General features: G+C 72.6%; 46 protein-coding genes, 3 tRNA genes and 1 pseudogene. 29 read left to right on the top strand and 21 right to left on the bottom strand.

The genetic code is table 11. From position 1 onward, the window contains the following. A partial coding sequence (locus ACXJMZ_RS15095) for an acetate--CoA ligase family protein (protein ID WP_457030538.1) occupies window positions 1-1,299 on the top strand: 1,299 nt, incomplete at its 5' end. Window positions 1,300-1,314: 15 nt separating this feature from the next. Here the strand turns inward: ACXJMZ_RS15095 and ACXJMZ_RS15090 are convergent. Both ACXJMZ_RS15090 and ACXJMZ_RS15085 read right to left on the bottom strand, forming a co-directional pair. Further along, complete coding sequence (locus ACXJMZ_RS15090) at window positions 1,315-1,590, bottom strand: dsRBD fold-containing protein (RefSeq protein ID WP_457030537.1); 276 nt, start codon at window positions 1,588-1,590, stop codon at window positions 1,315-1,317. A 40-nt stretch (window positions 1,591-1,630) separates the two neighbouring features. After that, entirely contained in the window at window positions 1,631-2,503 is an 873-nt protein-coding gene (locus ACXJMZ_RS15085) for a universal stress protein (RefSeq protein WP_457030536.1), read from the bottom strand. 252 nt (window positions 2,504-2,755) lie between these two features. Here ACXJMZ_RS15085 and ACXJMZ_RS15080 point away from each other — a divergent pair, with 252 nt between their 5' ends. Together ACXJMZ_RS15080 and ACXJMZ_RS15075 are read left to right on the top strand one after the other, a co-directional pair. After that, a complete protein-coding gene (locus tag ACXJMZ_RS15080) occupies window positions 2,756-3,724 on the top strand; it encodes an Acg family FMN-binding oxidoreductase (RefSeq protein ID WP_457030535.1) in 969 nt (322 codons plus the stop codon). Between the two features lie 317 nt (window positions 3,725-4,041). After that, on the top strand, window positions 4,042-5,523 hold the full coding sequence (locus ACXJMZ_RS15075) for an APC family permease (protein ID WP_457030534.1): 1,482 nt from the start codon (window positions 4,042-4,044) through the stop codon (window positions 5,521-5,523). Between the two features lie 3 nt (window positions 5,524-5,526). Here ACXJMZ_RS15075 and ACXJMZ_RS15070 read toward each other — a convergent pair whose 3' ends face one another. The 3 genes from ACXJMZ_RS15070 to ACXJMZ_RS15060 are packed head-to-tail and all read right to left on the bottom strand — an operon-like array spanning window position 5,527 to window position 10,395. Next, window positions 5,527-7,266 (bottom strand): ABC transporter ATP-binding protein, encoded by a 1,740-nt coding sequence (locus ACXJMZ_RS15070; protein ID WP_457030533.1) that lies wholly within the window; start codon window positions 7,264-7,266, stop codon window positions 5,527-5,529. Further along, a complete protein-coding gene (locus ACXJMZ_RS15065; RefSeq protein ID WP_457030532.1) occupies window positions 7,263-9,044 on the bottom strand; it encodes an ABC transporter transmembrane domain-containing protein in 1,782 nt (593 codons plus the stop codon). The genes ACXJMZ_RS15070 and ACXJMZ_RS15065 overlap by 4 nt, the downstream gene beginning before the upstream one ends. Window positions 9,045-9,102: 58 nt before the next feature. Further along, window positions 9,103-10,395: a M48 family metallopeptidase gene (locus tag ACXJMZ_RS15060; RefSeq protein WP_457030531.1), complete on the bottom strand. Its 1,293-nt coding sequence runs from the start codon at window positions 10,393-10,395 to the stop codon at window positions 9,103-9,105. A gap of 147 nt (window positions 10,396-10,542) precedes the next feature. Between ACXJMZ_RS15060 and ACXJMZ_RS15055 the strand changes: the two genes are divergently transcribed. The 7 genes from ACXJMZ_RS15055 to ACXJMZ_RS15025 all read left to right on the top strand — a co-directional run bounded on the left by ACXJMZ_RS15055 (window position 10,543) and on the right by ACXJMZ_RS15025 (window position 15,454). Further along, the gene (locus ACXJMZ_RS15055; protein ID WP_457030530.1) at window positions 10,543-11,961 is read left to right on the top strand and encodes a dihydrolipoyl dehydrogenase family protein; all 1,419 of its coding nucleotides are present in this window, start codon (window positions 10,543-10,545) and stop codon (window positions 11,959-11,961) included. 66 nt (window positions 11,962-12,027) lie between these two features. After that, window positions 12,028-13,764 carry a flavin monoamine oxidase family protein gene (locus ACXJMZ_RS15050; RefSeq protein WP_457030529.1) on the top strand — a complete coding sequence of 579 codons (1,737 nt, stop codon included), beginning with the start codon at window positions 12,028-12,030 and terminating at the stop codon, window positions 13,762-13,764. Window positions 13,765-13,869: 105 nt separating this feature from the next. Next, the gene (locus ACXJMZ_RS15045) at window positions 13,870-14,316 is read left to right on the top strand and encodes a DUF5990 family protein (RefSeq protein ID WP_457030528.1); all 447 of its coding nucleotides are present in this window, start codon (window positions 13,870-13,872) and stop codon (window positions 14,314-14,316) included. Window positions 14,317-14,526: 210 nt separating this feature from the next. Further along, a tRNA-Gln gene (locus ACXJMZ_RS15040) sits at window positions 14,527-14,599 on the top strand. A gap of 5 nt (window positions 14,600-14,604) precedes the next feature. Continuing rightward, window positions 14,605-14,689 (top strand) — tRNA-Ser (locus ACXJMZ_RS15035). A gap of 13 nt (window positions 14,690-14,702) precedes the next feature. Next, window positions 14,703-14,786 (top strand) — tRNA-Tyr (locus tag ACXJMZ_RS15030). Between the two features lie 80 nt (window positions 14,787-14,866). Beyond that, window positions 14,867-15,454 (top strand): hypothetical protein, encoded by a 588-nt coding sequence (locus ACXJMZ_RS15025; RefSeq protein ID WP_457030527.1) that lies wholly within the window; start codon window positions 14,867-14,869, stop codon window positions 15,452-15,454. Window positions 15,455-15,460: 6 nt separating this feature from the next. Here the strand turns inward: ACXJMZ_RS15025 and ACXJMZ_RS15020 are convergent, their stop codons facing one another. Then, complete coding sequence (locus ACXJMZ_RS15020) at window positions 15,461-16,222, bottom strand: pirin family protein (RefSeq protein ID WP_457030526.1); 762 nt, start codon at window positions 16,220-16,222, stop codon at window positions 15,461-15,463. 152 nt (window positions 16,223-16,374) lie between these two features. Between ACXJMZ_RS15020 and ACXJMZ_RS15015 the strand changes: the two genes are divergently transcribed. Further along, on the top strand, window positions 16,375-17,463 hold the full coding sequence (locus tag ACXJMZ_RS15015; RefSeq protein ID WP_457030525.1) for a WD40/YVTN/BNR-like repeat-containing protein: 1,089 nt from the start codon (window positions 16,375-16,377) through the stop codon (window positions 17,461-17,463). Window positions 17,464-17,470: 7 nt separating this feature from the next. On the opposite strand, the gene ACXJMZ_RS15010 is transcribed toward ACXJMZ_RS15015, so the two are convergent. The 3 genes from ACXJMZ_RS15010 to ACXJMZ_RS15000 form a co-directional block, all read right to left on the bottom strand. After that, complete coding sequence (locus ACXJMZ_RS15010; RefSeq protein WP_457030524.1) at window positions 17,471-17,677, bottom strand: hypothetical protein; 207 nt, start codon at window positions 17,675-17,677, stop codon at window positions 17,471-17,473. A gap of 81 nt (window positions 17,678-17,758) precedes the next feature. Then, window positions 17,759-18,730 carry a hypothetical protein gene (locus tag ACXJMZ_RS15005; protein ID WP_457030523.1) on the bottom strand — a complete coding sequence of 324 codons (972 nt, stop codon included), beginning with the start codon at window positions 18,728-18,730 and terminating at the stop codon, window positions 17,759-17,761. 58 nt (window positions 18,731-18,788) lie between these two features. Continuing rightward, entirely contained in the window at window positions 18,789-19,253 is a 465-nt protein-coding gene (locus tag ACXJMZ_RS15000; protein ID WP_457030522.1) for a MarR family winged helix-turn-helix transcriptional regulator, read from the bottom strand. Between the two features lie 93 nt (window positions 19,254-19,346). Here ACXJMZ_RS15000 and ACXJMZ_RS14995 point away from each other — a divergent pair, with 93 nt between their 5' ends. Continuing rightward, window positions 19,347-19,844, top strand: coding sequence for a VOC family protein (locus ACXJMZ_RS14995; protein ID WP_457030521.1), 498 nt, complete (start codon window positions 19,347-19,349; stop codon window positions 19,842-19,844). Between the two features lie 71 nt (window positions 19,845-19,915). Here the strand turns inward: ACXJMZ_RS14995 and ACXJMZ_RS14990 are convergent, their stop codons facing one another. From ACXJMZ_RS14990 to ACXJMZ_RS14980, 3 genes are all read right to left on the bottom strand, one after another. Then, window positions 19,916-20,266 carry a hypothetical protein gene (locus ACXJMZ_RS14990; RefSeq protein WP_457030520.1) on the bottom strand — a complete coding sequence of 117 codons (351 nt, stop codon included), beginning with the start codon at window positions 20,264-20,266 and terminating at the stop codon, window positions 19,916-19,918. A gap of 144 nt (window positions 20,267-20,410) precedes the next feature. Next, on the bottom strand, window positions 20,411-21,571 hold the full coding sequence (locus ACXJMZ_RS14985) for an ADP-ribosylglycohydrolase family protein (RefSeq protein ID WP_457030519.1): 1,161 nt from the start codon (window positions 21,569-21,571) through the stop codon (window positions 20,411-20,413). 13 nt (window positions 21,572-21,584) lie between these two features. After that, window positions 21,585-22,982: an FAD-binding oxidoreductase gene (locus ACXJMZ_RS14980; protein ID WP_457030518.1), complete on the bottom strand. Its 1,398-nt coding sequence runs from the start codon at window positions 22,980-22,982 to the stop codon at window positions 21,585-21,587. Between the two features lie 119 nt (window positions 22,983-23,101). Here ACXJMZ_RS14980 and ACXJMZ_RS14975 point away from each other — a divergent pair, with 119 nt between their 5' ends. The 5 genes from ACXJMZ_RS14975 (at window position 23,102) to ACXJMZ_RS14955 (ending at window position 28,285) form a co-directional block, all read left to right on the top strand. Further along, a complete protein-coding gene (locus tag ACXJMZ_RS14975; protein WP_457030517.1) occupies window positions 23,102-24,634 on the top strand; it encodes an AMP-binding protein in 1,533 nt (510 codons plus the stop codon). Window positions 24,635-24,689: 55 nt separating this feature from the next. Continuing rightward, the gene (locus ACXJMZ_RS14970) at window positions 24,690-25,466 is read left to right on the top strand and encodes a TIGR03084 family metal-binding protein (protein WP_457030516.1); all 777 of its coding nucleotides are present in this window, start codon (window positions 24,690-24,692) and stop codon (window positions 25,464-25,466) included. Window positions 25,467-25,553: 87 nt separating this feature from the next. Further along, window positions 25,554-25,976 carry a hypothetical protein gene (locus tag ACXJMZ_RS14965; RefSeq protein WP_457030515.1) on the top strand — a complete coding sequence of 141 codons (423 nt, stop codon included), beginning with the start codon at window positions 25,554-25,556 and terminating at the stop codon, window positions 25,974-25,976. A gap of 117 nt (window positions 25,977-26,093) precedes the next feature. Further along, window positions 26,094-27,764, top strand: coding sequence for a purine-cytosine permease family protein (locus ACXJMZ_RS14960; RefSeq protein WP_457030514.1), 1,671 nt, complete (start codon window positions 26,094-26,096; stop codon window positions 27,762-27,764). 92 nt (window positions 27,765-27,856) lie between these two features. After that, window positions 27,857-28,285, top strand: coding sequence for an SSI family serine proteinase inhibitor (locus ACXJMZ_RS14955; RefSeq protein WP_457030513.1), 429 nt, complete (start codon window positions 27,857-27,859; stop codon window positions 28,283-28,285). Window positions 28,286-28,294: 9 nt separating this feature from the next. Here ACXJMZ_RS14955 and ACXJMZ_RS14950 read toward each other — a convergent pair whose 3' ends face one another. Continuing rightward, the gene (locus ACXJMZ_RS14950; RefSeq protein WP_457030512.1) at window positions 28,295-28,795 is read right to left on the bottom strand and encodes an anthrone oxygenase family protein; all 501 of its coding nucleotides are present in this window, start codon (window positions 28,793-28,795) and stop codon (window positions 28,295-28,297) included. Window positions 28,796-28,926: 131 nt separating this feature from the next. Here ACXJMZ_RS14950 and ACXJMZ_RS14945 point away from each other — a divergent pair, with 131 nt between their 5' ends. The 3 genes from ACXJMZ_RS14945 (at window position 28,927) to ACXJMZ_RS14935 (ending at window position 31,833) form a co-directional block, all read left to right on the top strand. After that, a complete protein-coding gene (locus ACXJMZ_RS14945; RefSeq protein ID WP_457030511.1) occupies window positions 28,927-29,856 on the top strand; it encodes an AraC family transcriptional regulator in 930 nt (309 codons plus the stop codon). Window positions 29,857-29,887: 31 nt separating this feature from the next. Continuing rightward, on the top strand, window positions 29,888-30,424 hold the full coding sequence (locus ACXJMZ_RS14940) for a hypothetical protein (protein ID WP_457030510.1): 537 nt from the start codon (window positions 29,888-29,890) through the stop codon (window positions 30,422-30,424). Window positions 30,425-30,567: 143 nt separating this feature from the next. Beyond that, window positions 30,568-31,833, top strand: coding sequence for an MFS transporter (locus ACXJMZ_RS14935; RefSeq protein ID WP_457030509.1), 1,266 nt, complete (start codon window positions 30,568-30,570; stop codon window positions 31,831-31,833). 1 nt (window position 31,834) lies between these two features. Here the strand turns inward: ACXJMZ_RS14935 and ACXJMZ_RS14930 are convergent, their stop codons facing one another. After that, a complete protein-coding gene (locus ACXJMZ_RS14930) occupies window positions 31,835-33,172 on the bottom strand; it encodes an NAD(P)/FAD-dependent oxidoreductase (RefSeq protein WP_457030508.1) in 1,338 nt (445 codons plus the stop codon). A 207-nt stretch (window positions 33,173-33,379) separates the two neighbouring features. Continuing rightward, window positions 33,380-33,778: pseudogene (locus ACXJMZ_RS14925) on the bottom strand (aspartate-alanine antiporter-like transporter); the annotation flags it as partial. A 319-nt stretch (window positions 33,779-34,097) separates the two neighbouring features. On the opposite strand from ACXJMZ_RS14925, the gene ACXJMZ_RS14920 reads away from it, so the two are divergent. The 4 genes from ACXJMZ_RS14920 (at window position 34,098) to ACXJMZ_RS14905 (ending at window position 40,423) form a co-directional block, all read left to right on the top strand. Beyond that, complete coding sequence (locus tag ACXJMZ_RS14920) at window positions 34,098-34,802, top strand: hypothetical protein (protein WP_457030507.1); 705 nt, start codon at window positions 34,098-34,100, stop codon at window positions 34,800-34,802. Between the two features lies 1 nt (window position 34,803). Next, window positions 34,804-36,366: a DNA polymerase Y family protein gene (locus ACXJMZ_RS14915; RefSeq protein WP_457030506.1), complete on the top strand. Its 1,563-nt coding sequence runs from the start codon at window positions 34,804-34,806 to the stop codon at window positions 36,364-36,366. A gap of 193 nt (window positions 36,367-36,559) precedes the next feature. Further along, window positions 36,560-39,679, top strand: coding sequence for an error-prone DNA polymerase (locus tag ACXJMZ_RS14910; RefSeq protein WP_457030505.1), 3,120 nt, complete (start codon window positions 36,560-36,562; stop codon window positions 39,677-39,679). A gap of 156 nt (window positions 39,680-39,835) precedes the next feature. Next, window positions 39,836-40,423 (top strand): SUKH-4 family immunity protein, encoded by a 588-nt coding sequence (locus ACXJMZ_RS14905; RefSeq protein WP_457030504.1) that lies wholly within the window; start codon window positions 39,836-39,838, stop codon window positions 40,421-40,423. A gap of 49 nt (window positions 40,424-40,472) precedes the next feature. Here the strand turns inward: ACXJMZ_RS14905 and ACXJMZ_RS14900 are convergent, their stop codons facing one another. Further along, window positions 40,473-40,946, bottom strand: a complete 474-nt coding sequence (locus ACXJMZ_RS14900; RefSeq protein ID WP_457030503.1) for an N-acetyltransferase family protein — start codon at window positions 40,944-40,946, stop codon at window positions 40,473-40,475. A 50-nt stretch (window positions 40,947-40,996) separates the two neighbouring features. Continuing rightward, on the bottom strand, window positions 40,997-41,350 hold the full coding sequence (locus ACXJMZ_RS14895) for an ArsR/SmtB family transcription factor (protein ID WP_457030502.1): 354 nt from the start codon (window positions 41,348-41,350) through the stop codon (window positions 40,997-40,999). Window positions 41,351-41,472: 122 nt separating this feature from the next. On the opposite strand from ACXJMZ_RS14895, the gene ACXJMZ_RS14890 reads away from it, so the two are divergent. The 3 genes from ACXJMZ_RS14890 (at window position 41,473) to ACXJMZ_RS14880 (ending at window position 45,235) form a co-directional block, all read left to right on the top strand. Beyond that, window positions 41,473-42,843, top strand: a complete 1,371-nt coding sequence (locus tag ACXJMZ_RS14890) for an FAD-dependent oxidoreductase (RefSeq protein WP_457030501.1) — start codon at window positions 41,473-41,475, stop codon at window positions 42,841-42,843. 102 nt (window positions 42,844-42,945) lie between these two features. Beyond that, window positions 42,946-43,386 (top strand): VOC family protein, encoded by a 441-nt coding sequence (locus ACXJMZ_RS14885; protein ID WP_457030500.1) that lies wholly within the window; start codon window positions 42,946-42,948, stop codon window positions 43,384-43,386. Window positions 43,387-43,537: 151 nt separating this feature from the next. Continuing rightward, on the top strand, window positions 43,538-45,235 hold the full coding sequence (locus ACXJMZ_RS14880) for a GAF domain-containing protein (RefSeq protein WP_457030540.1): 1,698 nt from the start codon (window positions 43,538-43,540) through the stop codon (window positions 45,233-45,235). A gap of 68 nt (window positions 45,236-45,303) precedes the next feature. Here ACXJMZ_RS14880 and ACXJMZ_RS14875 read toward each other — a convergent pair whose 3' ends face one another. The 4 genes from ACXJMZ_RS14875 to ACXJMZ_RS14860 form a co-directional block, all read right to left on the bottom strand. After that, on the bottom strand, window positions 45,304-45,708 hold the full coding sequence (locus tag ACXJMZ_RS14875; protein WP_457030499.1) for a pyridoxamine 5'-phosphate oxidase family protein: 405 nt from the start codon (window positions 45,706-45,708) through the stop codon (window positions 45,304-45,306). Between the two features lie 109 nt (window positions 45,709-45,817). Beyond that, on the bottom strand, window positions 45,818-46,516 hold the full coding sequence (locus tag ACXJMZ_RS14870) for a response regulator (RefSeq protein ID WP_457030498.1): 699 nt from the start codon (window positions 46,514-46,516) through the stop codon (window positions 45,818-45,820). 100 nt (window positions 46,517-46,616) lie between these two features. Beyond that, entirely contained in the window at window positions 46,617-47,612 is a 996-nt protein-coding gene (locus ACXJMZ_RS14865) for an Acg family FMN-binding oxidoreductase (RefSeq protein WP_457030497.1), read from the bottom strand. Between the two features lie 66 nt (window positions 47,613-47,678). Continuing rightward, window positions 47,679-48,326, bottom strand: a complete 648-nt coding sequence (locus tag ACXJMZ_RS14860) for an Rv1733c family protein (protein ID WP_457030496.1) — start codon at window positions 48,324-48,326, stop codon at window positions 47,679-47,681. Between the two features lie 356 nt (window positions 48,327-48,682). Between ACXJMZ_RS14860 and ACXJMZ_RS14855 the strand changes: the two genes are divergently transcribed. Then, window positions 48,683-49,543: a universal stress protein gene (locus tag ACXJMZ_RS14855; protein ID WP_457030495.1), complete on the top strand. Its 861-nt coding sequence runs from the start codon at window positions 48,683-48,685 to the stop codon at window positions 49,541-49,543. A gap of 239 nt (window positions 49,544-49,782) precedes the next feature. Next, a complete protein-coding gene (locus ACXJMZ_RS14850; protein WP_457030539.1) occupies window positions 49,783-51,651 on the top strand; it encodes a PAS domain S-box protein in 1,869 nt (622 codons plus the stop codon). The last annotated feature ends 55 nt before the right edge of the window (window positions 51,652-51,706 follow it).

Genomic DNA, 51,706 nt, shown 5'->3' with positions numbered 1-51,706 from the left:
GCCCTGTTGCACGCCCAGCCCCTGCCGGGCACCCGAGGTGCGGTCGCCGTGGTCTCCAACGCGGGCGGCATCGGCATCCTCGCCGCCGACGCCTGCGTCGAGGCGGGGCTCAGCGTGCCCGCACTGCCCGCGGACGTCACCGCCGAACTGGCCGCCCTGCTGTCACCCGCCGCGGGCACCGCCAATCCGGTGGACACCACCGCCGCCATAAGCCCTGCCGAACTGCGCGCGTGCATCGAGGTGTTGACGCGCAGCCAGGCGGTGGACGCCTTGCTGGTGTGCCTGGTACCCACCGCCCTCACGCCCGGGGCGGATCAGGACCTCCTGCCGGCTCTGCTGGACGGCCCTGCCCGGCGGCGTGTCCCGGTGGCAGCCGTCATGCTCAGCCAGGAGATGCCGATCCGCTACCGTCGCTGCGCGGACGGGGGTCAACTCCCTTCCTACGCCGACCCGATGGCCGCCGCCCGGGCTCTCGCCCAGGCCCGCGACCGGGCCCGGTGGCTGGCCGAGCCGCCCGGTGTCGAGGCGCGGGCCGTCGACTGCGACCCGGATGCGGCCCGGGAGCTGGTGGACGGCTTCCTGTCGGCCGAGCCGGACGGCGGCTGGCTCGACCCGGTGCGCACCGCCCGGCTCCTGAACTGTTACGGCCTGCCGCTCACCCCCTCGGTCCTGGCCACCGACGAAGCCGGCACCGTCGAAGCCGCCCGGTCGCTGCGCGGCGCGGGGCACGAGGGGAAGGTCGCACTCAAGGCGTACTGGCCCGGCCAGGTCCACAAGAGCGCGAGCGGCGCCGTCCGCACCAACCTGGCCGATGACGGCCAAGTGCGCACCGCCTACCGCGAGTTCGCCGGGCACTTCGGTGACCGGCTGGCCGGGGTGGTGGTGCAGCCGATGGCCGCCCCCGGCCTCGAACTCCTCACCGGCATCGTGCAGGACCGGGTGTTCGGCCCGCTGGTGGTCCTGGGCCTGGGCGGCACCGCCACCGAGGTGCTCGACGACCGGGTGGCCCGGCTCGCCCCGCTGACCGAGGCCGACCTCACCACGATGGTCGCCGAACTGCGCTCCGCACCACTGCTGCTGGGCCGCCCCGGCTTCCCAGGGGTCGACCTGGCAGCGGTCGGCCGGGTGCTCGCCGGACTCTCCCGGCTGGCCACCGACCTCCCCGAGCTCGCCGAGGCCGACCTCAACCCGCTGATCGCCTCGCCCGACGGCCTGGTCTGCGTGGACGCCCGGATCCGGCTCCACCCGGCCACCGCGTTCGACCCCTACCTACGGCAACTACGGCGCCCTCGGACCTGATGACCTCACCGGCCGTCAGTTGTGCAGGGGTGTGTCGTTCGCGGCCGCATCGGTCGTCCCCGCGCGCAGGAGCTGGTGGCCGAGATCGATCAGGGCACGCCCGGCGGCGAACTCGTCGCCGATCTCCGGCACAGGCACGTCGTGCGGACTGCGCTGGGCTGTGGTGCGACTCTCCAGGGTGTTGTCTCCGGTATCGAGGACGGCGTGCACCTTGGTGAGGTCACCCTCCTCGAAGAGGTCGAGGCGAAGGGCCCACCGCTTGGTGCGGGCCGGGCCGGTGTGCGTGGTCATGTCGGTACCTGTCCCTTCGTTTCAGGTCGGCTGCGGCCGCTCAGTGATCGTCCGGCCGGGGCACGGTGATGACCGGGCAGCGGGCGTGGTGGAGGAGGCCGTGCGGGACGGATCCCAGCCGCATACCGGTGAACCCGCCACGGCCACGACGACCGACCACGACGGCGAGGGCGTGCTCGGACGCCTTGGCCAGTTCCTCGACCGGGTGGCCGCGCACGACCTCGTGGGTCAGCCGCACATCGGGGTATGCGGCGGCGTGGCCGGCCGTGGCCTCGCCCAGCAGGCGGCGGCGCTCCTGGAGCCCGAAGTGCTCGTCCTGGAGGGCGACGAGCGGGGACCGCCACACCCACAGGGCTCGCAGGGCAGCGCCCCGCAGTGCGGCGGTCTCGAACGCGAAGTCGATGGCGGCCCGGGACGACGGGCTGCCGTCCACGCCGACCACCAGGTACTGCGGGTCCTGGGTGACGTGCTCGGGGTCGCACACCACCGCCACCGGACAGTGGGCCTGGGCGCTGACCGGGACCGTCACGGAGGAGCCGCTGAGCGCCTCCTCCGTGCGGGACAGCCGCCGCGAGCCGAGCACGACCAGCTCGGCGCGCTCGGACTCCCGGCACAGCGCCTGGCCCGGATACCCGTCCAGGACGCCGGTGGACACCGCCAGGTCCGGATGCCGTCGGCGGGCGAATCCTGCGCCCTTGTCGAGCAGCAGACTGCCTTCCTTCCGGAGGGCCTCGTGGCGGCGGGCTTCGTCGACCCCGCCGATGTCGCGGAGCATCGGCGGGACGGCGTGGACCAGCCGGAGCGGCAGATCCCGTCGTTCGGCCTCGTCGGCCGCCCAGGCCATCACGAGCAACCCGGGGGCGAGGGCGTCGACGCCGAGCACGATCGGTCGGCGTGTGCTGGCGAATGTCATGGCTCCTCCACCGGGGTGCGTCGGGTGAAGCGGTGGTTCCTGTGTCCTGCTCGTAGCGTATGAAGTGGGCCACAGCGGGGGGAAGGGCCGAGCGGCCCCCCGGAGCGGGCCTCAGGAAGCTCGCCGGGCCAGGGCCGGACGGCCCTTCGAACCGGGCCCTGGGCCTCTCGGCCACCGTCCGCGCGAGGTGCACCGTGAGATCAGATCGCACGAGCGCGACGCCGTAAAAACGGGGGTGAGGAGATGCCCGCCATGACCGATCCGTCGCTGACCCTTCCCGAGTTCCGACTGCTGGCCGCAGCGGGCGGAGCTGCGCCCTCGCTTCACAACAGCCAGCCCTGGCGCTTCCGTCCGACCACCGACGCGCGCGGTCTGGAGGTGTACGTCGATGCTTCGCGCGCCGTGCCCGTCACGGACCCGGACGGCCGGGCCCGGTACATCTCGGTGGGCGCCGCGCTGTTCAACCTGCGCCTCGCCGCCGGCCACCTGGGCAGGGCCGCGTCGGTACGACTGCTGCCGGATCCGTCCACGCCGGAGCTGGCGGCGGTACTCGACTTCTCGCGACCGGCGGACGCGCCCGAAGCCGAGCTCTACGCGGCGATCAGCCATCGCCACTCCAGCCGCCGGCCGTTCACCAACCGCGACGTGCCGGAGGCCGTGGTCGGGGAGCTGATGGCGGCCGCCGCCGCCGAGGACGTGACGCTGGCCCCGCTGGAGGAGGCGGGGGTACGCCGGGTGCTGGCACTCACCGCCGAGGCGGAGGAGCGGATCGCCGCCGATGTGGCCCGCCATGCGGAGACCCGTAGCTGGCTGCGCCTGGAGGAGCCCGCCTCCGACGGCATCCCGGCTGCGGCGTTGGGCCCGCTGGACCATGAGGCCCGGGTGCCCATGCGGAGCTTCACCGGGTACCCCCAGGCGATGCCGTCCGAGCGCTTCGAGGCGCTGCCGCAGGTGTGCACCCTCACCACCCGTGGGGACCTGCCGGTGGACTGGCTGCGCGCAGGGCAGGCGCTGGAGCGGGTCTGGCTGCTGGCGACGGTCCGGGGCGTGCGGGCCAACGTCCTGCACCAGGCGGTCGAGTGGCCCGACACCCGCGGACTGCTGCGCGACCCGTCCGAGGGCCCGGGCCATGTGCAGCTGGTGATCCGGGTCGGCTACGGACAGCCCGGGACGCCCTCCCCCCGCCGGCCGGTGGCGGAGACCCTCGATCTGACGGCCTGACAGAAGGACCCGCGTCGAGGCACCGCACCGTCGGCGAGATGGCCCTGTCGCGCGAGTTCGACATCACCGCCGTCCCGGTCGTGGACGACGACGGACGGCCCAGCGAGTCCGACCGGCCTGGGAGCCCAGAATGCTGCTACCGCCATCGCCTGGACAGCCTGCGCCAGGGGCGCGGGGCGGCCTCAGGCCCCTTGGCCAATGATCTGGGTGACAACTAAAAAAATATCCGTCTCAGTCGTCCCCTTCCCTACTCTCCGGTCAGCGGCTACCGTCCCCGACTAACAAAGTTAGTTTTATGACGGCAAGGTGGCACCCAGATGACCGAGAGAACCGTCCCCTCCTCCGACGCCGAGGCGCTGGCCGCCCTCGGCTACCGCCAGGAGCTGCGCCGCAGTCTCGGCGTGCTCGGCAACATCTCGATGGGCTTCGCCGTGGTCTCCCCCGTGGTCGGCCTCTACGCGGTGGCCCAGGTCGGCATGAGCATCCAGGGCGGCGCCTGGATCTGGGCGCTGCCGGTCTGCCTGCTCGGCCAGCTGCTGGTGGTCGCGGTCTACTCCGAGCTGGCCTCGCAGTGGCCGCTGGCCGGCGGCGCGTACCAGTGGGCGCGGCGGCTGGTCGGGCCCGGCTTCGCCTGGATGAGCGGCTGGCTCTGGCAGTTCGCGGTGATGTTCGCCAACACCACGGTCGCCTACCTGGCCGCGCCCTGGCTCTTCGCGCTGGTCGGGGCCACCCCGACACCGGTCGGTCTGGTCCTGGTGGCCGCCGCCTTCATGCTCTGCTGCACGCTGGTCAACGCGTACGGCATCAACCTGCTGCGCTGGTTCGTCTCGGCCGGGATCGCCGCCGAACTGATCGCCTCGGTGCTGGTCGGCCTGGCCCTGCTGCTGTTCTTCCGGCAGCACGGCTTCGCGCTGCTCACCGACAGCCTGGACGCCTCCACCGTCACCGGCACCGGCGGGCTCGGCTCGCTGCTCGCCGTGATCGCGGTCGGCGGCTGGGCCTTCATCGGGTTCGACGCCTGCGTCTCCACCGCCGAGGAGACCAAGGACGCCGCCCGCCAGGTGCCCCGCGCGATGCGCTGGGCGCTGCTCAGCGTCGGCGTGGTGGTGATCCTGAACGCCGTCTCGGTGGTGCTCGCCCACCCCGACCCGGCGGCCGTGATCTCCGGTGCGGACCTCGACCCGGTGACCACCGCCGTGGTGACCGGCTTCGGCGACTGGTCGGCCAAGCCCTTCGTGCTGGTGGTCGTGGTCAGCTTCACCGCCTGCCTGATGGCCTCCCAGGGCGGCGCCGCCCGGGGTCTGTACTCGCTCGCCCGGGACGGCGTCTTCCCGTTCTCCCGCCAGGTCCGCAAGGTGAACCGCCGTCAGGCCCCGATCGGCGGACTGGTCGCCGCCACCCTGGTCAGTGCCGCCGCGCTGCCGCTCGGCCTGGAGTCCACCGCGATCGGCAGCCTGATCACCTTCGGCAGCGCGGCCACCTTCCTGCCGTTCTTCCTGCTCAGTGTGGCCGCGCTGACCGCCAGGCTGCGCGGCACCTGGCGCCCGGCCGGTGCGGTCTCGCTCGGCCGCTGGGGCACCCCGGTCAACCTGCTCGCCGTGCTGTGGACCGGCTTCGAGGTGGTCAACATCTGCTGGCCGCGCGCCGTCCTGGTGCCGCCGGGTGCCCCCTGGTACCAGGTCTGGGCCGCCCTGCTCGGCGTCGGACTGGTCACCCTGACCGGCTTCGGCTACCTGCTGCTGCGCCGCCCGCAGCGTCTGATGACCGCTCAGCCCGAGCCCGCACTCGCAACGGCCTGACGGTCACTGCTGCCAGGACCGCCACAGCGCCGCGTACGGACCGTCGGCGGCGACCAGTTCGTGGTGGCTGCCGACCTCGCTGAGCCGGCCGTCCTCCATCACGGCCACCCGGTCGGCGTCGTGCGCGGTGTGCAGCCGGTGGGCCACCGCGATCACCGTCCGGCCCTCCAGTACGGCGGCCAGCGCGCGTTCGGTGGCCCGGGCCGCGGTCGGGTCCAGCAGCGCGGTGGCCTCGTCCAGGATCAGCGTGTGCGGGTCGGCCAACACCACCCGGGCCAGCGCGAGTTGCTGGGCCTGGGCGCCGCCGAGCCGGTGACCGGCCGGGCCGAGCTCGGTGTCCAGGCCGTCCGGCAGCGGGTGCGCCCAGCCCACCGCGTCCAGCGCGGCCAGCAGTTCGCCGTCCCCGGCCTCGGGGGCGGCGATCTGCAGGTTGTCCCGCAGGGTGCCGAGGAAGACGTGGTGCTCCTGGGTGACCAGGACGACCTGGCGGCGCAGCGCCTCCGGGTCGAGGTCGGCGACCGGCACCCCGCCGACCGTCACGCTGCCGGTGCGCGGCCGGTCCATGCCGGCCAGCAGCCGGCTCAGGGTGGTCTTGCCCGAGCCGGACGGGCCGACCACGGCGATCCGCTCCCCCGGACGGACCGTCAGTTCCACCCCGTGCAGCACGTCCGGGCCGCCGTCGTAGGCGTACCGGACGCCGGTGACCTCGATCCGGTCGTCGACCGGCGTGCCCGCGGCGGCGCTCGGGGTCCTGGACGCCCCGGCGATCCCCTCCACCCGGGCGAACGAGGCGCCGCTGCTCTGGAGTTGCTCGATCTGCATCAGCACGACGTCCACCGGGTCGGCCAGCCGGCGCAGGTACATCGCGGTGGCCACCACGCTGCCCAGGCTGAGCACGCCGTGCGCGTGCAGCGGTCCGCCGACCAGCAGGACGATCGCCACCGGGACCAGATAGGAGGCGTCGATCACCGGGAAGTACACACTGCGCAGGAACAGCGTCCGGAACCGGGCCCGGCGGGCGGTGCCGATCGCCAGTTCGGCGGCGGCGATCCGACGCTGCTGGAGGCCGAGCGCGTCCACCGTCCGGGCCCCGGCTGCGGTGGCGACCAGCACCTCGGCGACGACCGAGTTGGCCGAGCCCTCCGCCAGGTAGGCGGCCCGGGCGCGGCGCAGGTACCAGCGGGTGCCGAACCAGATGCCCGACAGCCCGAGCAGACCGCAGGCGCCGAGCAGCGGGTTGATCACGAAGACCGCGCCGAAAATGAACGCGACCTCGAGACCGGCGATGAAGATCTTCGGTACGGAGTCCCGCAGGGTGGTGCCGACGGCCGCCACATCGGTGGTGCCACGGGCCGTCAGATCGCCGGTGCCCGCCTGTTCGACCACGGTCGGCGGCAGGTCCAGGGCCCGGTCGACGAACTGTTCCCGGACCCGGGCGGAGGTCCGCTCGCCGATCCGGTGCCCGAGATAGCGGGCCTGACGGGTGAACAGCAGTTGCAGCAGCGCGCAGAGCACCACGGCCGCCGCGAGCCGGTCCACCGCGGCCACGCCGCCGCCGTTGCCCACCTGGTCGACGATCCGGCCGAGCAGCGCGGGGCCGGCCAGCCCGGTGGCGGCGGCCAGCACATTGAGCGTCAGCACCCCGCCCAGCGACCGGCGGTCCTGCCGGAGCAGGCCACGGGCGGCCCGGCGCACCTCGCGTACGCCGGCGACCGGGAGTTGGTGGTCGGTGGCGGTGCTCATCGGACGGACTCCTCGGCAGAACGCGGCGCGGGCAGGTCGGTGGCGGACAGCCCGGTGGACGCTTCGGTGGGTGTTTCCTCCCGGGTGACCAGCGCCCGGTAGCCGGGGTGGTCACGGAGCAGTTCGCGGTGCGGACCGGTGGCCGCCACCCGGCCGTCGACCAGGTGTACGACGGTGTCGGCCCGGTCCAGCAGCAGCGGCGAGGTGCTGGTGACCAGGGTGGTCCGGCCCGCCCGGAAGGTCCGGAGCCCGGCGGCCATCACCGCCTCGGTGTGCGAGTCGACGGCCGAGGTCGGCTCGACGGCGAGCAGGATCTCCGGGTCGGCCAGCAGCGCCCGGGCCAGCCGCAGCCGCTGCCGCTGCCCGCCGGACAGGTTGCGGCCCTCGGCCTCGACCGGCGACTCGAGCCCGGCGGGCAGCCCGCGCAGCACGTCCAGGGCGGCGGCCGCTTCGAGTGCCTCCAGCAGCGCCTTGTCCTCCCGGTCCTGTCGGCCGCCGAGCAGCTCCCGGAGCGGGCCGGCGAACAGCGCCGCCTCGTTGTCCGCGATCAGGATCCGCTCGCGCACCGTCGGCAGCTCGACCTGGTCCAGCCGGACGGTTCCCCAACTGGGGCTGTCCGCCGATGAGTCGGTGTCGGCGAACCGGGTCAGCCGGTCCACCACCGCGACGGCGTCGGCGGGACGGGCGCAGGCCAGCACGGTGAGCCGGCCGGGCAGCACCTCGACCCCGGAACGGGGGTCGAGGAGTGGCGCGGGGCCGTCCGGGGCGTCCGCTCCGGCGCTGCTCCGACGGGGCGTCAGGGTGAGGAACCGCACCGTACGGCGGGCCGCCACCAGCCCCCGGCTGAGGTCCTGGCCGCCCTCCATCAGGAACCAGACCGGGATGTTCAGCGCCGCCGTGTACCCGAACACCGCGACCAACTCGCCGATGGTGATGGTGCCCTGGGCCGCCAGCCGGGCGGCGGCCCAGGTGACCACGGCCACGAACAGGATCGGCAGCCCGGCCCCGATCGACTGGATCCAGCTGGTCACCGCGCCGACCCGGTAGCCGTCCGCCTGCAGCAGCTGCGAGTCCTGCCGGTACCGGGCGGCGTACATCTCCTTGCCGCCGAGCCCGTGCAGCACCCGAAGACCGCCGACCAGGTCCTCGAACCGGCCGGCCAGCCTGCCCTGCCGCTCGCGGTAGCGGGCCTCGGTCTCCTGGAGCCGGCCCAGCAGCGGCCCGATCAGCAGCGCGAGCGCCGGGACACCGAGCAGCACCAGCGCCGCCAGCAGCGGGGAGATCTCCAGCAGCAGGTAAGCGACCGTCAGGTACGCGATCACCGCACCGACCCCCGGGCCGGTGAAGGTCAGGGCCGCGCTCATCCGCTGGACGTCGGAGACGCCGATGGTCACCAGTTCACCGGCGGCCGCCTGCCGGGACAGCGCCGAGCCGAGCCGGACGGCCTGCCGGACCACCACCCGGACGGTGCGGAAGGTGGCGTCCATCCGGACCTTGGTCATGGTGCGGTGCCGGGCGACACCGACCAGCGCGTTCAGTCCTCCGGCCACCACCAGGGCCAGCGACCAGCCGACCAGCGCACCGGGGCGGTCGGCCTTCAGCCCGTCGTCGACCGCCCGGGACAGCAGGTAGGACGGGAGGATCAACCCCAACATCCAGAGTGTGCCGAACACCGTCCCGGCCACCGTCCGTCCCGGCTGACTGGCCACCAGCCACCAGAGGTACCGCCCGGCGCTGCGCACGTCCGGTTCTCCCGGATCCTGATTTGGTTCGGTCACGGCCGTACCTTAGCCGGGGCGCCCGCCGCCGAGCCTCCGATTTTTCGGCCGCAGCAGGTCAGCCCATCAGCAGCTCGCGGACCAACCGGTCCCGGGCGGGTGCCAGCTCGGCCTCCACCGCGGTCTGCTCGGCCGGGCCGAAGGACACCGGGTGCGAGTCGACCGGGCGACGGCCGACCAGCTTGATCCGCAGGTGGGTCGGCGGGTGGCTGGTGTCCACCGCGCCGGCTTTCCGGACCGACAGCCGAAGCCGCCGTTCCTGCTCCAGCGGGGTCAGGCTGCCAGCCAGTGCGCCGAGCTGGGCCCACAGGTCCGCCTCGGGGCGACCGGCGTTCGGGCCGCTCCGCTGCCTCGGCAGGCTGCGGTAGCGAAGCAGCACCGTCTCGGCGCTCGGGCCGAGCAGCAGCGTCTCGAGCATCTGCCGGGTCGTCTCGATCGTCGTGACCCGGGCCGCCAGCTCGTCGGACCGGTACTCTGCGGCCTGGCCGGACCGCGTGGTCAGCCGGTCCATCAGTTCCAGCAGCCGACCGGTCAGCCATTTCGGTCCCGCCAGCAGCAGTTGGGCGATGAAGTTGACCGGCTGGAGGATCAGGTGCCACTCCACCAGCGCGGTCCACGCCCAGTACAGCCAGGCCCGGCGCCGGTTGTCACCGTTCACGTCGTGCCCGAACTCGTGCCCCAACAGGGCGACCTGCTGCGGCGGGGTGAGCGCGGTCCAGAGCGGCAGCCCGATCACCAGCACACTCCGGCGGCGCAACCCGCTCCGGCCGAACGCGGCGTTGAACCTCTCGTCGGTCCGGATGTAGTGGACCGGCCGGGTCCCCACCGCCGCCGCCACCCGGTCCGCCAGGGCGTACAGCGCGGGTGCTTCGGCCCGGGTCAGGAAGCTCTCGTCGGGACGGATCCGGTCGAACCGGGGCCGGAGCAGGAAGCCGAACCCCAGGCAGCAGACCCCGACCACGCGCAGTGGCCAGGTCCCCAACAGCAGCAGCGCCGTCGAACCGCCCAGCACGGTCAGCGAGACCAGGTGCACCAGCCCGGCCAGGGTCGCCGCGAGCAGCCGGTCCCGTCCGGCCGCCGCCCGGTCGCCGTTCAGCAACGCGTCGAACAGTCCCTCGACCCTGGCCTGGGTCCTGCGCTTCCTGGCCTCCGTCCGCCGCTTCTCACGCTCGGCCCGGCGACGCTTCTTCGGATCCGACTCCCGGGCGGGTTCGGCCGGTTGGAGGTTCCATTCGCAGACCGGGCACCAGACCGGGAACCGTTCGTCGGCTTCCAGTACGGCGGCGCAGTCCGGGCAGGCAGCCGGGCTCGCATGGTGGCGCGCACCGGGCGCGTCGACAGGGGTGGACATGGGCCGGAATCATGCCAGAGCTCGAGCGGACACCCTCCGGGGGGGCGCGCACCGTCCGCGACACGCCGGGTCCGGCACTGGCGGGCCGTGCCGCGCCGGGCCCAGGATGGGCCCGGTATCGGCCGATCGAGCGAAAGTGTGAAAGCGATGAGCCCCAAGCCCGAGCAGTACGACGTGGTGGTCCTCGGCGGCGGTCCGACCGGCGAGAACCTTGCCGACCGGGCCAAGGCCGCCGGGCTGAGCACCGTTCTGGTGGAGAGTCAGCTGATCGGCGGCGAGTGCTCGTACTGGGCCTGCATGCCGAGCAAGGCGCTGCTCCGCCCTTGGCTGGCGCTGGCGCACGCCCGGGCGCTGCCCGGCACCCGGGAGGCCGTCACCGGGAAGTTGGACGCCGCCGCCGTACTGGCCCGCCGGGACGAGTTCACCTGGCACTGGCACGACGACAGCCAGGTCGAGTGGCTCCGCTCCACCGGCATCGACCTGGTCCGCGGCCACGGCCGGCTGGCCGGTGAGCGGTCCGTCCTGGTTGACGGCGAACGGCTGCTGACGGCCCGTCATGCGGTGGCGGTCTGCACCGGGACCCGGGCCGCGCTGCCCAACGTGCCGGGGCTGACCGAGGCCCGCCCGTGGACCAGCCGGGACGCCACCAGCGCCGCCAAGGTGCCGGGACGGCTGGCGGTGGTCGGCGGCGGCGTGGTCGCGGTCGAAATGGCCACCGCCTGGCAGGGGTTGGGCTCCCAGGTCACCCTGCTGGTACGGGGCGGCGGGCTGTTGGACCGGATGGAGCCGTTCGCCGGTGAGCTGGTCGCGGCGGGGCTGACCGAGGCCGGGGTGGACGTCCGGCTCAACACCTCGGTGACCGAACTGGCCCGGCACGGCGGCGAGGTGAAGCTCACCCTCGGGGACGGCAGCACGGTGGTCGCCGACGAGGTGCTGTACGCGACCGGCCGGGTGCCGCGTACCGACGACATCGGTCTCGAGACCCTCGGTCTCGAACCCGGGTCCTGGCTGGACGTCGACGAGTCCTGTCTGGTGCGGGCCGTCGAGGGCGACTGGCTGTACGCCGCCGGGGACGTCAACCACCGGGCGCTGCTGACCCATCAGGGCAAGTACCAGGCCCGGATCGCCGGTGCCGCGATCGGCGCCCGGGCGGCCGGCACAGCCGTCGACACCTCGCGCTGGGGCCCGCACGCCGCCTCCGCCGACACCGCCGGAGCGCCCCAGGTGGTCTTCACCGAACCGGAGGCGGCGTCCGTCGGACTGAGTCTCGCCGAGGCCGAGCGGGCCGGGCTGCGGGTCCGCGCCGTCGACCAGGAGATCGGCAACGTGGCGGGCGCCTCCCTGTACGGCGACAACTACCGGGGGACGGCCCGCCTGGTGGTCGACCTGGACCGGGACGTGATCGTCGGCGCGACCTTCGTCGGCCCCGCTGTCGCCGAACTGCTGCACTCCGCCACCGTCGCCGTGGTGGGTGAGGTCCCGATCGCCCGACTGTGGCACGCCGTTCCCGCTTATCCGACCATCAGCGAGGTCTGGCTCCGGCTGCTGGAGAGCCTCCGCGGCTGACCGGTCGCTCGTTGGTGGGAAAAAGTACGCATGCGCAGGACTGCCCGATGGTTCGCGTGCTACTCCATGGAACTGTCAGATCTCGACGCCGAGTTGACTTTCCTGGAGGAGCACACGATGCACCAACCGGACGAAGCCACTTCCCGCCGTTCCTTCCTGAGCATGGCCGGGGCCGCCGCCACCTCGGCCACCCTGCTGCAGGTGATGACCGGAGCGGTCCCGGCCACCGCCGCTCCCGCCACCGACGGGCTGGCGAACCCGGCCCCGAGGGTGGGCAACGGCCGGACGGTGGCGGTCCTCGGGGCCGGCCCCGCCGGCCKGGCGGCCGCGCTCAAGTTCACCGAGGCCGGCTACCGGGTGACCGTGCTGGAGGCGCAGGGCCGGGTCGGCGGGCGCACGCTCGCCGCCCGGCCGGGCGACACGATCAGCGAGGTCTGGGCGGACGGCTCGGTCCGTACCCAGACCTGCCGGTTCGACCAGGGCCTCTACCTCAACCTCGGTGCAGGCCGCATCCCGTACTTCCACCAGCGGATGATCGATTTCTGTCGCAGGCTCAGGGTCCCGCTCGAGCCGTACATCCACACCACCACGGCCAACCTCTTCCAGACCGACCAGGCCTGGCGGGGCGCACCCAGGCCCAACCGCCGGATCGCCAACGACACCCGGGGCTACCTCGCGCAGTTGCTGGCCCAGGCCGTCCCGGAGGCGACCCCCGGCATCGACGCACTGAGCCCGGCCCAGCGCGAGCAACTCACCAGCCTGCTGGTCGAGTTCGGCGCGCTCACCGGGAAGGGACACGAGTACCTCGGCTCCACCCGGTCCGGCCTCGCGAAGAACCCGACCGTGATGCAGATGGAGGAGCCGGTCGACCCGCTGCTCCTCAGCGACCTGCTGGCCAGCGGGTTCTGGCAGCAGAGCTTCTACCAGGACGTCGAACTGCACTGGCACACCACGTCGTTCCAGCCGGTCGGCGGTATGGACAGCACCTGGCGCAACGCGGCCGCCGCCCTGCCCGCCGGCACGGTCAGGTACAACGCGCCGGTCCACGGCATCCAGTTGGACGGCACCGGCGTGCAGGTCGGCTGGACGGAGGACGGTGCCGACCGGGTCGAACGGTTCGACTACTGCCTGAGCAACATCCCGATCCCGGTGCTGCGCAAGCAGGTCGCCCTGCACGGCTTCACCGACGACTTCCGCTCGGCCGTCGAGAACACCCCGTTCGCCGCCGCCTGCAAGGTCGGCTGGCAGGCGAACCGGCGCTTCTGGGAGTCCGAGCGGTACCAGATCTTCGGTGGCATCAGCTGGATCAACCACGAGATCACCCAGATCTGGTACCCCTCCAACGACTACTTCTCCCCCACCGACAAGGGCACCCTGACCGGCGCCTACAACTCGTACGCGAAGGCCGAGACGCTGGGTGACCGCTCGCACGAGGAGCGGCTCGGCGTCGCCCGCGAGGGCGGCACCAAGCTGCACGACGAACTGGCCAGCAACGCGATCGTGCCCGACGCGCTCGGTATGTCGGTCGCCTGGCACAAGGTGCCCTACCAGCTCGGCGCCTGGGCCGACTGGATCCCGGAGCGGCCGGAGCACAAGAAGCTCTACTCGACGCTGATCTACCCCCAGGGCCAGGACAACTTCTTCGTGATCGGCGACCAGGTCTCCGCCCTCCCCGGCTGGCAGGAGGGCGCCCTGATGTCCGCCGAGTGGGCCTACGAGTGGATCGTCAACGGCAAGCGCGCCGTCCGGGCCCCGGTCCAGCGGGTCCCCGACTCCCGGGCGCTGACCACCGGGGAGCGCTGACCCTCCCGCAGAGCGGCCCCGCCGTCCGGTACCGACCCGGTCCCGGACGGTGGCCGGGCGCCGCATAATGGGGCGCACCAGCAGAGCAGCCGGGACGGGAGCGCCGTGCAGATCCGGATCGAGGCCTTCGACCTTCCGGGGCTCAACTGCCCCGCCGGCCCCGGTTTTCCCGGCTACACCGGCATCCACGTCGCCGTGCAGCAGCGGCGGCAGCCGACCGGGCTGCTCGACCCGCAGCCCGGCGACGCCGCCTCGGCCGGCTGGACGCTGGAGTGCAGGCTCTCGGGGGCCGGCCTGACCGGCCCGCAGATCCAGGGCGGCCCGGGCGCTCGGTTCATCTACCTCTCCTGGGGCAGCGTCGACACCGACGGGGCGTTCACCATGTTCCGCCGCGCCAAGCTGATGCTGGACGGCGTCGACCCGGCCACCCTCACCGCCGCCACCCGCTCCGGCGTCCTGCTGGCCCGCCTCGGCCTCACCGACGCCTGCGGCCAGCCGCTGTGCGCGGCGGTCCGGCCGCCCCGGATCACCTGGTCGGCCGGAGCGCCGTGACGGGTCGTTAAACCGTTTGCCGTTCCCGGCGGTGCTGATGGAGAGTGAACCCATCAGCAGCGGACACCGCAGAGAGGAACGCACCATGACCAGCACGCAGTCGTATCAGCGCTCCTCCAGTCGTGGACTCCCTGCGGCGTAGCTCCCGGCCGAACGGCCGAGCCGCCCAGGGGAGTTACCCCCAGGGCGGCTTTTCTGTACGCCGCCCCATGCCGGATGGTGCAACTGGCAGCACGCCTGACTCTGAATCAGGAGCGTCGAGGTTCGAATCCTCGTCCGGCAGCGCAGGGAGAGTTGGCCGAGTGGTAAGGCAGCGGCTTGCTAAGTCGTAGTCGGGTGCGAGCCCGCGCGCGTTCGATCCGCGCACTCTCCGCGTTTCCCACCAAGGGCGAGCTGGGCACTGGTTGAGCCCAAGGGCCTGTAAAGCCCCCGCTTCGGCTGTGGCGGTTCGAATCCGCCCTCGCCCACCATCGGCAAGGTCGCACTGACGTCCCGACGCCACCGGCAGGCTATCGTGCCCCGGTCACACGATCGGTGGAGGGGAATCGACATGGGCGAGCTGCGCGGCGACCTCCGGGTGCACTTCGTGCTGGCGGCGGTGCTCGGCGGCGCGGCCCTGCTCTGCATGGCCTCGACCTGGCCGCCCAGCGGGTCCACCGCACCGAAGTGGCTGGTCAGCGTCCTGTTCGTGCTGGTTTTCCCGGTCTTCATCACCGCGTTGATCCGGGTCGTCACCAGCGGAGGCGCCGCCCGGCGGAGGGGCCGAGTCGGGGCCGGTGTACTCGGCAGGTACATCCTGCTGCTGCCGCCCGCCGTGAGACTCGTCTACGCGCTCGCCCTCGGGGCTGCCGTGCTGGGTTTTACCACCGCTTCCGGAACGGCCCGGGACGTACAGGAAGACGCGACGGGCTACCACTACACGTACTGGGACAAGACCGCCCAGCCGCAGCAGAGCAGGACGGTCGAACTCACCGAGTCCGAGTACGACGCGGCACTGAGGAGCCAGTTCCGTCTCTTCAGTGCCGCGCCGGCGCTGTTCTACACACTCAGCAGCTTCCTCGTCCTCGTCTCGGCCTCGGCGGGGGCCGCCAGGCGCAGGGCGGCCCAGCCGCCGGAGGTCGGACCGGCGGCCGGGTAGCGCCCGTCAGGCGAGGTCGATGGCCGCGTTCATCTCCCAGAGCAGCACCTCGGCACCCTCCGGCCCCGCCGTGATCCGCTGGCCTTCGGCTGCGCCGATCCGGGCGGCGTCGCCCTCGTGGAACAACCCGCTTCCTTCCAGGGCGAGTTCACCGCGGGCCACGAACAGGTGGGCGAACGGGGCGGTGACGGTGTCGAGCGTCTCGGACGGGCGGAGCCGGGCCACGTGCAGGGCGGCGTGCTGCTGCCGGATACCGATCGCGCGCTGGTTGGCGTGCTTGGCCATGCCGGACGCGAGCGTGGTCCAACCCCCTTGGCCGAGCTGGTCGTTGATGTCGAGCTGCTCGTAACCGGGGGCGATCCCGGCCGCGTCGGGGATCACCCACATCTGGATCAGGCGGACCGGGTCGCGGTGCTCGGGTTCGCCGGTGAGCGTCCAGGAGTCGTTCTTCTCGCTGTGCAGGATGCCCGCGCCGGCGCTCATCCGCTGGGCCAGGCCGGGGTAGATGACGCCGTTGTTGCCCTCGGAGTCCTGGTGGACCAGACCGCCGTCGAGCACCCAGGTGATGATCTCCATGTCCCGGTGCGGGTGGGTGTCGAAGCCGGTGCCGGGCGCGATCACGTCGTCGTTGGACACCAGCAGCAGACCGAAGTGGGTGTTGCCCGGGTCCCAGTGCCGGGAGAACGAGAAGGAGTGGTGCGACTCCAGCCACCCCGCCCTGGTGTGGAACCGCTCGCCCGCTCGGCGGATGTCGATCGTGGTGGCCATCGGTGCAACCCTTCCCTCGGTCTTGTTGAATCCTAAACCACCAAGGGTGCCGTCCGCATTCCCGTCCGTGCCCGGCGTGCTGCCGTGCACTGCCGTGCCGCCCGGAGCAGACTGACGGACGGATCCTGCCCGACACTCACAGGTGGTGCGCCATGACCGAGACGCTGTTGGCCGTCGGCACGCAGAAGGGCCTGTTCCTGGGCCGCAGCCCGGACCGTACGACCTGGGAGTTCACCGGACCGCACTTCGCCATGAACGCGATCTACTCGGTCGCCGTCGACCGGCGCGGCGACCGCCCCCGCATCCTGGTGGGCGCCGACAGCAGCCACTGGGGCCCGTCCGTCTGGTGGTCCGACGACCTCGGCGCCTCCTGGCAGGAGCCGAGCAGCCCGGCGGTCCGCTTCCCCGAGCACACCGACACCTCGCTGGAGCGGGTCTGGCAGCTCCAGCCGGCCGGCCCCGAGGCTCCCGGCGTGGTGTACGCGGGCACCCAGCCCGCCGCTCTGTTCCGCTCCACCGACGGCGGTGAGAGCTTCGCCCTGGACGAGGCGCTCTGGTCGCACCCGCAACGGGCCGAGTGGGCGGCCGGATTCGGCGGCCAGGGCCTGCACAGCATCGTGGCCGACCCGCGCGACCCGGCCGTGCTCACCGTCGCGGTCTCCACCGGCGGCGTCTACCGCACCGAGGACGGTGGCAAGAACTGGCGGCCGGCCAACACCGGCATCCGGGTCTCCTTCCTGCCGGACGAGTACCCGGAGTTCGGCCAGTGCGTGCACAAGATCGCCGCCGACCCGGCCGACCCCGACCGGCTCTACCTGCAGAACCACGGCGGCGTCTACCGCACCGACGACGGCGGCGAACGCTGGACCGACATCGGCGCCGACCTCCCCGCCACCTTCGGCTTCGGCCTGGCCACCCACCCCCGGCAGTCCGGTACGGCGTACCTGTTCCCGCTCGACGCGGACTACGCCCGGCTCCCGGTCGACCGCCGCTGCCGGATCTTCCGCACCACCGACGCCGGTGCCAGCTGGCAGCCGCTGAGCACCGGCCTGCCGACCGAGGACCACTACGGCGTGGTGCTCCGCGACGCCCTCTGCACCGACGACGGCGAACCGGCTGGGGTCTACTTCGGCAACCGCAACGGCGAGGTGTACGGCTCCGCCGACGCGGGCGACAGCTGGCGCCTGATCAGCTCCCACCTGCCGGACGTGCTCTGCGTCCGCGCCGTCACCCTGCCCTGACCCCTCGTCAGTCCTGGGCCCGGACCGCCAGCCCGATGTAAGTGCAGAACAGCACGAACCCGCCGGACCAACTGAGCACCGTGACCACGGGCCCGGTCAGCGGCCGTTCCGTTCCGCCAAACATGCCGAACACCGACAGGCAGGCCGCCACCACCAGCACGTACGCGAGCGCAGCACTGCCCCGCACCACCCAGGTGAGCCTCTCACCGGCCACGGTCCCCCCAGCTCAACACCCTTGCCCCCGCGCTCCATCGAATCCGGGGAGTATCGCACTGCCGTCCGAGTCGACGGGGAGTCAGATCAGAACGGCCCGGATGCCCAGCCCCAGGTACAGGACCAGCAGGCCGAAACAGGCCGCCCAGAGCGCCGCCAACTCCCCCAGGCCTGAGGCCGTCCCCGTCAGGCACGGCAGCACGGCCAGCAGGATGCCGGTGACCCCGGCCGCGTGCACGGTCTGGGCGCCCGGGGACCAGGCGAGCTCGTGCAGACCGTCGTTCATCTCGGTGGCCCCGATCCCGACCGGGACCAGGGTCAGCAGCACGATCAGCAGGCCGGCGAGCGCGATCCACAGCTCCCGGGTGTCGAGGCCCCAGTCCCGGTCGAGGTAGCGGGTCAGATCCTGATCCTCGTTCACCAGACCGCCCAACTCCGGTGCGCCGGGCGCCCAGAGCAGCTCGACCCGGTCGCCCGGCTTCGGCTCCCTGTGGGTGTAGGTGCCGCCGACCCGCACCGTGCCGCCGTTCGGCAGGGCCAGGTCCAGCTTGGCGTAGTACCCCACCACGGCGCCGTCGGAGCGGCGCGGGTCGACGTCGGCCACCTCGACCACGATGGCGGTGGTGTGCGCGGCCCCGGCCCGGAGCAGCGACCGGCCGAGCTCGGAACTCTGGCCCGAGCCGAGGCTGACCAGCGCGGTGAAGACCAGCGGGAGCAGCAGCCAGACCGCGGCCTGCCGCAGGTACACCCACGGCGTCCGATCGAAGGCGGGCCCGGTCAGCCGCCGGAGGCCGAACCTCCGGCGGGGCACCGAGTCCTTGACCGGTCCGACCTTCCGACGCGGCGTCGGCATCCACGAGTGCCGGTCGTCCGACCACCACACCCAGAGCGCGAGCACCCGCAGCCAGACCAGCCCGACCGCCACCCAGGCCACCGTCACCAGGCCGGACACCGGGTACACGACACCGTCCGGCACCCCGGCGGTCCACAGGGCGACCCCGGCCACGGCCGCGTACGCGAGCACGGCGAGTACTCGGACGGACCAGGTCAGCACGGCTCTCCCCCGGATGATCAGCGGTCGGCAGGCTACCGCAACTCCCCCGGGGCACCGACTACTTCTCGGCGGCCCGCAGCCGTTGGCCGACCGTGCCGAGGCTCTCGGCGAGCACCGTCAACTGCTCGGGAGTGAGCACGTCGATCAGGACCTCGCGGACGGTGGCCACGTGGCCGGGGGCGGCCTCCCGCAGCACCCGCCAGCCCTGCTCGGTGATCTCGGCGAAGACGCCGCGGACGTCACTGGGACAGGAGCGGCGGCCGACCAGGCCGGACTTCTCCAGCTGGGTGACCTGGTAGGTGAGGCCGCTCTTGGAGGTGACCAGCCGGTCGGCCAGGTCGGTCATCCGGAGCGAGCCGTCCGGCGCGGCGGAGAGCTGCACCAGGATCTCGTACTGGGTGTGGGAGAGCCCTGCACTCTCCTTCAGCTGCTGTTCGAGGCGGCGCTCGATCAGATTGCTGGCGACCACGAAGCCCCGCCATGCCGCCATCTCGCGATCGTCCAACCACCGGGGCTCGTCCATGGTCCTATCGTACCCAGTTGTTCAAATTCGAACCAAGGTGTACCGTGGTCGACAGGGGTTCAAATTTGAACTAGTGAGATCACGGGAGTAGCCATGTCCGTCCGCCGCCTCAACCACGCCGTGCTGTACGTCCGTGACGTGGCCCGCTCCGTGGCCTTCTACACCGACACCTTCGGCTTCAAGGTCGACGTCGAGATCCCCGGCCGCGCCGCCTTCCTGAGCGCCGCCGAGACGCTGAACGACCACGACCTCGGCCTGTTCTCGGTCGGCGCCGACGCACCGGCGCCGCCGCGCGGCAGCGTCGGCCTCTACCACCTCGCGTGGGAGGTCGGCACGCTCGGCGAGCTGGCCGAGATCGCGCAGAAGCTCACCCGGCGGGACGCGCTGGTCGGCGCCACCGACCACGGCGTCTCGAAGTCGCTGTACGCCCACGACCCGGACGGCATCGAGTTCGAGGTGATGTGGCGGGTGCCCCGCGAGGAGTGGGCCTCGCTCGACAAGGCGAACATGCGGCGGCTCGACCTGCAGGCCGAGATCGACCGCTGGGGCACCGAGCTGAAGACCGGCGCCGCAGCCGGCTCGGCCACCTGACACCTGGGCAGCAAGCAGGGCCGGCCGTCGGAACGGCCGGCCCTGCTGACGATCACTCAGCAGCGGACCGCTCAGTAGCCGACCGCGTCGCCGCCCACCGCGAACGCGTCGTCGCAGAGCGACTCGGCGTCGCCGCCCACGGCCGCCGCCGGGCCTTCTGCCAGGGCGTCGCCGCCGACCGCACCCGCGAAGTCGACACCGGTCGCGTCGCCGCCGACCGCACCGGCCGCACCCGTCGCATCGACGTCACCGCCGACCGCCAGGGCGTCGCCGCCGCCGTGCGTGACGGCGTTGCCACCGACCGCCAGCGAGCCGTGCGAGTGGCGGTGGCAGGAGTGGGCCGAGGCCGTGCCGGCGCCGATGAGCAGCGCGCAGCCACAGATCGCGGCGGCAGCGGTGATCTTGGCAAGGGTCGTACGCATGAATCCTCCAAGTTGGTACGAGACGCCTGAAGGATCGGCACCGCACCACCCGACCATGAGACAGGTTCCGCCCCACCACCCGTCCGGCCCAGAGTTTCCCCCCGCCCGGAGCACCGTTCACGAACCGGACAGCGGCCTGAGGGGTCAGTAGTTCCAGGGCCGTTGCTCACCGGGGTGGATCTCGGCGGCGAAGTCGTCCGCGGCCATCGCGATCACCGCCCGGCCCTCGATCCGGGCCAGCCAGGGCTGCGGCAGCCGGACGTCGCCGTGGTGGGCGCCGAGCAGGTTGCCGCAGATCGCTCCGGTGGAGTCGCTGTCACCGGAGTGGTTGACCGAGAGCAGGAGGGCCGCCTCAATCGGGGTGCGCGGCGGCTTCGGCTCGCAGACCGTCCCGCCGCTGCCGACGTAGAAGGTCTGGTGCCGGGTCCGGGCCAGCAGCGCGTACACCGCGATCGCCAGCGCCTCCTCCGCCACCCAGCCCGCGCCCAGGCTCTCCACCTTCGCCGCGCTCGCCTCCCCGTCCGCCGCCAGCTCGTACGCGGCCCGCAGCGCGGTGGTCGTCTCCTCGTGGCCGGGGTAGCGGCCGAGCAGGTCCAGGGTGCGCAGCACCGCGCCGGTCGGCGACTCGCCCTCGACCAGCAGGCTGACCAGAGCCGCGAAGGCGCCGGCGGCGTAGTAGCCGGTCGGGTGGCCGTGAGTGATCTGGGCGCAGTTGGCGGCGAGTTCGAAGGAGTGCTTCTCGCCCAGGCCGGTGAAGCCGAACGGCGCGGAGCGCATCACGGTGCCGCAGCCCTTCGAGCCCGGGTTCACCGGGCCGTGACTACCCGTCAGCGGCGCGTACGGGTCCGGAGTGTGGGCCGCCCGCAGGCCGGAGAGGCAGGCGTTGCCGGGCGCGCGGCGGGCGTACAGCCAGGGCTCCTCGCGCAGTCGGCCGGTGCGGTGCCGCAGGCCCTCGGCGGGTGGCGGGCCCGGGTGGTCCTGGGTGTCCAGCCAGCGCAGGTAGGCGTCGTGCACCAGCGCCGCCTCCGCGCCGCCGATGCCCTTCGCGCTGGACCGGACGTAACCCGCCAGCCGTCCCTCGGCGGTGAACAGCGTCATCTGGGTGTCGTCGGTGATCCGGCCGACGACACCGTCGTAGTCGGGCTCAAGACCGGTCACCCCGGCCTCGCCGTACTTCGCCCGGATCGCATCCAGCGACAGGAACTCCACCGGGTTGCCCAGCGCGTCGCCGATCGCGCCACCGAGCAGGCAGCCCCGGACCCTCGAACGGTATGCGGTCAGTTCTCCCCAGGACTGCTGCTGCACCTGTGTTGACTCCTCAGTCGGGCCGGATGTTCTGGTTGAGCCGGAACAGGTTATCCGGGTCCCACTCCCGCTTGAGCGCCTTCAGCCGCCGGTACTTCCGCTCCCCGTACGCCTCCCGGACCCGCTGCTCGCCCTCCTCCATCAGGAAGTTGACGTAGACACCGGAGTGGTGCGGCGCCAGCGCCGTCCACAGGCCCCGGGCCCAGGCCCGCTCCTGCTCGAAGCCCTCGGCGTCCGCGCAGGTGCCGTTGATGTTGAAGGTGTGACCGGCCTGCCGGCCGCTGACCGCCGTCTCGTCCTCCCCCACCCGGGCGATCGCGCCGCCCAGTTGGAAGATCGGGAAGCTGGTGAGCGGGGAGCTGATCCGTGCGGCGTGCTCGGCGGTGATGTCGATGACCTGGTCGGTCAGTTCGGCCACGTCGCAGGACTTGAAGTAGTACCAGCGGCCGGGCGGGAAGGACGGGTCGAGCATCGCCTGGTGCTCGGTGAACGGCTTGGGCCGGCACAGGTCCGCCACCGGCGGGCCGAACTGCCGCAGCGGCCGTAGCACCTGCTCGCCCCGGTCGAGGTCGCCCACCCAGCAGCAGATCACCATCGCCACCCGTTGGCCGTGCAGCGCAGCCGGGATCTCGGGCAGCGGCGGTGCCTTGCGGTGCACCACCGCCGTGGTCAGCTCGTCCGGCACCTCGGTGATCCAGTCCCGGTAGAACCGCAGCAGCCTGGCCGAGTCCGCCACCGGCCAGATCAGCGGCCCGGCCAGCACGATCGGGCCGACCGGCTGGAGGCGGTACTCGAACTCCGTCACCACGCCGAAGTTCCCGCCGCCCCCGCGCACGCCCCAGAACAGCTCCGGATTCTCCGTCGCGTCCGCCCGTACCGTCCTGCCGTCGGCCGTGACCAGGGTGACCGAGAGCAGCTGATCCACCGTCAGCCCGTACTTGCGCATCAGCCAGCCGATGCCGCCGCCCAGCGTCAGCCCGGCCAGCCCGGTGTGCGTGACGATCCCGGCCGGCACCGCAAGACCGGCCCGCTGGGTCTCCCGGTCCAGCTCGCCGAGCAGCACCCCGGCCTGGGCCCGGACGGTGCGGGCCTCGGCGTCCACCGTGATCCGCCTCAACGCCGACAGGTCGATGACGATCCCGTCGTCGCACAGCGACTGCCCGGAGAAGCTGTGCCCGCCGCTGCGCACCGCGACCGGCAGACCGCTCTCCCGGGCGAACCGGACCGCGGCGGCCACGTCCGGGGCGCCGGTGCAGTAGGCGATCAGGGCTGGGTGCCGGTCGATCGAGCCGTTCCAGATCCGCCGGCTCTCCTGGTAGTCCGGCTCACCGGGCCGGACCAGTCGTCCTCGGAACGAGCTCCGCAGCCCGCCGAGGAGCGTCTCGTCGATCACTCCGTGGTTGCCGCTCATCACCGTGTCCTCACCGACGGCCCCTCCCCCAGTCTGGCATCGGGCCCGGGCCACCGCCTTGTCACCCGTCCGGGCACGCCCTCTGTCCCCGGGCCGGGCCGGACGGGCAGAGTGACCGTATGCAGACTCCACTCACCGTGCTGGACTTCCTTCGCCGGGCCGAGACGGTCTACGGCGACCGGATCGGCCTGGTCGACGAACCGGACCAACCCGCCCGTTCCTGGGGCGATCTGAGCTACCGGCGGATGGCCGAGCTGGCCCGGGCCCAGGCAGCCGGGCTCGACCGGCTGGGCATCGGCCCCGGTGAGCGGGTCGCGATCGTCTCGCACAACTCGGCCCGGCTGATGACCGCGCTGTACGGAGTGAGCGGCCACGGCCGGGTGCTGGTGCCGGTCAACTTCCGGCTGAAGGCCGAGGAGGTGGCGTACATCGTCGAACAGAGCGGTGCGACCGCCCTGTTGGTCGATCCCGAGCTGGACCGGGCACTGGCCGGGGTGCCGGTGCGGCACCGCTTCGTACTCGGCGCGGAGAGCGACGCCCTGCTGTACGACTTCGACCACGCCCCGGTCGAGTACCCGGTGGAAGAGTCGGACACCGCGACGATCAACTACACCAGCGGAACCACCGCCCGCCCCAAGGGAGTTCAGCTCACCCATCGCAACCTCTGGTTGAACGCGGTGCTGATGGGCCTGCACTTCGGCGCGAGTGACCGGGACGTCTACCTGCACACCCTGCCGATGTTCCACGCCAACGGCTGGGGCCTGCCGTTCGCGCTCACCGGCCTCGGCGCCCGGCACATCGTGCTGCGCAAGGTGGACGGCGCGGAGATCCTGCGCCGGATCGACCGGCACGGCGTCACCTTCCTGTGCGGGGCACCGGCCGTGGTGACCGCGGTGCTGGACGCCGCCGCCGACTGGGACGGGCCGGTCCCGGGGCGGGACCGGGTCCGGATGATCGTGGCCGGGGCGCCGCCGCCGACCTCGGTGGTGGAGCGCGTCGAGGCCGAACTCGGCTGGGAGTTCATGCAGCTGTACGGCCTGACCGAGACCGCCCCGATCGTCACCGTCAACCGCGGCCGGGCCGAGTGGGACGACCTGCCGCCCGCCGAGCGAGCCGAGCGGCTGGTGCGGCAGGGCGCGCCCGCGCTCGGCACCGAGCTGCGGGTGGACGGGCAGGGCGAGGTGCTGGTGCGGTCCAACACCGTGCTGGCGGGCTACTGGGACCAGCCCGAGGAGAGCGCGGCGGCGCTGCGCGACGGCTGGTTCCACACCGGCGACGGCGGGGTGCTGGAGGACGGCTACCTGAGCATCTCCGACCGGAAGAAGGACGTCATCATCAGCGGCGGTGAGAACGTCTCCTCGATCGAGGTGGAGGACTGCCTGTACTCCCACCCGGCGGTGGCCGAGGTCGCGGTGATCGGGGTGCCGGACGCCAGGTGGGGCGAGACGGTCAAGGCCCTGGTGGTGCTGCGGGACGGATCGGCAGGCGACGAGGCCGAGTTGATCGCGCACTGCAAGGAGCGGCTGGCGGGCTACAAGGCGCCGACCTCGGTCGAGTTCCGCTCGTCACTCCCCCGGACCACCACCGGGAAGCTGCAGAAGTTCCGGCTGCGCGAACCGTACTGGGCCGGCCGGGCCAAGTCCGTCAACTGAGCAGTCGTCAACTGACGCCCCCCTTGATGTCCCCTCGCCGAAGGAGCACCCCGCCATGGTCGATGTCACCGTCCTGCTGAACGACCTCCGGGACGAGAGCGCCGCACTCGACGCGCTGGTCGCGGGGCTGGACCCGGCCGGGTTCGCCACCCCGACCCCGGCCGAGGGCTGGACCGTCGCCCACCAGATCGCCCACCTGGCCTGGACGGACCGGTGGTCGCTGCTGTCCTGTCGGGACGGCGAGCGGTTCACGGCCGAGGTGCTCACCCACTACACGAACGTCCCCGAGCCGGTGGACGCCGGGGCCGCCGAAGGAGTGGGCGAGGACCCGGCCGCGCTGCTGGCCCGCTGGCGGGCCGGGCGGGCGGAGTTGGCCGCCGAGCTGGTGGCGGCCGCCGCCACCGATCGCCGGCTCCCCTGGTTCGGCCCGCCGATGAAGGCCGCCTCGATGGCCACCGCCCGGCTGATGGAGACCTGGGCGCACGGCCAGGACGTCGCCGACGCGCTCGGCGCGACCGTGCCGCCGACCGACCGGCTCCGGCACGTGGCCCATCTCGGTGTCCGCACCGTGGGGTTCGCCTTCGCGCTGCACGGGCTGCCGGTGCCCGAGACCCCGATCCGGGTGGAACTGACCTCGCCCTCGGGTGAGTTGTGGACCTGGGGACCACCGGAGGCGGCCGACTCGGTGCGTGGCCCGGCGCTCGACTTCTGCCTGCTGGTCACCCAGCGCCGGAGCCTGGGCGACCTGACCCTGGTGGCCACCGGGCCGGTTGCCGACGCCTGGCTGCCGATCGCCCAGGCTTTTGCCGGGAATCCCGGAAAAGGGCGATAAACCTTCCTTCCCAGATTAATTGACGCTCAATCATTTCACTCTTGCGAGCGATATACAGATTCGTTGACGAATGATGGACTCTCCGTCATGAACCGACGCATCGGCATTTCCGCACTCACCGCCCTGCTCACTCTCGCCGCCCCGCTGCCCCCGGCGGCGGCCCAGGCCACGCCTCGCACGCCCGCCGGCGAGGTGGACGCGTTCTTCGAGGAATACCGCCTGGCCGCCCTCGGCGAGATCGACGAATACCCGAAGGAGATCCGCGCCAAGACCCTTCCGCCTCCCCTGAATGCCCAACTCGACCGCTGGTCCGCCACCCACCACGGGGCCGACCCGGTCTTCCGCGCGAAGAACATCCCGCGCACCTGGTCCACCCGTACCCTCACCGCCACTACGGTCGCGGTGACGGAGACCTGGTACGAGGGCGGCACCCAGGAGGTCCGCTTCACCCTCCGGCCGCCCGTCCTGACCATCACCGCCGTCAACGACCCGCCGCCGACGGCCGGCTGACGCACCGCCGAATCACCGCACCGCCGGTAACCGCACCGAAACGGCTCGGGCACGCTGCGCTTCACACGCACTCCCTAACGTCACCGCTCACAGACCCCGACCAGCAGGGAGCGGTGCATGACCGACACCTCCACCCAGGCCCCCGAGCTCACGGGCGCCCCACGCCGCTCGTACGCCAAGTCCGCCGCCGACGAGAGCCTGGAGGACTACTCACTCCGTTATGCGCCGCACTCGTTCCGGCGCTGGTCGCCGCTGTCCGTGGCGTCCACCGCACTCGGTGGGATCGCCTATCTGGCGGACTACGCGATCGGCGCCGGGATCGTGATGTCGTACGGCTTCACCAACGCGCTCGCCGCCATCCTCACCGCCGCCACCCTGATCTTCCTCACCGGCATCCCGATCTCCCGCGCCTGCGCGGCCAACGGTGTGGACATGGATCTGCTCACCCGGGGCGCCGGGTTCGGTTACTTCGGCTCCACCCTGACCTCACTCGTCTATGCCAGTTTCACGTTCATCTTCTTCGCCCTCGAGGGCTCGATCATGGCTCAGGCGCTGCACGAGGTGCTGCATCTGCCGCTGACGGTCGGGTACTTGGTGACCACCCTGGTGGTCATCCCGATCGTCTTCAAGGGCATGTCCTGGATCTCCAAGCTCCAGGCCTGGACGCAGCCGCTCTGGATCCTCGGCCTGGTCGGCCCGTTCGTCATCCTGGCCGTCCACTCCCCCGGCACCTTCGCCGAGTTCACCCGCTTCGGTGGCACCCAGGGCGTCGGCTCCGGCTTCACCCTGCTCGGCTTCGGCCTGGGCACCGGTATCGCGCTCTCGCTGATCGCCCAGATCGGCGAGCAGGCCGACTACCTGCGCTTCATGCCCCGGCGCACCCCCGCCAACGCCCGCCGGTGGGACTTCGCGGTGCTCGCGGCCGGCCCCGGCTGGGTGGTGATCGGCGCAGCCAAGCAGCTCGGCGGCGCGCTGCTCGCCTTCGCCGCGCTCGACGTGGTGGGCAACGCCAAGGCACTGGAGCCGATCGCGCCGTACGTCGAGTCGCTGCGGCCGTGGTTCGGGGCGGCGGCGCTGCCGTTGGCCGGGCTCTTCGTGGTGGTCTCCCAGGTGAAGATCAACTCGACCAACGCCTACTCCGGTTCACTGTCCTGGTCCAACTTCTTCTCCCGGCTGACCCACCGTCACCCGGGCCGGGTCTGGTACATCTTCCTCAACTGCGGGGTCGCGCTGCTGCTCATGGAGCTCGACATGTTCAGCGCGCTCGGCTCGCTGCTGGGCTTCTACTCCAACGTCGCGATCGCCTGGATCGGCGCGGTCACCGCCGACCTGGTGATCAACAAGCCGCTCGGCCTCAGCCCGAAGTACATCGAGTTCAAGCGCGCCTACCTGCACCCGGTCAACCCGGCCGGCTTCGGCGCGATGTGCTTCGCCGCCACCGTCTCGATCTGCGCCTTCTTCGGCTGGTTCGGCGAGTACGCCCAGGCGTTCAGCCCGTTCATCGCCCTCGCCCTCGCCATGGTCTGCAGCCCGCTGATCGCCTGGGCGACCAAGGGCCGCTACTACCTGGCCCGCCCCAACCCGAACGCCGACTCGACCTCCACCGAGACCCTCACCTGCACCGTCTGCGAGGGCGCCTACGAGATCCCCGACACCGCCGACTGCCCGTTCCACCAGGGCACCGTCTGTTCGCTCTGCTGCAGTCTGGACGCGGACTGCCACGACGCCTGCACCAAGTCGCCCGACAACGGCCCGGTCCTGCTCGGTATGCCGACCCTGCGCGACTAGGCAGAGGCCCGGGTCGCCCGATCGGGTCAATCCTCGCTCCCGTGGGTGGCGGTGGCTTGGTACCCGGCCCGACCCGGGCCAAGCTGGGCGCCATGACCGCCAGCGCACCGCACCGTCGTCGCCTGCCCGTCGCCCTGGGCCTCGGCCTGGCCCTGGCCGGCTGTCTCGCCGTGCCCGCCCCCGCCTCGGCGCGGGTCTTCCCGCCCCAGTCCGCCTACTCCTCGCTGCTGCTGACGGTCAGTCCGGGCCCGGTGGCCCTGCCCGAGGCGGCGGTGACCACCCTCACCTGCGACCTCCAGCCGAGCGGCTCGCACCCCGCCCCCGCCACCGCCTGCGCCGCACTCACCGAGGCCGACGGCGACCTCGACCGCCTCGCCGGCCTCCCGGGTACCGCCTGCGCCGCCCTCTATGACCCGGTCACCGCCACCGCCGAGGGCAGCTGGCGCGGGATCCCGGTGAAGTGGGCCAGGACCTTCGGCAACTCCTGTGCACTCCGGGCCGCCACCACCCCGGTGTTCTGAACCGGAGCGTCAGCCCGCGTTCCGTCCGCCCACCACCAGCGCCGCCACCAGGCAGCCGAAGCCCGCCGTCGCGGAGACCGTCCGGACGGTGTTCCACCGCACCCACGTCGTCTCGAAGGTCTCCCGGACGGCCGCCAGATCCGGTATGCCGTCCAGTGAACCGGCCGCCGCCAGCTGGTCGTTCAGCGGCACGTTCACCGCGCCCGTGACCACCAGCACCACCAGGTAGAGCACCGCCGCCGCGATAAGCCACGGCAGCAGGCCCCGGTCACCGCCCCGGAACTGGAGCACCACCGCCAGCAGAGTGAGCACGATCGCCCCGACGAAGACCACCATGAACCAGCCGTTCAGGATCGCCACGTTGATCCGCTGCATGGTCTCCACGAAGGTCCGGTCGTCGGCCTTCGCAAGACCCGGCATCACCGAGCAGGAGTAGGCGAAGAACAGACCCGCGCTGAGCCCCATGGTCAGCGTCGCCCCCAGCAGTACCGCACCTCTGAACCCGGTCATCCCACACACTCCCCGTCGTCAACTCTTGCTGTCTGACACCCAGTCAACCGCTTCCGACCGCCCTCCGGCCATCGTTGATCGGCTCGCCCGCATACGCGGGCGTCCACGGCGGGCGTCTACACTCGGTCGCCATGGACGCACTGGCCGGACTGCTCGCCGGGCCGCGAGCCCGAGGTGCCTTTCTGCTCCGCTCGGTCCTGGCCCCGCCGTGGGCGATCCGGGTCGAGGACCGGGCACCGCTCACCCTGGTCACCCCGGTCCGCGGCACCGCCTGGATCCTGCCGGACCACGGCGCCCCGGTCCGGCTCGCCACCGGCGACGTGGCGATCGCCCGGGGCCCGGAGGCGTACGTGCTGGCCGACTCCCCCGACACCCCGCCCCGGGTGGTGGTCCACCCCGACCAGAGCTCCACCACCCTGGACGGCGAAGAGCTCTGCGACACGATGGCCCTGGGCACCCGCACCTGGGGCGACACCCCGGACGGCCCGGACGTGCTGATCAGCGGGACGTACCAGCTGCGCGGCGAAGTCAGCCGGGGCCTGCTGGACGCGCTGCCCCCGCTGCTGGTGGTGGCCGCCGACTCCTGGCACTCCCCGCTGATCGACCTGCTCGGCGAGGAGATCGGCCGCGACCGGCCGGGCCAGGACGCCGTGCTGGACCGGTTGTTGGACCTGCTCCTGATCGCCACCCTGCGCACCTGGCTGGCCAGACCCGAGTCGGACGCCCCAGCCTGGTACCGGGCCCACACCGACCCGCTGATCGGCCACGCGCTCCGCCTGCTGCACGGCGATCTGGCCCACCCCTGGACGGTGGCCGGCCTGGCCGCCGAGGTCGGCGTCTCCCGGGCCGCGCTGGCCCGCCGGTTCGCCGAGCTGGTCGGCGAACCGCCGATGTCCTATCTGACCGGCCGTCGGCTCGCGCTGGCCGCAGACCTGCTGCACGACCCCGCCGCCACCCTGGGCAGCGTCGCCCACCAGGTCGGCTACAGCAGCCCGTTCGCCCTCTCCACCGCCTTCAAACGCGTCCACGGCATCAGCCCGCAGCAGCACCGCTCGGCCTGACCTGTCGGTACCCGGCCCTACCTTCGGCGCCATGGGCATCTATCTGGTGAGCACGGACCGCGACGACTGGTCCGACGACGAGGTCTTCCGGCCGACGGCACTCGCGCTCGACGCCGAGCTGACCCGACGTGGGCTGCCGACGTTCACTTTCTCTCCCGGCCGCACCTTCGAGGAGAAGCTCTACCGGCCGATGGCGGGCTTCGACCTGCTCTGCCGTTCGCTGACTCCCGATCAGTCCCCGCTCGACTGGGACCTGCTGCTGCCGGTGGACCTCCCGGACACCCTGGTCCTGCCGGTGCCGTCCTCCTACTCCGACACCACCACCGTGCGCGCCGCCCTCCCCGTCCTGCACGGAGCCCGGGCACTGGCCGCCGCCATCGAGCTCCCCGTCGAGCACCTCCCGACCGACTGCGCCACCCTCGACCTCGGCGCCTGGTTCGACAGCCCGGCCGTCTCCCGACACCCCGGCCCGTGGCGGGACGACCTGGACACCGCCTTCTACACCGCGCTGTACCTCCGCGCCGCCGAGCACGCGCTCCGCGAGGGATGCCCGATGCACTACAGCTGACCGGCGGTCCGGCACTCCGCCGGGCCCCGGCAGGGACGGCTGCGGCGGCTGCCGGCGGCTGCAGGGCGAAACTCCGGCGACAGCGCGGCCCGGCGCTCCCTACTATCGGGCTGCCCGTGCCCACCCTCTCGATTGGCCTTCCCGTGAAACAGCTGATCCCCGCCGTGCTCCGGGAGGAACGGCAGTTCGCCCAGTTGTTCGCCGGGCAGTCGCTCTCGCTGCTGGGCGACCGGGTGTCGATGGTGGCGCTGCCGTTCGCGGTGCTGTCGGTGGGCGGATCGGCCGCCGACGTCGGCCTGGTGGGTGCGGCGGGGCTGCTGCCGCTGCTGCTGTTCACCCTGGTCGGCGGGGTGTGGGCGGACCGCTTCCCGCGGCACCGGATCATGCTGATATCCGACCTGGTGCGGTTCGCCGCCCAGGGCGCGGTGGCCGTGCTGCTGATCGCCGGGGTGGCCGAAGTACCGCATCTGGTGGTGCTGATGGCGGTCTTCGGCTCGGCGAGCGCCTTCTTCATGCCGGCCGCCACCGGCCTGCTGCCCCTGGTGGTGCCGGCCGAGCGGCTGCGCGAGGCGAACGCGCTGCGCGGTCTGGTGCTGTCCTCCGGAATGGTGGTCGGCCCGGCGGTGGCGGGAGCGCTGGTCTTCCTGGCCGGGCCCGGCGGGGCACTGGCCCTGGACGCGGTCAGCTTCGCGGTGAGCGCCGCCTTCCTGGTCCGGTTGCGGCCGCGCCCGGCCCAGAACACGACCCAGAACACGACCCAGGACGAGGCGCCGGGCGGCAGCTTCCTCGACGAGCTGCGCGAGGGCTGGCGGCACGTCAGGTCCCGTACCTGGGTCTGGTCCGGGATGGCGGCGATGAGCGTCTACCACGTGGTGGTGCTGCCCTCGATCTTCGTGCTCGGGCCGGTGCTCTCCGAGCAGGAGTGGGGCGGCGCGGCGGGCTGGTCGGCCGTGACGGCCGCGTTCGGAATCGGCTCGGTCGTCGGTGACCTCTGGGCCTACCGGCTGCGCCCGGCCCGCCCGCTGGCGCTCGCCGCCGCCGCACTCGCGGTGGCCTCCTGCCAAGCGCTGATCATCGGTGCCGCCCCCTCGCTCACCGTGGTCGCCCTCCTGGAGGCCGTCACCGGCGTGGCGGTCTCGCTGTTCTTCGTCCTGTGGGAGACCAGCCTGCAGACCCACATCCCCGAGCAGGCCCTGTCCCGGGTCAGTTCCTACGACAACCTGCTGTCCTCCGGCCTGATGCCGCTCGGCCTGCTGGTGGCCGGTCCGGTCGCGGCGGCGTTCGGACTGCGCCCGACCCTGTACGCGATGACCGCGATCGGCGTCCCGGCCTCGCTCCTGCTGCTCTGCGTCCCGGCCGTCCGCCGACTGCCCGACCGCGCCGAACCGACCGAACCCGCCCTGGTCTGAGTCAGCGCGGCCCGCGCAGCACCGGGCCGAGCACCGACGGGTGGAACAGCGCGGTCGGCGGCGTGACCAGCGACATCACGTGCTGGAACCGGTCACAGACGTGCGCGTCCGTGGTGGCCCGGGCCAGCACCCGGTCCAGGTAGCGGTGCTGAAAGCGGATCAGGGCGCCGGACGGGCCACCGGCGGTGGCGGCGAACCGGACGTCCTCGGTGGAGGACATCACCCACGGGTCCTTGGTGACCTTGGCGATCGCCTGCCGGGCGGCACCCGCCGCGGCCGGACCGATGCCACCGTGCCGGGACACCGCGCCGCCCAGCGCACGGGCGCTCATCGCGGCGACCGTGATGCCCTGGCCGTACACCGGATTGAAGGTGCAGGCGGCGTCGCCGAGGGCGATCAGGCCCTCCGGGGCGCGGCGTTCGTAGCGGCGGCGGACCCCGGGGCCGGGGCGGAAGCCGCGGACCTCGCCGACCGGTTCGGCCTCGGCGAGCAGCTCGCGCAGGGTCGGGTCGCGCAGCAGGTCGAGCTGCTTGCGGAAGCCGGCCTCGCCGGGCTCGGGCTCGGCGCCGCGCATACCGCCGACGCTGACGATCCACCGGTCGCCCTCGACCGGGAGCAGCACGGCGAGGTACGGGTCGTCGGGTGCCTTGGTCTGGATGTAGAGCGCCTGGTGGCGGAAGTCCACTCCGGTCGGCCGGTGGAACAGCCGGCTCGAGTACGCGACCCCGGCGTCGACCCGCTCCTCCGGTACGGCCGGCGCGCCCAGGTCGGCCAGCCACTCCGCGACCGAGGTGGACCGGCCCGAGGCGTCCACCACCAGCTCGGCGGGCAGCTCACGGACCTCGCCCTCGGTACCGCGCTCACGGATCCGAACACCCGTCACCCGGCCGGCGCTGCCGAGCAGCCCGACCACCTCGGTCCCCTCCAGGAACTCCACCGAGGAGTCCTTCCGGACCCGGTCGAGCACCACGTGGTCCAGCACCGGCCTGGTGCAGGAGAGGAAGACCAGCTCACTGTGGTGCTCGGCCATCCAGCCCGCCGAACTGAGCCAGCGCAGGTCACTGGCCAGCGGGACACCGACCGCCCCGGCCGCCAGCAGCTCCGCCCGGGCACCGGGCATCAGCTCCTCCAGCACCTGGTGCCCGGCCGCCAGCAGCAGGTGGGCGTGCCGCCCCTGCGGCAGTCCGGCCCGGAAGTCCGGCTGCTCGGGGTAGCGGTCCCGTTCGACCACCACCACCCGCTCGGCCGCGTCCCGCAGGGCCCAGGCCGCCAGTGTCCCGGCCAGCCCGCCCCCGATCACCACTGCTGTGCCCCGCCCCGAGACCGCTTCGCCACCCATCCGGCCATCCAACCGCAGACGGCCGCCCCGCCGCCAGGGGGCGCCCGACGGCGCACTCCCCGGCAGCTGAGCGGCCGTCGGTTCACAACCCGCTGCGGTGGCTCAGGTCCTACGTGCTCAGAGCTTGAGCCCGAGCAGGCCGACGAAGACCGGCCCGGTCAGCGGGAGCAGGAAGTTGGAGATGGTGTAGCCGAGCATCGGCACCTGCGCGGTGCCGACCACCGCCGACTCGGTGGCCGAACCGGCCAGGATGCCGGACGCCGTACCGACGTCGAGCCCGCCCGCCATGGCGATGCCGTACGCCCTCACGATGACGACGACCGCCTCCATCACCGAGAGCACCCCGAAGCGCAGCCCCTTGGCGTTCAGGTTGGCGAAGAACTGCGGCCCCGCGAGGTAGCCGAGCGAGAAGATGAAGAGCGCGAACGCCACGTTCTTGACATCCGCGCTCCCCGATACGTCCTGCGCGCCGATCAGCATCGAGACGATCAGCGTCCCGCAGATGCCGCCGAGCTGGATCGGGCCGACCTTGAGCTTCCCCACCAGGTAGCCGAGTGCCAGACAGGTGAACAGGGCCAGCACCGCGTTCTCGCGCAGCAGACTCATTCCATGGACCTCCGTACGCCTGGGCGATCATGATCGTCTCCTGCATCACACAGCACCCCGGCGCCCGGCGCCCGGAGCCCGCCCACGCTGCCGAACGGGTGACGGCGGGTCAGCTGACGGCTCGTCACCAGTCCGCCGACCAGGACCCGGGTGCCGTGCGGGACGCTGCCCGGCTCGAGGATCCGGCGCGGAGGCGGCTCCCATTCCCTCAGTCCACGCTCATGACCTGCAGTAATGCCATCACCTCGAACGAGTGACCGATTAACTTGAAACCGAATCCCGGCTTCCCTTTTTCGCTCATTTGTTCGACAGTGGGGGCATGGAGGCATCCCTGGCCGCTCTGGCACCCCGGCTTCAGCTGTCCCGTCCGGGGCAGCTGGTACCGGTGCTGCCCGCGCTCGAGGGCCTCCTTCCGGAGCGGGGTCTGCGTCCGGGTGCGGTGGTGTCGGTGACCGGCGGCGGCACCGCGCTGCTGTTGGCGCTCGCGGCCGCCGCGTCGACCGGCGGCACCTGGTGTGCGGCGGTCGGTGTCGAGGGGCTCGGGCTGCTGGCGGCGGCCGAGCTCGGTGTCGACCTGTCGCGCCTGGTGGTGGTCGAGGACGCCGGCGACCAGTGGGCCCGGGTCGCGATGGCCCTGGCCGACGGTGTCGGCGTGCTGCTGCTGCGCCCGTCCGGCCCGGTCTCGGGACAGGTGGCGGAGCAGCTCGCCACGGTGGCCAGACGCGGCGGATGTGCGCTGGTGGTGTCCGGAGAGTGGCCCGGTGCACGGGTCCGGCTGCGGGTGGCCTCCCGGTCCTGGGAGGGCGTGGGTCAGGGGCGCGGCCGGCTGCGAGCCCGTCGCCTGGTGGTGGATGCCGGTGGCCGCGGGGCTGCGGCACGCGAACGGCAGCACGAACTCTGGCTGCCGGACGGGCAGGGCGCGGTCCGGGCCATCGGTCCGAGCGCGGCCGGTGCGTCCGGTGCGTCCGGTGCCGGGCACCGTCGCAAGGCGGACGCGGTGCGCGGCCCGTTGGTGGTGGTCTGAGGTGGTGCAAGCTCAGCAGGACGCCGTCGAGGAGGCCATGCCTCTGCGAGTGCTGGCCGTCTGGGTGCCGGACTGGCCCGTGGTCGCCGTCCTCGGTGCGGAGCCGGGGCCGGACCGACCGGTCGTCGTGGTCGAGCGCGGCCGGGTGCTCGCCGCCTCCGGCGCCGCCCGGCGCGGTGGGGTGCGGCAGGGACAGAAGCTGCGCTCGGCCCAGTCGCTCGTCGCGGGCTTGGCGGTGCACGAGCGCCGGGCCGATGCGGAGGCCGGGCTGTTCGAACCGGTGGCGGACGCGGTGGGTGCACTGGCCGCACGGCTGGAGGTGGTGCGCCCCGGGATGTTGGCGCTTCCGGCTGCCGGTGCGGCCCGGTTCCACGGCGGCGAGCACGCGCTGGCGGAGAAGGTGGTCGACGGGGTGGAGTCCGCCGGGTACGAGTGCCGGATCGGGATCGCCGACGGCCTGTTCGCAGCGCAACTGGCGGCCCGGGCAGGGCGGATCGTGCCGCCCGGGGAGAGCGCCCGGTTCCTGGCGGTGATCCCGGTGGCGGAGTTGGCGGAGGCGAAGCTGGCCGATCTGCTCAGGCGGCTCGGCATCGTGACGATCGGTCAGTTCGCCGGCCTCCCGGTCGGCAGTGTCGCGGACCGCTTCGGTCAGGCCGGCGTGGCCGCGCACCGACTGGCCCGGGGGCTGGAGGCTCGACCGGTCGTCGCCCGCCCGCCCGGGGTGGACCTGACGGTGGAGCAGCGCTTCGACCAGCCGTTCACGGTCATGGAGCCGCTGGTGTTCGCGGCCCGGGCGCTGGCCGAGCGTCTGCACTCCGGTCTCGCCGGGGCGGGTCTGGCCTGCGGGCGGGTCGAGATCGAGGTGGAGTGCGCCGACGGGACGGGTGCGTCCCGGGCCTGGCGGCACGAGGGTCTGCTGTCCGTCGGGGCGGTGGCCGAGCGGGTCCGCTGGCAGTTGCAGGCGTGGCAGCAGCGGCAGCTGTTCGACGAGGCCTCCGGCGGGGTCGTGGTGCTGCGGCTGGTCCCGGACGGACTGGTCCATGATCCGGGCCGCCAACTGTCGCTGGCCGACGGTGACCAGGAAGCCACCGAGCGGGTCGAGCGGGCCGTGGCCCGGGTGCAGGCGATCCTCGGCCACACCGCGCCGGTCACCGTCGAGCTGGCCGGCGGCCGCACCCCCGCCGACCGGGTCGTCCGCACGCCCTGGGGCGACGCCCACCAGGAGCGGCGCGCGGACGGGCCTTGGCCTGGCCGGCTGCCCGCGCCGTCGCCGACCCGGGTGCCGGCCCGCCCGGTACCGGTGCGGCTGCTGGACGCCGAGGGCCGAGAGGTCGAGGTCACCGCGCGGGCGGAGGCCCAGAGCGCCCCGGCCCGCCTGGTACTGCCCTCCGGTGCCGTGGAGGTAACGGGCTGGGCTGGGCCGTGGCCGGAGCAGGAGCGCTGGTGGGATCCCGGCGAGGCCCGGCGCACCGCCCGGATACAGGTCACCGTCACCGACGGCCGGGCTTTACTGCTCGCCGTCACCGGAGGCCGCTGGCACCTGGAAGGTGACTACGACACCTGACTCCTGATCAATCCCCTCCCGCACGACCGGACACAGCAACATGGGCTTCACCAACCACCCGAAGACACCCTGGCGCGATCTGGAGCGCGCCATGGCCGGCCCCCGGCCGGGTGACCGTACGGTCATCCCCTTCCCTGGGCCCCCGCCACACCCGGAGCCCTCCCCACTGCCGCGCGCGGGCGGTCAAGGCGGAGTGAGCTGGGCCGAGCTGCACGTCCACACCACCTACAGCTTCCTCGACGGCGCGAGCGATCCCGCCGAACTGGTCGACGAGGCGGCGAGGTTGGGCATCGGAGCGCTCGCGGTGACCGACCACGACGGCCTCTATGCGGCCGCCGTGTTCGCAGCCGAGGCCCGCCGGGCCGGCATCGCCACGGTGTTCGGGGCGGAGCTGACCCTGGACGCCGCGCTCGCCCCGACCGGCGTCGCGGACCAGGACGGCGAGCACCTGCTCGTTCTGGCCCGGGGAGTGGAGGGCTACCGACGCCTGGCCAAGGTGATCGGTGACGCCCACCTGGCCGGTGGTGCCAAGCGCCGCCCCCGGTACGACCGCGAGCGGCTCACCGATGCGCACGGCGGACACTGGGCGGTACTCACCGGCTGCCGCAAGGGCGCCGTCCGCCGCGCTCTCGACACCGAGGGCATCGCCGGTGCCGAACGTGAACTCCAGCTTCTCGCCGATCGGTTCGGAGCGGAGAACGTCTTCGTCGAACTGACCGACCACCACCTGCCCGGAGACGACGACCGCAACGACGCCCTGGCTACGCTCGCCACCCGGGCCGGGCTCCCCCTGGTGGCCACCACCGCCGCCCACCACGCCTCCCCCGCCCAGGGCCGGCTCGCCCAGGCCCTGGCCGCCCTGCGCCAGGGCCGCTCCCTGGCCGACGCCGAGGCGTACCTGGCGGCGGCCGGCACCGCCCACCTGCGCTCCCCCGCCGAGATGGCCCGGCGGCTGGCCCCCTGGCCGGGCGTCCAGCAGGCCACCGTGGACCTCGCCCATGAGCTCGCCTTCGACTTCCGCACCCTCAAGCCCAAGATGCCCGGCTTCCCCGTCCCGGACGGCCACACCGAGAGCAGTTGGTTGCGCCGCCTCACCCTGGACGCTGCCGCCACCCGCTTCGCCCCCGGCAACGCGAAAGCGCACCGGCAGGTCGCCCACGAGCTGGACGTGATCGAGCAGTTGGACATGGCCGGGTACTTCCTGATCGTCCACGACATCGTGGCCTTCGCCCACCGCTCGGCCATCTGGTGCCAGGGCCGGGGATCGGCCGCCAACTCCGCCGTCTGCTACGCCCTCGGCATCACCTCGGTCGATCCGATCCACTACGGGCTCCTGTTCGAGCGCTTCCTCTCCCCCGAGCGGGACGGCCCGCCGGACATCGACCTGGACATCGAGCACCGCCGTCGCGAGGAGGTCATCCAGTACGTCTACGACACCTACGGCCGTGACCACGCCGCCCAGGTCGCCAACGTCATCAGCTACCAGCCGCGTCTCGCCGTCCGGGACGCCGCACGCGCCCTCGGCTACGCCACCGGCGACCTCGACCGGTTCGCCAAGGCCACCGGCTGGCACGAGATGCCCCCGGCCGATGCCGGAGTGCCGGACGACGTACGGGAGTTGGCCGCCGGGCTGCGCGGCCTGCCCCGCCACCTCGGCATCCACTCCGGCGGCATGGTCCTCACCCACCGCCCGATCGCCGAGACCTGCCCCACCGAGTGGGCCACCATGCCCGGCCGCTCCGTGCTCCAGTGGGACAAGGACGGCTGCGCCGAAGCCGGCCTGGTCAAGATCGACCTCCTCGGCCTCGGCATGCTCTCCGCCCTGCACGACGCCTGCGGCCTGATCGAACGTCACCACGGCGTCCGCTACGACCTGGCCACCATCCCGCCCGACGACCCGGAGGTCTACGCGATGCTCTGCAAGGCGGACACCGTCGGCGTCTTCCAGGTCGAGTCCCGTGCCCAGGCCGGCGCGCTGCCCCGGATGCGCCCGAAGAAGTTCTACGACCTGGTGGTCCAGGTCGCGCTCATCCGGCCGGGCCCGATCCAGGGCGGCTCCGTGCACCCCTACATCCGCCGCCGCAACGGCCACGAACCCGCCACCATCGCGCATCCGCTGATGGAGAAGGCCCTCACCAAGACCCTCGGCGTCCCGCTCTTCCAGGAGCAGATGATGCAACTCGCCATCGACTGCGCCGGCTTCACCCCCACCGAGGCCGACCAGCTCCGCCAGGCGATGGGCTCCAAACGCTCCCACCAGCGGGTCGCCGCGCTTCGCGAGCGCCTGCTGACCGGGATGGCCGAACACGGCATCCCGCCCGAGGTCGCCGCCGACGTCTACACCAAGATCGACGCCTTCTCCGGCTACGGCTTCCCCGAGTCCCACGCCGCGTCCTTCGCCCTGCTCGTCTACGCCAGCGCCTGGCTCAAGCTGCACCACCCGGAGGCGTTCACCTGCGCGCTGCTGGCCAACCAGCCGATGGGCTTCTACTCCCCGCTGAGCCTGATCGCCGACGCCCGCAGGCACGGCGTCACCGTGCTGCCCGCCGACGTCAACCACTCCCACCCCGCCCCCACCCTCGAAGCCGTCGGCGAGCCGGCCGTGCCCGGTGCCCGTCCGGCGATCCGGCTCGGCCTCGCCGCCGTCCGGGGCCTCGGCGACGACCACGCCGCCACCGTCGCCGCCGGGCAGCCGTACGCCGACCTGGAGGACTTCGCCCGCCGCACCGCCCTTCCCGCACCCGCCCTCGAAGCCCTCGCCACCGCCGGCGCCTTCACCAGTCTCGGGGTGACCCGTCGTCAGGCCCTGTGGTCCGCTGGGCTGCTCGCCCGCACCACCGACGAGATGCTCCCCGGCACCGCCCCCGCGCTCACCGCACCACCCGGTCTGCCGGAGATGACCGCCATCGAGGAGACCATCGCCGACCTCTGGGCCACCGGCACCTCCGCCACCACCCACCCCGTCCAGCACGCCCGCCCCCACCTGGACCGGTGCGGCGCCATGACCGCTGTCGGCTTCAAGGACGAGGCGGTCCACGGCGCGCCGGTGAGCGTCGGTGGCCTGGTCACCCACCGCCAACGCCCGCCGACCGCAGGCGGAGTCCTCTTCATCTCCCTGGAGGACGAGACCGGCCTCGTCAACATCGTCGTCCAACCGCACGTGTGGGAGCACCAGCGCAGGATTGCCCTCGACAGCGCCGGACTGCTCGTCCACGGCACCGCCGAGCGCCGCGACGGCGCGATCAACCTGGTCGCCACCCGCCTCGTACCTCTCACCCTCGCTCCCGGCGCCCACAGTCGGAACTTCCGCTGACAGGAAGGGCCCGATCGGCAGCGACAGGTGAAGATCAGCCCAGGGCCGGCAGCCGGCGCACTGTCGGCCGGATGCGCTTGGATGGTCACGTCGCGTCCGGCCGGGCGGACGGTCGTTGTGAAGCTCCTGGGGGAGTCCGTGGTTGAGTCCGAGTTGTTGGCTGCTGCGCGAAAGCCGACCACTGCCTGGCTGGAGAGCTGCTTCGGCCCGGGGACGATCTGGCGGCCCGACGCCGCCGCCCTGCCCGCCGGGCTGGAGGATGCCGGGATCCGGGCGTTCCTGACCGAGGTCGGCATCCCCGCCGTGGAGCTGGACTTCCTCTCGTACGACTCCGCCGGCCTGCCCACCGAGGGCATGTGGGAGGAGGACCCGGACGAGCTGTTCGGGAACCGCTACCCGGACGACGACTCCCCGCCGAAGAGCTACTCCTACTGCGTCGGCAAGCGCTACGGGCTGCACCTGATGCTGCGCGGTGACACCGGAGCCGTCGAGGTCTACAACCCCGACGGCTGGGACCACGCCGCCGGCTACGGCGGCCCTGCGGCTGATTCGCTGCCCGAACTCATCGGCGCTCTGGGGCTGTTGGCTCTGTACGAGGAGCGGATCACCGGAGAGGACGGGGCAGCCGCCCTGCGGGAGTTCACCGCCCTGCTCGAAGAGCTCGGGCAGGGCCCGGACGGATCCTCGTTCTGGGAGAACGCCCTGGCGGACCTGCGCGAGGAGTACGCCGACGAGGACGCCTGAGCCGCCCGCCCCGGCCGGTTGAAGGACCACAACGCCGGGCCGCCGTCGACTACTTGACGACTGGGCTGCGGCGTTCGATCAGCAGCACGTCACGCCAGGCACCACGGTGGCGGGCGACGCGCTCGCGAGTACCGATCACCCGGAAACCGGCCTTGGCGTGCAGGGCGAGGCTGGCAGCGTTGTCCGGGAACACGCCGGACTGGATGGTCCAGATCCCGGCCGCCTCGGTCGAGGCGATGAGCGCGTCCAGCAGGGCGCGCGCGATGCCCCGCCCACGCGCGTCTGGGTGGACGTAGACGGAGTGCTCGACCACGCCCGCATACGCGGGCCGGGCCGAGATCGCGCTGACCGCAACCCAGCCCAGCACCTCGCCGCCCACGCCCAGGGCGACGTGCCGGTGACCGGGCAGCCGGGCGGCGTCGAACGCCTCCCAGTCGGGAGCCCTGGTCTCGAAGGTGGCGTTCCCCTCGTCGATGCCCGCCTGATAGATCGCCAGGACCCGCCCGGAATGCCCGGGTGTCATCGGGGCGAGAGTGACGTCGGAGTGCAGCACCGGATTCCTCACCACCCGGGTCAGCGGTTCAGGTCCAGCAGGGCGGCCATGCCGGCCACCACGGACGGCGCCACCTTGTAGTAGACCCAGGTGCCGCGCCGCTCACTGGTCAGCAGGCCGGCTTCGCGAAGCTTCTTCAGGTGATGCGAGACGGTCGGCTGGGAGACCCCGACGTCCTGGATGTCGCACACGCACGCCTCACCACCCTCGTGCGAGGCCACCTTGGAGAACAGCCGCAGCCGCACCGGATCCGCCAGCGCCTTGAACATCGCCGCCATCCGCACCGAGTCCTCCACGGACAGCTCCGCCGAGGTGATCGGCGGGCAGCACGGCACCGCCTCGGGCTCCAGGACCGTCAACTCCAGATTCGACATGTGTCTATGTTGACAGCCATCTAATCAAGTGGCAAGGTCGGGACCGCCAACATCGACGTTTGTCGAATCAGCGGGGCGGCCGCAGCCGCCCGTGCCCGCTCACCTCGAAAGGGACCACCGCCATGTCCGAAGACCTCGACCTGCCCGTCCTCGTCATCGGAGCCGGCCCGATCGGCCTGGCCGCCGCCGCCCACCTCACCGAGCGCGGCCTCGATGTGCTCGTCGCCGAATCCGGCCCGGCCGCCGCGAGTGCGGTGCGCGAGTGGGGGCACGTACGACTCTTCTCGACCTGGGCCGAGCTCGTCGACCCGGCCGCCGAGAGGCTTCTCGTCCCCACCGGCTGGACCCGCCCGGACGGCTCGGCCTACCCGAGCGGTGCCGACTGGGCCGAGCAGTACCTACAGCCCCTCGCGGACGTTCTGGGCGACAAGGTCCGCTACAACGCCACGGTCACCGGCGTCGCCCGGGCCGGCCGCGACCGTACCGTCGACTCCGGCCGCGACACCCAGCCCTTCACCGTCCACCTCACCACCACGGACGGCCGCGAGGAGCGAATCAGCGCGGCAGCCGTCATCGACGCCTCCGGCACCTGGTCCACGCCCAGCCCCCTCGGCGCCGACGGCCTGCCCGCCCTCGGCGAGAAGACCCACGCCGCCCGCATCTCCTACCGCATCCCGGACCTGAAGGACCCTCAGGTCCGCACCCGGTACGCCGGCCAGCGCACCGCCGTCGTCGGCTCCGGCGCCTCCGCCTTCACCGCCCTGGCCGCGCTCGCCGACCTGGCGCAGCAGGAGAGCGGCACCCACGCCGTCTGGGTCCTGCGGCGCGGTATCACCGGATCCACCTTCGGCGGCGGCAGCGCCGACCAGCTCCCCGCCCGCGGCGCACTCGGCCAGGCCGCAAAGGCCGCAGTCGAGAACGGCCACGCCAGTGCGCTGACCGGCTTCCGCACCGCCGCCGTCGAGGAGTCCGAGGGCAAGCTCACCCTTCTCTCCGAGGACGGCGACCGCGCCGAGGGCCTGGACGAGATCATCGTCCTCACCGGCCTGCGCCCCGACCACACCTTCCTGTCCGAGCTCCGGCTGGCGCTGGACGAGCGGCTCCAGGCCCCGACCGCACTGGCCCCGCTGATCGACCCCAACCAGCACTCCTGCGGCACCGTCTACCCGCACGGCGCCGCCGAGCTCTCCCACCCCGAGCAAGGCGTCCACCTGGTCGGCATGAAGTCCTACGGCCGCGCCCCGACCTTCCTCGCCATGACCGGCTACGAGCAGGTCCGCTCCGTCGCCGCCCACCTCGCGGGCGACCACGAGGCCGCCGCCCGCGTCGAGTTGACCCTCCCCGAGACCGGAGTCTGCGGCGGCGCCGGCCTCTTCGACCAGCCCACCGCGCAGCCCGAGGCCACCGGGGGTTGCTGCTCGACCCCCGCCACACCGCAGCTGATCACCCTCGCCGTCCCCAGCACCTCCTGCTCCACCGCCGGAGGATGCTGAGTCCACAGACCCGGCCGTGTCGGCGGACGATGTCGAAGACCTTCTTCTGCAGACTGTTCGGGTAGACCCACCACCGGCCCACGAGGAAGAGGAGAGACCGGCATGGCGATTCAGCGGATGGACAACGTCGGCATCGTCGTCGAGGACATGGATGCCGCCGTCGCGTACTTCGTGGAACTCGGCATGGAGCTGGAGGGCAGGGCGGAGGTCGGGGGCCTCGTCGCCGACCAGTGCACCGGACTCGACGGCGTCCGCTGTGACATCGCGATGCTCCGGACCCCGGACGGTCACAGCCGGCTCGAACTGGCGAAGTACCGCAGCCCCGCGGCGATCAGCGCCGAGCCACGCAACCGGCCGCACAACATCCTGGGCACGCACCGCGTCATGTTCGCCGTCGACGACGTCGAGGACACCGTCGCCCGCCTGCGCCCGCACGGCGCCGAACTCCTCGGCGAGATCGCCCGGTTCGAGGACAGCTACCTGCTCTGCTACGTCCGCGGCCCGGAGGGCATCATCGTCGGACTGGCCCAGCAACTGAACTGAGAAGGAGAATCGAGGGGCCGGTCACCGTCGGCCGCCTGCCGCGCGTCGCCTTGCGGTAGAACTGAGTCGGGCGGCGGGCCGTTCGCCTGCCGTGCTGATCCTGGGGAACAGTCCGGCCGGCGACGAAGAGGAGACTCCGGTGGGGGACGAGATGCGGTCGCGCATTCCGCAGCTGCGGCTGGACGAGCTACTGGAGGAGCTGCAGGCGCGGATCGACGCGGCCCGTGGGACCAGGGACCGGGTGCACAGCCTGCTGGAGGCGGTGCTGTCGGTCGGTCGGGAACTGGACCTGACCCAGGCGCTGCGCCGGATCGTCGAGGCCGCCGCAATCCTGGTGGATGCCCGCTACGCGGCTCTGGGGATCATCAGCCCGGACGGGGAGCGGCTGTCGGAGTTCCTGACGGTGGGGATGTCCGACGAAGAGGTGGCAGGAATCGGGTCCTACCCGACCGGCAAGGGGTTGTTGGGTGAACTGATCAGTCATCCGGAGCCGTTGCGGCTCGGTGACCTGTCGCAGCATCACGCGTCCTACGGGTTCCCGGCCAACCATCCGCCGATGAAGACCTTTCTCGGGGTGCCGGTCCGGGTGCGGGACAAGGTGTTCGGCAACCTCTACCTGACGGACAAGCGGGGCGGTGAGGAGTTCGACGCCGACGACGAGTCGGTGATCGCGACCCTGGCGGTGGCGGCGGGGGTGGCGATCGACAACGCGCGGCTGTACGAGGAGGCGCAGCGCCAGCAGCGCTGGCTGAGCGCGAGCGCGGAGATCACCCGCAGTCTGCTGTCGGGCAGTTCGCGCACCCAGGTGGTGGAGCTGATCGCGCAGCGGGCCCGGGATATCACCGGTGCGGAGCTGGCGGACGTCGTCGTGCCGGAGGCCGACGGCGAGACGTTGCGGGTGGAACTCGCGCTCGGCGGGGACACCGCGCGGCGGGCGGGCCTGGTGGTGCCGAGGGAGGCCACGCTCTCCGGGGCGGCACTCATCCGGGGTGCCCCGGTCACCACCGTGGACCTGGCTACCGACCCGGGCCTGACAGGCGATCCGCGGCGGACCGAGCGCCTCGGCCCGGCGGTCGCAGTGCCGCTGGGGCAGACCGCAGGGCACGTCGACGGAGTCCTGCTGCTGGCCCGCCGAGCGGGCGAGGCCGTGTTCAGCGAGCAGGAGATCGGACCGCTGCTGGGTTTCGCGGACCAGGCCGCGCTGGCGCTGGAGCTGGCGCACCGACGGCGGGACGCCGAGCAGTTGGCCATGCTGGAGGACCGGGACCGGATCGCCCGGGACCTGCACGATCTCGCCATCCAGCGGCTGTTCGCCACCGGAATGACCCTGCAGAGCGCGGCTCGGTTCATCGAGCACCCCGGGGCGTCGGACCGGGTGCTGCGCGCGGTGGGCGACCTGGACGAGACCATCAAGATCATCCGGTCCACGATCTTCGGGCTCCGGGTCCGCGAGGAGCGGTCGGGGTACGGCCTGCGGGCCCGGACGGTCAAGGTGGTCGAGGAGGCGCAGACGGCGCTGGGTTTCGCGCCGAGGCTGAGCATGGAGGGCCTGTTGGACACCGACGTGTCCGCAGCGGTGGCCGACCATGTGGTGGCGGTCCTGGGCGAGGCCCTGAGCAACACCGTGCGGCACGCGCACGCCGGGCGGGTCGAGGTGGTCCTGCAGGCCACGGGGACACAGGTGGTGCTGACCGTGCAGGACAACGGAGTGGGCATCCCCGAGCAGGGCCGACGCAGCGGTCTGCGCAATCTCGCCGAACGGGCCGAAGGCCTGGGTGGCGCGCTGGAGCTCACCGCCCCGCCGGGCGGCGGGGCGCGGCTGGTCTGGTCGGCGCCGCTCGGCAGTTGAGCACCGGGCACCGGTGCTGCGCAGGCCGGCCCGCGCTCACGCCGGGCCGTGCTCACGTCGGCCCGCGCTCACGTCGGGCAGGTTCGCGAGGGCGGCAGCAGGCGGCCGGTCACCAGTTCCGCGTGGATCAGGACGGTGACCTGGCCGGCCGGGTCGGGATCCTGCCGGGCCTGGTCCTCGGTGACTTCCGCCCGGCCGAGGACGGTGACGGTCCAACCGCCGCCGTCCGACGAGCGGACCTCGCCCGCTTCGAAGGCCACCAGGCAGCCGGACACGGCGCGGACCAGACCGGACCCGGCGGCGGCGCGCAGCCGTACGCCGCCGCTGTCGAGGCGGAAGCGGGTCGGCAGCACCGCGGGCAGCGCGCCGACCGTGTAGACGACGCGGCCGACCGATGCCGTGGCCAGCAGGCGCAGGCACTGCGGTTCGTCGAGCGGCGCGGGATCGACCGAGGGGATCTGATCAGGTTTCATGTCGTCGATGTTCGCCGGGGAAGGGCTTCCGGGTGAGGGGCCGATGGTCCTCGGAGTCCGCCGGACGGCCCTGGGGCGGATCGGTCGCGTGCACGGGGCATCGGCGGGCTCAGGAGCGGGTACGGCCGGCCGGCTGGTGACCGGCCGCGCGGGCCTGGGTGGCGATCACAGCTGCCTGCACGCGGCGTTCCACCCCGAGCTTGGCGAGCAGGCGGGAGATGTGGTTCTTGACGGTCTTCTCCGCGAGGTAGAGCCGCTCCCCGATCTGACGGTTGGTCAGGCCCTCGCCGATCAGGGCGAGGATCTCGCGCTCCCGGCCGGTGAGTTCCGGGAACGCGGGGGCCTGCGGGTTGGCGTCGCCGCGCATCCGCGCCATCAGCCGGGTGGCGGCCCCGGGGTCGAGCATGGACTGCCCGGAGGCGACCGTGCGGACGGCGGACACCAGGTCGGTGCCGCTGATCTGCTTGAGGACGTACCCGGCAGCGCCCGCCATGATCGAGTCGAGCAGGGCCTCCTCGTCGTCGAAGGAGGTCAGCATCAGGCAGGCCAGGTCGGGCATCCGCGAACGCAGCTCCCGACAGACCGTCACACCGTCGCCGTCGGGCAGCCGCATGTCCAGCACGGCGACGTCCGGCCGCAGCGCGGGGACCCTGGCGATCGCCTGCCCGGCGGTCGCCGCCTCGCCGACCACCACCAGGTCGGGCTCGGCGTCCAGCAGGTCGTGCACCCCCCGGCGGACGACCTCGTGATCGTCGAGCAGGAACACCTTCACGCAAGTGCCCGCCGGTGCCGCCCCGTTGTCCGCCATCACGTCTCCGTACTCGGGGACCCGCCGGAAGGTCGGGTCGGAGGAAGTCTGAGGGGGAGTCTGACGGAGCAGTGACGGCGGTCGGTAGGGCCGGACGGCCCTAATCGCCGTCCGGACCCGTGCCGGGCCGGCCGAGCGGAGCGGTGGTCCGGGAGCGGGGCGTGGGGAAGCCCGCCGGGCCGTACCCGATGCGCAGCAGCATCTGGGGTGCGCAACGGCCGGCGTCGGTGGTGGTCGTCCGGGCCCGGAGGTCGGGCCACTCCAGAGCCTGGTGCAGCATCGAGGCCCGCAGACCGTGGAGGGTGAGCAGCAGAAGCACGTGCTGCAGCGCTTGGCCGGCGCGAAGCCAGTCCGCGCGCCGGTCGTGACGAGTGGTCAGCAGCAGGAGCTGGGGGTCGGACTCGAACGCGGCCCGGTCCCGGGGCGGCTGGTCCTGGCCGCCGAAGGACCGCATCGGCAGCCGACCGGTGACATCCTGCGGGCCGAACGCGTAGGCGGGGAGGCCGTGGGTGTCGCCGGATCCTGCGGTCCAGGCCAGGCTCTCGGCCCGGCGGCCGGGATCGAGGACGTTGCGGGACTCGGCCACGGCGGTGAGGCCGAGCAGGCGGGCGCGCTCGGCCGGGCCCGGGCGGTGGAGTTCGGCGCCCTCCAGCCGGGCGGCCTCGGTGAGTTCGTTGAGAACGGCCTCGGGCACCGGGACCAGGGAGAACGGCAGCCGGCTGCTGCGACGTCGCCAGATCGCCTGGTGGAGGTCGGGTCGTCGCAGCAGGCCCGCGCGTGGTCGCCCGGCGAGCCGCACCGTGGCCAGCAGGTCGGGCTCGTCCGGGTGGGGCAGCAGCCTGATCACGGGCTCCCGGTCCAGGTGGATCGCGGCCGCCTTGAGATTGCACAGCGCGGCTCCGACCGAGATGTGCAGCGCTCTGGTGTCGGGATCGGTGAGCGGCAGGGCCCGCTCCGGCGCCGCGTGGACCGCGAGTACGCCGGCCTCCTGGGTAGAACCGAAGCGCCAGGGTTGGGAGTTGTGGATGGACGGGGCCGCAGCCGCCGCGGCGACGAGCAGGTCCTCGGTGGTGCGGACGGTGAGCAACGGAGCCATGAGGTGTCTCGTCTTCCTGCGGGATGGTCGGGATCGGGACGGCACGTGCTCTCCGCTGACGGTGGGTCAGCCGAGCCTGCTGTCGGGGGCGCCCGGCAGGTCCGAGGAGCGGCCGGTCCAGGTCGGCTCCAGGCGGGCCCAGGCCTCCTGCCACTCCCCCGCTGCCACGCAGGCCAGGGAGCGCAGCCGGAGGCCGACGCCGGCGGCGATCAGGACGGACAGGCCGCCGAGTGTGAACAGGCCAAGGCCGGCTGCGCCGACGGCGATGTCGGTGCTGCTGGGAGGTGCACTGGAGAGCAGGCCGGTGTCGCTGACCCAGATGCGGGCGGTGGCGCCCGGCGCGGCAGGCCGGGTGAGGACGATCGTGCCGGTGTGGTCCTGGCCGGCCGGGTAGGTCCAGGCGGCCTCGGCCTGGTAGGCGGTCCGGCTGAACGCGGCGCCGGAGCCGGTCCGCTGCGCCGGGGTGCGGACCGTCGCGTCGATGTGGTGCCGGCCGAACGCCGCCGCCTTGGCTTGGTGCTGGTCGGAGCCCAGCGTGACCAGGGCGGTGACGGTGCCTGCGAGGGCGGCGAGGGTGAGGCCGAGCGCGCCGAGCAGCAGCGCACGGCTACGGGCCCGGTCCAGCGGTCGGCTCAACGCGTTCCGCTCGAGGCCGAGAGCCCGGCGCAGGTGACGGAGCCACAGTCGGGCGGTGGGGCGGCGTGTGCTGGCCATGTCCGTCTCTCCTTCGAGGTGGCGGTCCGACGCCGCCCCCTGCACACCCTTCCAACAGCGCGTGGGCGAGCACAGGGACTGACGGGACCGCCCGGAAGGCCGGTGGTCCCGGGTCGCGTACCCGGGGCTCGTCAGGAGTCCCGTTCGCCCACGAGACCTGATGATCCGTCAGACCTGTCGCCTGCCTGGTCGCCGTGGCGCCCGGCAGCTGAGGCGGAGGCCGGGACCTTCGGGCCACCTGGGGGCTGATCGGCCCCTGGGCCGGGTCGCGGTGGCGGCGGCAGAGTGTCCGTGTCCAAGCACCCCGGCCGAGCGAATCCGCGCTACGGCCGGTCGGAACAGTGGAGGTCACAGCCATGCAGCACGTCGTAGTGGTCGGACTTGACGGATCGGCACAGAGCGAGGCCGCCGCCCGCTGGGCCGCGGAGGAGGCCCGTCGAAGTGGACGCGACCTGCGGATGATCCACGTCGCGGCAACGGCAGGGGGCGCGCTTCCGGAGGAGGACGGCCCGGTGAACCGGCTGCCGGAACCCGTGGCCGAGATCCGGAACCGGATCGCCGCCGCGCTGCCGGACGTGCGGATCACCTGCGAGCAGATCAACGGCACCCCGTCGTACGCCCTGGCGGCAGCCGGCGAGCGGGCCGGCCTGCTGGTGCTCGGCTCCCGGGGGCTCGGCAGCGTGGTCGGTCGTCTGGTCGGCTCGGTCGGGCTCCGTACGGCGGCCCACGCCCGGTGCCCCGTCGTCCTGGTGCGCGACGAGGCCGATGCTGCGGCCGACGGCCGGGGCGAGGTGGTGGTCGGCATACAGGGTGACCGGCCCTGCGACGCGGTGCTGGCCTTCGCCTTCGGCCAGGCGGCCCGGCGCGGAGTCGCCCTGCGGGTGGTGGAGGCCTGGACCGCCCCCGCCGGCCCGTATCTGACGGAGGCTCCGCTGGGGCAGCAGGCGATCAGGGAGTCGCTGACGGAAGCTCGGCTGGTGCACCTGCAGGATGCGCTGGCCCGCTGGCGGGAGAAGTTCCCCGGCGTTCCGACCCGTCCGGAGGTGGTCGGCGGCAGCGCGGCCGACGCGCTACGGGCGGCCTCACGCGGGGCCTCCCTGGTCGTGCTGGGGCGGCGTGCGCCCGGAAACCCGATGGCAGCGCCCCGCCTGGGAACGGTGGCTCATATCGTCCTGCATCACGCCCACAGCCCGGTCGCCGTGGTCCCGCACGACTGAGACCGACCGGCGCCGGGCCCGGCCTTTGCACGGTCCGGCATTCGCACGATCAGAAATGGTCAGAGACAGGCGATTTCGTTCTACTTTGCAAGAATTCCCGGATCCTCACCCCCCGTCCCACCCCGTCAGTACGGTCATATGCCATGGTCACCCCTCATCATCACCATTCCGACGGTTCCATGGATCGAGGTGGTGCGGACGCGGCGGCGGTCCCTCACCAGAGCGCCTCCGACCGGGACATGGACGAACTGCGCGCCGCCGAGCAGCGGTTCAGGGGCCTGCTGGAGTCCGCGCCGGACGCGATGGTGATCGTGGACGACGGCGGGGTGATCAGGCTCGTCAACGCGCAGACCGAGGCGCTGTTCGGGTACCGCAGGGAGGAGCTGCTCGGCAGGCCGGTGGAGGCTCTGCTGCCCGAACGCTTCCGCGCTCACCACCCGCAGCACCGCAGCGGATACACCGTCACCCGGCGCACCCGGCCGATGGGTTCCGGGCTCGACCTGTACGGGCTGCGCCGGGACGGCACCGAGTTCCCGGTCGAGATCAGCCTCAGCCCGCTGGAGACCGCCGAGGGCCTGCTGGTCTCGGCTGCCATCCGGGACGTCAGCGACCGCAAGGCGGCCGAGGTCAGGATCAGCGAACTGGCGGCGTTGGTCGAGTCCTCGCAGGACGCGATCATCACCCACACCCTCGACGGCCGGATCACGTACTGGAACGCCGCGGCCCACCGCCTGTACGGCTACGGCCCGGAGGAGGCGCTCGGGCGCCACATCGGGACGCTCGCCCCGCCCGACCGCAAGGACGAGGTGACCGCACTGCTGGAACGGCTCGCCCGAGGCGAGCGGGTGGAGAACCACGAGTCGCTCCGGGTGGCGGCTGCCGGACAGCTGCTGGACGTGGACGTCACCCTGTGGCCGACCCGGGACCAGTACGGCGCGATCTGCGGAGCGTCCGCGATCGTCCGCGACGTCGCCGACCGCAAGCGGGCCGAGCTGGAGCTGACCCGGCTCTACCAGCAGCAGCGACACATCGCGCTCACTCTGCAGCGCAGTCTGATGGGTTCGCCGCCGGACATCCCCGGGATGCGTACCGCGAGCCGGTACCTGGCCTCGACCGAGGGGGCGGGGGTCGGCGGCGACTGGTTCGACCTGGTGCCGCTCGGCGCCGGGCGGATCGGCGTCATCGTCGGGGATGTCATGGGCCGGGGGCTGGAGGCCGCCGCCGTGATGGGACAACTGCGCTCTGCTGCCCACGCGTTGGCAAAGACCGGGATGCCGCCGCGACAGCTGATGCAGGCGCTGGACTCGGTGGTCGCCGATCTGCCGGACCAACTGGTCACCTGCTGCTACCTGGTGATCGACCCGCACGTCGGCGAGGTGTCGATCTGCTCGGCCGGCCACCTGCCGGCCCTGCTGGTCTCGCCGGACAACACGGTGCGCGAACTCCTCGCGCCGGTCAGCGTCCCGCTCGGGGTGGGCGACGTCCCGCACCAGCAGGCGACACTGACCGTCCCGCCCGGCTCCACCCTGGTCCTGTACACGGACGGTCTGGTGGAGACCCCCGAGAGCGATCTGGATGTCCAGATCGCTTCACTGGCGGCCGAGTTGGAGCGGGCTTTCATCCGGACGCCCGACCTGGAGGTGGTCGCCGACCGGGTGCTCCGGGCGATGCTGCCGGGGACGGACCGCTATTCGGACGACGTGACACTGCTGCTCGCCCAGTTGCCTGCCGCACCGCTGGCGACCGCTGCCGTCGAACTGCCCGCGCTGCCCTCCTCGGCCTCCCTGGGCCGCCGTTTCCTGCGGGCCACCCTCCAGGACTGGGACTGCCCCCAGCCCGAGGACACCGTCTGCCTGCTCGCCTCCGAGCTGATCGCCAACGCCGTCAGACACGCCCAGGGACCGATCGGGCTGCGCCTGCACCGCACGGCCCGGGAGCTGACGATGGAGGTCTCGGACGCCAGCCCGTCGCTGCCGGTCCCCCGCCCGGCCGACAGTGCCAGCGAGGACGGCCGGGGCCTGTCCCTGGTGGAGTCACTCGCCTGCGGCTGGGGAGCCCGCCCGACCGCCACCGGGAAGACGGTCTGGCTCACCCTGGCGATCGACTGAACAGGCGGCCGGCGGTGACCCAGATGGGGTCGCCGGCGGTGACCCAGATGGGGTC

This window comes from Kitasatospora sp. P5_F3 (genome assembly GCF_054049135.1).
Note: the sequence above shows the minus strand (reverse complement) of the source record. Positions and strands in the feature narration are given on the sequence as shown.

Bases quoted from the DNA above. Each gene is read 5' to 3' on its own strand.
- ACXJMZ_RS15090 (WP_457030537.1), bottom strand. From the start codon at position 1,590: ATGACCACGCACACCGGCCCGGCCCGCACCAAGCGGTGGGCCCTTCGC.
- ACXJMZ_RS15085 (WP_457030536.1), bottom strand. From the start codon at position 2,503: ATGACATTCGCCAGCACACGCCGACCGATCGTGCTCGGCGTCGACGCC.
- ACXJMZ_RS15080 (WP_457030535.1), top strand. From the start codon at position 2,756: ATGACCGATCCGTCGCTGACCCTTCCCGAGTTCCGACTGCTGGCCGCA.
- ACXJMZ_RS15075 (WP_457030534.1), top strand. From the start codon at position 4,042: ATGACCGAGAGAACCGTCCCCTCCTCCGACGCCGAGGCGCTGGCCGCC.
- ACXJMZ_RS15070 (WP_457030533.1), bottom strand. From the start codon at position 7,266: ATGAGCACCGCCACCGACCACCAACTCCCGGTCGCCGGCGTACGCGAG.
- ACXJMZ_RS15060 (WP_457030531.1), bottom strand. From the start codon at position 10,395: ATGTCCACCCCTGTCGACGCGCCCGGTGCGCGCCACCATGCGAGCCCG.
- ACXJMZ_RS15055 (WP_457030530.1), top strand. From the start codon at position 10,543: ATGAGCCCCAAGCCCGAGCAGTACGACGTGGTGGTCCTCGGCGGCGGT.
- ACXJMZ_RS15025 (WP_457030527.1), top strand. From the start codon at position 14,867: ATGGGCGAGCTGCGCGGCGACCTCCGGGTGCACTTCGTGCTGGCGGCG.
- ACXJMZ_RS15020 (WP_457030526.1), bottom strand. From the start codon at position 16,222: ATGGCCACCACGATCGACATCCGCCGAGCGGGCGAGCGGTTCCACACC.
- ACXJMZ_RS15015 (WP_457030525.1), top strand. From the start codon at position 16,375: ATGACCGAGACGCTGTTGGCCGTCGGCACGCAGAAGGGCCTGTTCCTG.
- ACXJMZ_RS15000 (WP_457030522.1), bottom strand. From the start codon at position 19,253: ATGGACGAGCCCCGGTGGTTGGACGATCGCGAGATGGCGGCATGGCGG.
- ACXJMZ_RS14995 (WP_457030521.1), top strand. From the start codon at position 19,347: ATGTCCGTCCGCCGCCTCAACCACGCCGTGCTGTACGTCCGTGACGTG.
- ACXJMZ_RS14990 (WP_457030520.1), bottom strand. From the start codon at position 20,266: ATGCGTACGACCCTTGCCAAGATCACCGCTGCCGCCGCGATCTGTGGC.
- ACXJMZ_RS14980 (WP_457030518.1), bottom strand. From the start codon at position 22,982: ATGAGCGGCAACCACGGAGTGATCGACGAGACGCTCCTCGGCGGGCTG.
- ACXJMZ_RS14975 (WP_457030517.1), top strand. From the start codon at position 23,102: ATGCAGACTCCACTCACCGTGCTGGACTTCCTTCGCCGGGCCGAGACG.
- ACXJMZ_RS14970 (WP_457030516.1), top strand. From the start codon at position 24,690: ATGGTCGATGTCACCGTCCTGCTGAACGACCTCCGGGACGAGAGCGCC.
- ACXJMZ_RS14965 (WP_457030515.1), top strand. From the start codon at position 25,554: ATGAACCGACGCATCGGCATTTCCGCACTCACCGCCCTGCTCACTCTC.
- ACXJMZ_RS14960 (WP_457030514.1), top strand. From the start codon at position 26,094: ATGACCGACACCTCCACCCAGGCCCCCGAGCTCACGGGCGCCCCACGC.
- ACXJMZ_RS14955 (WP_457030513.1), top strand. From the start codon at position 27,857: ATGACCGCCAGCGCACCGCACCGTCGTCGCCTGCCCGTCGCCCTGGGC.
- ACXJMZ_RS14950 (WP_457030512.1), bottom strand. From the start codon at position 28,795: ATGACCGGGTTCAGAGGTGCGGTACTGCTGGGGGCGACGCTGACCATG.
- ACXJMZ_RS14945 (WP_457030511.1), top strand. From the start codon at position 28,927: ATGGACGCACTGGCCGGACTGCTCGCCGGGCCGCGAGCCCGAGGTGCC.
- ACXJMZ_RS14940 (WP_457030510.1), top strand. From the start codon at position 29,888: ATGGGCATCTATCTGGTGAGCACGGACCGCGACGACTGGTCCGACGAC.
- ACXJMZ_RS14930 (WP_457030508.1), bottom strand. From the start codon at position 33,172: ATGGGTGGCGAAGCGGTCTCGGGGCGGGGCACAGCAGTGGTGATCGGG.
- ACXJMZ_RS14920 (WP_457030507.1), top strand. From the start codon at position 34,098: ATGGAGGCATCCCTGGCCGCTCTGGCACCCCGGCTTCAGCTGTCCCGT.
- ACXJMZ_RS14900 (WP_457030503.1), bottom strand. From the start codon at position 40,946: ATGACACCCGGGCATTCCGGGCGGGTCCTGGCGATCTATCAGGCGGGC.
- ACXJMZ_RS14895 (WP_457030502.1), bottom strand. From the start codon at position 41,350: ATGTCGAATCTGGAGTTGACGGTCCTGGAGCCCGAGGCGGTGCCGTGC.
- ACXJMZ_RS14890 (WP_457030501.1), top strand. From the start codon at position 41,473: ATGTCCGAAGACCTCGACCTGCCCGTCCTCGTCATCGGAGCCGGCCCG.
- ACXJMZ_RS14885 (WP_457030500.1), top strand. From the start codon at position 42,946: ATGGCGATTCAGCGGATGGACAACGTCGGCATCGTCGTCGAGGACATG.
- ACXJMZ_RS14880 (WP_457030540.1), top strand. From the start codon at position 43,538: ATGCGGTCGCGCATTCCGCAGCTGCGGCTGGACGAGCTACTGGAGGAG.
- ACXJMZ_RS14875 (WP_457030499.1), bottom strand. From the start codon at position 45,708: ATGAAACCTGATCAGATCCCCTCGGTCGATCCCGCGCCGCTCGACGAA.
- ACXJMZ_RS14870 (WP_457030498.1), bottom strand. From the start codon at position 46,516: ATGGCGGACAACGGGGCGGCACCGGCGGGCACTTGCGTGAAGGTGTTC.
- ACXJMZ_RS14865 (WP_457030497.1), bottom strand. From the start codon at position 47,612: ATGGCTCCGTTGCTCACCGTCCGCACCACCGAGGACCTGCTCGTCGCC.
- ACXJMZ_RS14860 (WP_457030496.1), bottom strand. From the start codon at position 48,326: ATGGCCAGCACACGCCGCCCCACCGCCCGACTGTGGCTCCGTCACCTG.
- ACXJMZ_RS14855 (WP_457030495.1), top strand. From the start codon at position 48,683: ATGCAGCACGTCGTAGTGGTCGGACTTGACGGATCGGCACAGAGCGAG.
- ACXJMZ_RS14850 (WP_457030539.1), top strand. From the start codon at position 49,783: ATGGACGAACTGCGCGCCGCCGAGCAGCGGTTCAGGGGCCTGCTGGAG.